The 57,671-nt window shown below is 68.1% G+C and carries 52 protein-coding genes (1 of these 52 running past the window's edge); 37 read left to right on the top strand and 15 right to left on the bottom strand.

The features are described from left to right. Positions 1-647, top strand: partial view of a phosphoglucosamine mutase gene (glmM, locus tag AB0E63_RS10670; RefSeq protein ID WP_360364051.1) — the final stretch only. Its footprint begins 700 nt before the window's first position; the window shows 647 of its 1,347 coding nt (coding positions 701-1,347); its start codon lies beyond the left edge, outside the window; it ends in the stop codon at positions 645-647. A 58-nt stretch (positions 648-705) separates the two neighbouring features. Here glmM and AB0E63_RS10665 read toward each other — a convergent pair whose 3' ends face one another. From AB0E63_RS10665 to AB0E63_RS10630, 8 genes are all read right to left on the bottom strand, one after another. Then, positions 706-1,083: an STAS/SEC14 domain-containing protein gene (locus AB0E63_RS10665; RefSeq protein WP_360364049.1), complete on the bottom strand. Its 378-nt coding sequence runs from the start codon at positions 1,081-1,083 to the stop codon at positions 706-708. Between the two features lie 7 nt (positions 1,084-1,090). Further along, entirely contained in the window at positions 1,091-1,609 is a 519-nt protein-coding gene (locus AB0E63_RS10660; protein ID WP_360364047.1) for a DUF1269 domain-containing protein, read from the bottom strand. A 23-nt stretch (positions 1,610-1,632) separates the two neighbouring features. After that, the gene (locus tag AB0E63_RS10655; protein WP_360364045.1) at positions 1,633-4,038 is read right to left on the bottom strand and encodes an arylsulfatase; all 2,406 of its coding nucleotides are present in this window, start codon (positions 4,036-4,038) and stop codon (positions 1,633-1,635) included. A gap of 192 nt (positions 4,039-4,230) precedes the next feature. Then, complete coding sequence (locus tag AB0E63_RS10650; protein ID WP_360364043.1) at positions 4,231-5,322, bottom strand: Gfo/Idh/MocA family oxidoreductase; 1,092 nt, start codon at positions 5,320-5,322, stop codon at positions 4,231-4,233. Then, positions 5,315-6,091, bottom strand: coding sequence for a ThuA domain-containing protein (locus AB0E63_RS10645; protein ID WP_360364041.1), 777 nt, complete (start codon positions 6,089-6,091; stop codon positions 5,315-5,317). The genes AB0E63_RS10650 and AB0E63_RS10645 overlap by 8 nt, the downstream gene beginning before the upstream one ends. Positions 6,092-6,108: 17 nt before the next feature. After that, positions 6,109-6,924 carry a carbohydrate ABC transporter permease gene (locus AB0E63_RS10640; RefSeq protein ID WP_360364039.1) on the bottom strand — a complete coding sequence of 272 codons (816 nt, stop codon included), beginning with the start codon at positions 6,922-6,924 and terminating at the stop codon, positions 6,109-6,111. Between the two features lie 10 nt (positions 6,925-6,934). Beyond that, the gene (locus tag AB0E63_RS10635; RefSeq protein WP_360364037.1) at positions 6,935-7,885 is read right to left on the bottom strand and encodes a sugar ABC transporter permease; all 951 of its coding nucleotides are present in this window, start codon (positions 7,883-7,885) and stop codon (positions 6,935-6,937) included. Positions 7,886-7,889: 4 nt separating this feature from the next. After that, positions 7,890-9,125 carry an ABC transporter substrate-binding protein gene (locus tag AB0E63_RS10630; protein ID WP_360364035.1) on the bottom strand — a complete coding sequence of 412 codons (1,236 nt, stop codon included), beginning with the start codon at positions 9,123-9,125 and terminating at the stop codon, positions 7,890-7,892. A 154-nt stretch (positions 9,126-9,279) separates the two neighbouring features. Here AB0E63_RS10630 and AB0E63_RS10625 point away from each other — a divergent pair, with 154 nt between their 5' ends. Further along, positions 9,280-10,344, top strand: coding sequence for a LacI family DNA-binding transcriptional regulator (locus AB0E63_RS10625; RefSeq protein ID WP_360364033.1), 1,065 nt, complete (start codon positions 9,280-9,282; stop codon positions 10,342-10,344). Here the strand turns inward: AB0E63_RS10625 and ilvY are convergent. Next, entirely contained in the window at positions 10,268-11,095 is an 828-nt protein-coding gene (gene ilvY / locus AB0E63_RS10620) for an HTH-type transcriptional activator IlvY (protein WP_360364031.1), read from the bottom strand. The two genes, AB0E63_RS10625 and ilvY, sit on opposite strands and share 77 nt — an antisense overlap. 75 nt (positions 11,096-11,170) lie before the next feature. Here ilvY and AB0E63_RS10615 point away from each other — a divergent pair, with 75 nt between their 5' ends. From AB0E63_RS10615 to AB0E63_RS10585, 7 genes are all read left to right on the top strand, one after another. After that, positions 11,171-12,625 carry a ketol-acid reductoisomerase gene (locus AB0E63_RS10615; protein WP_360364029.1) on the top strand — a complete coding sequence of 485 codons (1,455 nt, stop codon included), beginning with the start codon at positions 11,171-11,173 and terminating at the stop codon, positions 12,623-12,625. Between the two features lie 89 nt (positions 12,626-12,714). Then, the gene (locus tag AB0E63_RS10610; protein ID WP_360364027.1) at positions 12,715-15,288 is read left to right on the top strand and encodes a glycoside hydrolase family 3 N-terminal domain-containing protein; all 2,574 of its coding nucleotides are present in this window, start codon (positions 12,715-12,717) and stop codon (positions 15,286-15,288) included. A gap of 23 nt (positions 15,289-15,311) precedes the next feature. Next, positions 15,312-16,589: a DUF1343 domain-containing protein gene (locus AB0E63_RS10605; protein ID WP_360364025.1), complete on the top strand. Its 1,278-nt coding sequence runs from the start codon at positions 15,312-15,314 to the stop codon at positions 16,587-16,589. Further along, positions 16,586-18,322 (top strand): serine hydrolase, encoded by a 1,737-nt coding sequence (locus AB0E63_RS10600; protein ID WP_360364023.1) that lies wholly within the window; start codon positions 16,586-16,588, stop codon positions 18,320-18,322. Before AB0E63_RS10605 ends, AB0E63_RS10600 begins: the two co-directional genes overlap by 4 nt. A gap of 35 nt (positions 18,323-18,357) precedes the next feature. Continuing rightward, the gene (locus AB0E63_RS10595; RefSeq protein ID WP_360364021.1) at positions 18,358-19,245 is read left to right on the top strand and encodes a MurR/RpiR family transcriptional regulator; all 888 of its coding nucleotides are present in this window, start codon (positions 18,358-18,360) and stop codon (positions 19,243-19,245) included. Between the two features lie 100 nt (positions 19,246-19,345). Next, positions 19,346-20,239 (top strand): N-acetylmuramic acid 6-phosphate etherase, encoded by an 894-nt coding sequence (gene murQ / locus AB0E63_RS10590; protein ID WP_360364019.1) that lies wholly within the window; start codon positions 19,346-19,348, stop codon positions 20,237-20,239. A gap of 519 nt (positions 20,240-20,758) precedes the next feature. After that, positions 20,759-22,159 carry an AMP-binding protein gene (locus AB0E63_RS10585; protein WP_360364017.1) on the top strand — a complete coding sequence of 467 codons (1,401 nt, stop codon included), beginning with the start codon at positions 20,759-20,761 and terminating at the stop codon, positions 22,157-22,159. On the opposite strand, the gene AB0E63_RS10580 is transcribed toward AB0E63_RS10585, so the two are convergent. Next, positions 22,090-22,719, bottom strand: coding sequence for a 4'-phosphopantetheinyl transferase superfamily protein (locus AB0E63_RS10580; RefSeq protein WP_360364015.1), 630 nt, complete (start codon positions 22,717-22,719; stop codon positions 22,090-22,092). The genes AB0E63_RS10585 and AB0E63_RS10580 overlap by 70 nt on opposite strands. A 17-nt stretch (positions 22,720-22,736) precedes the next feature. Between AB0E63_RS10580 and AB0E63_RS10575 the strand changes: the two genes are divergently transcribed. The 12 genes from AB0E63_RS10575 to AB0E63_RS10520 are packed head-to-tail and all read left to right on the top strand — an operon-like array spanning position 22,737 to position 33,567. After that, on the top strand, positions 22,737-22,991 hold the full coding sequence (locus AB0E63_RS10575) for an acyl carrier protein (protein ID WP_360364013.1): 255 nt from the start codon (positions 22,737-22,739) through the stop codon (positions 22,989-22,991). Further along, positions 22,991-23,221, top strand: a complete 231-nt coding sequence (locus AB0E63_RS10570) for an acyl carrier protein (RefSeq protein WP_360364011.1) — start codon at positions 22,991-22,993, stop codon at positions 23,219-23,221. The genes AB0E63_RS10575 and AB0E63_RS10570 overlap by 1 nt, the downstream gene beginning before the upstream one ends. Next, complete coding sequence (locus AB0E63_RS10565; RefSeq protein WP_360364009.1) at positions 23,214-24,212, top strand: beta-ketoacyl synthase N-terminal-like domain-containing protein; 999 nt, start codon at positions 23,214-23,216, stop codon at positions 24,210-24,212. The genes AB0E63_RS10570 and AB0E63_RS10565 overlap by 8 nt, the downstream gene beginning before the upstream one ends. Next, complete coding sequence (locus AB0E63_RS10560; RefSeq protein WP_360364007.1) at positions 24,209-24,682, top strand: hypothetical protein; 474 nt, start codon at positions 24,209-24,211, stop codon at positions 24,680-24,682. The genes AB0E63_RS10565 and AB0E63_RS10560 overlap by 4 nt, the downstream gene beginning before the upstream one ends. Continuing rightward, positions 24,679-26,256 carry a class I adenylate-forming enzyme family protein gene (locus AB0E63_RS10555; RefSeq protein ID WP_360364005.1) on the top strand — a complete coding sequence of 526 codons (1,578 nt, stop codon included), beginning with the start codon at positions 24,679-24,681 and terminating at the stop codon, positions 26,254-26,256. Before AB0E63_RS10560 ends, AB0E63_RS10555 begins: the two co-directional genes overlap by 4 nt. Further along, positions 26,253-27,521 (top strand): beta-ketoacyl-[acyl-carrier-protein] synthase family protein, encoded by a 1,269-nt coding sequence (locus AB0E63_RS10550; protein ID WP_360364003.1) that lies wholly within the window; start codon positions 26,253-26,255, stop codon positions 27,519-27,521. Before AB0E63_RS10555 ends, AB0E63_RS10550 begins: the two co-directional genes overlap by 4 nt. Continuing rightward, positions 27,522-28,589, top strand: coding sequence for a 4-hydroxyphenylpyruvate dioxygenase (hppD, locus tag AB0E63_RS10545; RefSeq protein ID WP_360364001.1), 1,068 nt, complete (start codon positions 27,522-27,524; stop codon positions 28,587-28,589). It begins immediately after the preceding gene. Next, positions 28,586-29,518 (top strand): phytanoyl-CoA dioxygenase family protein, encoded by a 933-nt coding sequence (locus tag AB0E63_RS10540; protein WP_360363999.1) that lies wholly within the window; start codon positions 28,586-28,588, stop codon positions 29,516-29,518. The genes hppD and AB0E63_RS10540 overlap by 4 nt, the downstream gene beginning before the upstream one ends. 11 nt (positions 29,519-29,529) lie before the next feature. Continuing rightward, positions 29,530-30,315 carry a DUF3050 domain-containing protein gene (locus AB0E63_RS10535; protein ID WP_360363997.1) on the top strand — a complete coding sequence of 262 codons (786 nt, stop codon included), beginning with the start codon at positions 29,530-29,532 and terminating at the stop codon, positions 30,313-30,315. Between the two features lie 2 nt (positions 30,316-30,317). Then, on the top strand, positions 30,318-31,268 hold the full coding sequence (locus AB0E63_RS10530; RefSeq protein ID WP_360363995.1) for a thiamine pyrophosphate-dependent dehydrogenase E1 component subunit alpha: 951 nt from the start codon (positions 30,318-30,320) through the stop codon (positions 31,266-31,268). Further along, on the top strand, positions 31,268-32,242 hold the full coding sequence (locus AB0E63_RS10525) for a transketolase C-terminal domain-containing protein (RefSeq protein ID WP_360363993.1): 975 nt from the start codon (positions 31,268-31,270) through the stop codon (positions 32,240-32,242). The genes AB0E63_RS10530 and AB0E63_RS10525 overlap by 1 nt, the downstream gene beginning before the upstream one ends. After that, on the top strand, positions 32,239-33,567 hold the full coding sequence (locus tag AB0E63_RS10520; RefSeq protein WP_360363991.1) for a hypothetical protein: 1,329 nt from the start codon (positions 32,239-32,241) through the stop codon (positions 33,565-33,567). Before AB0E63_RS10525 ends, AB0E63_RS10520 begins: the two co-directional genes overlap by 4 nt. A gap of 38 nt (positions 33,568-33,605) precedes the next feature. Here the strand turns inward: AB0E63_RS10520 and AB0E63_RS10515 are convergent, their stop codons facing one another. Genes AB0E63_RS10515 through AB0E63_RS10505 form a run of 3 tightly spaced genes read right to left on the bottom strand, consistent with a single transcriptional unit; the run spans position 33,606 to position 37,059 of the window. Next, entirely contained in the window at positions 33,606-34,292 is a 687-nt protein-coding gene (locus AB0E63_RS10515) for an SGNH/GDSL hydrolase family protein (RefSeq protein ID WP_360363989.1), read from the bottom strand. Continuing rightward, positions 34,289-35,506 carry an MFS transporter gene (locus tag AB0E63_RS10510; protein ID WP_360363987.1) on the bottom strand — a complete coding sequence of 406 codons (1,218 nt, stop codon included), beginning with the start codon at positions 35,504-35,506 and terminating at the stop codon, positions 34,289-34,291. Before AB0E63_RS10510 ends, AB0E63_RS10515 begins: the two co-directional genes overlap by 4 nt. After that, positions 35,503-37,059, bottom strand: coding sequence for an AMP-binding protein (locus tag AB0E63_RS10505; RefSeq protein ID WP_360363985.1), 1,557 nt, complete (start codon positions 37,057-37,059; stop codon positions 35,503-35,505). The genes AB0E63_RS10510 and AB0E63_RS10505 overlap by 4 nt, the downstream gene beginning before the upstream one ends. Positions 37,060-37,355: 296 nt before the next feature. On the opposite strand from AB0E63_RS10505, the gene AB0E63_RS10500 reads away from it, so the two are divergent. The 6 genes from AB0E63_RS10500 to AB0E63_RS10475 all read left to right on the top strand — a co-directional run bounded on the left by AB0E63_RS10500 (position 37,356) and on the right by AB0E63_RS10475 (position 44,382). Further along, positions 37,356-38,636, top strand: a complete 1,281-nt coding sequence (locus AB0E63_RS10500; protein WP_360363983.1) for an SGNH/GDSL hydrolase family protein — start codon at positions 37,356-37,358, stop codon at positions 38,634-38,636. Then, positions 38,636-39,850: a cytochrome P450 gene (locus AB0E63_RS10495; RefSeq protein ID WP_360363981.1), complete on the top strand. Its 1,215-nt coding sequence runs from the start codon at positions 38,636-38,638 to the stop codon at positions 39,848-39,850. The genes AB0E63_RS10500 and AB0E63_RS10495 overlap by 1 nt, the downstream gene beginning before the upstream one ends. 4 nt (positions 39,851-39,854) lie before the next feature. Then, complete coding sequence (locus AB0E63_RS10490; protein ID WP_360363979.1) at positions 39,855-40,781, top strand: alpha/beta hydrolase; 927 nt, start codon at positions 39,855-39,857, stop codon at positions 40,779-40,781. A 14-nt stretch (positions 40,782-40,795) separates the two neighbouring features. After that, positions 40,796-41,872, top strand: coding sequence for an alpha-hydroxy acid oxidase (locus AB0E63_RS10485; RefSeq protein WP_360363977.1), 1,077 nt, complete (start codon positions 40,796-40,798; stop codon positions 41,870-41,872). Further along, positions 41,854-43,155, top strand: a complete 1,302-nt coding sequence (locus AB0E63_RS10480; RefSeq protein WP_360363975.1) for a PLP-dependent aminotransferase family protein — start codon at positions 41,854-41,856, stop codon at positions 43,153-43,155. Before AB0E63_RS10485 ends, AB0E63_RS10480 begins: the two co-directional genes overlap by 19 nt. Positions 43,156-43,221: 66 nt before the next feature. Next, positions 43,222-44,382, top strand: coding sequence for an MFS transporter (locus AB0E63_RS10475; RefSeq protein ID WP_360363973.1), 1,161 nt, complete (start codon positions 43,222-43,224; stop codon positions 44,380-44,382). On the opposite strand, the gene coaA is transcribed toward AB0E63_RS10475, so the two are convergent. Continuing rightward, entirely contained in the window at positions 44,363-45,316 is a 954-nt protein-coding gene (coaA, locus tag AB0E63_RS10470) for a type I pantothenate kinase (protein WP_360363971.1), read from the bottom strand. The two genes, AB0E63_RS10475 and coaA, sit on opposite strands and share 20 nt — an antisense overlap. A 146-nt stretch (positions 45,317-45,462) precedes the next feature. Here coaA and AB0E63_RS10465 point away from each other — a divergent pair, with 146 nt between their 5' ends. From AB0E63_RS10465 to AB0E63_RS10440, 6 genes are read left to right on the top strand one after another with little or no spacing between them, the layout of a single operon-like run. After that, the gene (locus AB0E63_RS10465; protein ID WP_360363969.1) at positions 45,463-45,699 is read left to right on the top strand and encodes a hypothetical protein; all 237 of its coding nucleotides are present in this window, start codon (positions 45,463-45,465) and stop codon (positions 45,697-45,699) included. Then, positions 45,633-46,490 (top strand): hypothetical protein, encoded by an 858-nt coding sequence (locus tag AB0E63_RS10460; RefSeq protein WP_360363967.1) that lies wholly within the window; start codon positions 45,633-45,635, stop codon positions 46,488-46,490. The genes AB0E63_RS10465 and AB0E63_RS10460 overlap by 67 nt, the downstream gene beginning before the upstream one ends. Positions 46,491-46,521: 31 nt before the next feature. Further along, the gene (locus tag AB0E63_RS10455; RefSeq protein WP_360363965.1) at positions 46,522-47,526 is read left to right on the top strand and encodes a LacI family DNA-binding transcriptional regulator; all 1,005 of its coding nucleotides are present in this window, start codon (positions 46,522-46,524) and stop codon (positions 47,524-47,526) included. Between the two features lie 10 nt (positions 47,527-47,536). Further along, complete coding sequence (locus AB0E63_RS10450; RefSeq protein ID WP_360363963.1) at positions 47,537-47,887, top strand: holo-ACP synthase; 351 nt, start codon at positions 47,537-47,539, stop codon at positions 47,885-47,887. A 3-nt stretch (positions 47,888-47,890) separates the two neighbouring features. Beyond that, complete coding sequence (locus AB0E63_RS10445; protein ID WP_360363961.1) at positions 47,891-49,288, top strand: NAD(P)H-hydrate dehydratase; 1,398 nt, start codon at positions 47,891-47,893, stop codon at positions 49,286-49,288. A gap of 57 nt (positions 49,289-49,345) precedes the next feature. Then, positions 49,346-52,276, top strand: a complete 2,931-nt coding sequence (locus AB0E63_RS10440) for a PIG-L family deacetylase (protein ID WP_360363959.1) — start codon at positions 49,346-49,348, stop codon at positions 52,274-52,276. Here AB0E63_RS10440 and AB0E63_RS10435 read toward each other — a convergent pair. Beyond that, positions 52,263-53,039: an META domain-containing protein gene (locus tag AB0E63_RS10435; RefSeq protein ID WP_360363957.1), complete on the bottom strand. Its 777-nt coding sequence runs from the start codon at positions 53,037-53,039 to the stop codon at positions 52,263-52,265. The genes AB0E63_RS10440 and AB0E63_RS10435 overlap by 14 nt on opposite strands. Positions 53,040-53,321: 282 nt before the next feature. Between AB0E63_RS10435 and AB0E63_RS10430 the strand changes: the two genes are divergently transcribed. The 4 genes from AB0E63_RS10430 (at position 53,322) to AB0E63_RS10415 (ending at position 57,561) form a co-directional block, all read left to right on the top strand. Next, positions 53,322-54,539: a hypothetical protein gene (locus AB0E63_RS10430; RefSeq protein ID WP_360363956.1), complete on the top strand. Its 1,218-nt coding sequence runs from the start codon at positions 53,322-53,324 to the stop codon at positions 54,537-54,539. An 85-nt stretch (positions 54,540-54,624) separates the two neighbouring features. Then, positions 54,625-55,266, top strand: a complete 642-nt coding sequence (locus AB0E63_RS10425; protein WP_360363954.1) for an HAD family phosphatase — start codon at positions 54,625-54,627, stop codon at positions 55,264-55,266. Positions 55,267-55,281: 15 nt separating this feature from the next. Beyond that, entirely contained in the window at positions 55,282-56,439 is a 1,158-nt protein-coding gene (alr, locus tag AB0E63_RS10420; protein ID WP_360363952.1) for an alanine racemase, read from the top strand. 6 nt (positions 56,440-56,445) lie between these two features. Next, positions 56,446-57,561 carry an alpha/beta hydrolase gene (locus tag AB0E63_RS10415; protein ID WP_360363950.1) on the top strand — a complete coding sequence of 372 codons (1,116 nt, stop codon included), beginning with the start codon at positions 56,446-56,448 and terminating at the stop codon, positions 57,559-57,561. Positions 57,562-57,671: the final 110 nt, after the last annotated feature.

The following is a 57,671-nucleotide window of genomic DNA, read 5'->3' as shown; positions in this document are numbered from 1 at the left end:
CGGACCTCGGGATCGCCCTCGACGGTGACGCCGACCGCTGCCTGGCGGTGGACGCGAACGGCGAGCTCGTGGACGGCGACCAGATCCTCGCGATCCTGGCGCTGGCCATGCGCGACAGCGGTCGGCTGTCCAACGACACCGTGGTCGCCACCGTGATGAGCAACCTGGGCTTCGTCCAGGCGATGGTCCGGGAGCGGATCGCGGTCGAGCAGACCAAGGTCGGCGACCGGTACGTGCTCGAGGCAATGAAGGCCGGCGGCCACAAGCTCGGCGGTGAGCAGTCCGGGCACGTGATCCTGTCCGACCACGCCACCACCGGCGACGGCACGCTGACCGCGGTCATGCTGCTCGCCAGGCTCGCCCAGACCGGCAAGAGCCTGAGCGATCTGGCCGGTGCGATGACTCGCCTGCCGCAGGTCCTGGTCAACGTGAAGAACGTCGACAAGTCCCGCGCCGGCGACGATCCGGCGGTCCAGTCCGCGGTCGCCGATGCCACCATCCGGCTCGGCGACACCGGCCGCGTCCTGCTCCGTCCCTCCGGCACCGAGCCGCTGGTCCGGGTCATGGTCGAAGCCGAGTCCTCGGACACCGCGCACGAGATCGCCCACTCCTTGGCGGAGACGGTAGCCGCCGCTCTCAAGCTCTAGCCACGCGAAACGCCTCGCGGGCGTGGTTCCCACTCGACCGGGCCGGGGAGCCACGCCATCAGGGTGCTGCGAGGCCTTCGACGGCCCATGCCGTCGCCTGCTCGCGCTCCCGGTTCGGGAACAGCTTGACCTCGCCGGGAATGGACCAGCCCGCGAGCGTGACGAGTCGGCGGATGCTGTCCGCGTCCGAGACGACGGCGATGCGGTCGAAGGAGCGTGGGTGGGCCAGGCCGAGGATGGCGTCCTGCAACGCGCCCCCGGCGGTGTAGCCGTCGAAGCGGTCGTCGAGTACGTGGATGACGCGAATCCGGGGGTGACGCTCCAGCGCCTTGTGCACCGCCGGCGCCGCGACCGCGTCGTAGTCGGCGGACTCGATCTGCCCGATCGCGACGAGGCCGACGACCCCGTCGGGGAGCCCGTCGATCAGCTCGATCATCGGGTGCCTAGCCCGAGAGTCCGGCGGATGCTTCCTTCAGCCCGGCCTTCAGCTCGTCCGCCGAGGCCTTGTCGATCTGGGCGATCGAGGTGCGGATCGCGTTGCTGAGCGCCCCCGCGACCGCGTCGGCCCCGGCATGCGCGTAGATCGCGATGATGCCGGCCGATCCCGGCGGAAGCGCGTCGTCGAGCTTGTCGCCGATACCGGCCTTCACGCGGTGGCGAGCGAACTTCCCGGCCAGCCCGCCGACCGCGGCACCGACGACCGTCGACGCCAGCAGCGGTGGGGCGAAGAGCCCGATGACGAGGCCGACGCCGGCTCCAGCCTTGGCTCCTCTGTGACCCAGGTGGTCGCCGGTCTCCTTGACGGTGACCTCGCCGTCAGCGTCCTTGAGGACCAGAGCCACCCCGTCGGTGGTGATCCCGCCGTCGGCCGCGAGCTTGGTGTAGGCGTCGAAGTCCTGCTGCGCCAAGTCCGGGATGAGGTAGACAGCGATCAGGACGTCCAGCTGGTCCTTGTCACTCATGATGCTCCTTTTCGCCCTGCGTCTCAGGCGCTCGCGGCATGGGCCGCCAGGGCCTGAGCCGCGTGCTCGTTCAGCGCGTGCCTGTCCTCGTCGGTCAGGTCGGGCGCGACGTCGAAGACGACCTGCTTGATCTCGCCCGTGAAGGCGAACGGCGCCTTGTCGGCATAGCTGCGGTCGACGACCAGGCCGTTGTCGCGACCGATGTCCATGCCGGAGTAGCCGGAGAAGCGGCCCGGCACCGTGTGCTCCATCCGCCCCGTGGCGACCGGCTCGCCGTTGACCAGCAGCGTCACTTCACCGCCGGTCGCAGGTTTCGGCGCGTCGGCCGTGAACACGAGCTCGACAGCGACCTCGCCGGTCGGCAGCGGCTGCTCGGCCGCCTGCGTGTACACGAACACCCCGAGCATCGAGTAGGTGTGCTTGAGCAGCCCGTCCTGCACGAAGAGCGCGAAGCCGCCGAGATGGTCGGCCTCGGCAACGATCACTCCCTCCGCGCCGCCCTCGGGCACGACCAGGTCGGCGCTGATCGTGTAGGAGTGGTTGTAGATGCGTGGAATCATCCCGCTCGGGATGTTCTGGATGTCGCCCCGGAAGACGAACTTCGACTCCTCCGGCAACGGCGGCACCATGCCGAAGAACGACGTCAGTCCGCCGAGCAGCGGCAGCACGTTGTTGCGGTCGGCCTCCGCCCAGAAGAGCTCGGCGAGTTCCTTCGTCTTGTCCGGATGGTCGGCGGCCAGGTTCTTCGACTGGGTGAAGTCGTCGGGCAGGTAGTACAGCTCGACCGGATCGGCGTCGGGATCCCAGCCTGGCCCGAACTTCTTGAGCGCCTCCGGGTCGAACGACCACGGGATCCGTTGCATCCGCTGGCAGTACAGCCACCCGTCCTTGTACATCGCCCGGTTGCCGAGGATCTCGTAGTACTGCTGCGTGTGGCGCTCCGGCGCGGCCGGGTCCGCGAACGAGTCGGCGAAGGTGGCACCGTCGAACGGCTGCTGCTCGACGCCGTCGACCGAGTCGGGCATCGGGATCCCGGCGAGGTCGAGGACCGTCGCGCCGATGTCGGTCACGTGCGTGTAGTGGCTCCGCAGTGCGCCCGCGTCGCTGATGCCGCTCGGCCAATGCACAACCAGCGGGTTCCGCGTGCCGCCGAGATGCGAGGCGACCTGCTTGCCCCAGTCGAACGGCGTGTTGCCGGCCCAGGCCCACCCGGCCGAGTAGTGCGGGGCGAGCTGCTCGCCGCCCCAGGCCTCGAGACCACCCTGCTTGAAGAGAAGCCCCATCTGCTGCTCGGGCGTGAGCGGGATCCCGTTCAGGGTCGTCATCTCGTTGAACGTGCCGGTGAGCGTGCCCTCCATGCTCGCGCCGTTGTCGCCCCAGATCCAGACGATCACGGTGTTGTCCAGCTCGCCCATCTCGTCGATCGCGTCGACGATCCGGCCGATGTTCCAGTCGGCGTTCTCGGAGTACCCCGCGTAGACCTCCATCTGACGGGCGTAGAGGCGCTTGTGCGTCTCGTCGAGTGAGTCCCAGGTCGGGAACGCGTCGTTGCGCGGCGGCAGTTGCGCGTCGGCGGGGACGACGCCCAGCGCCTTCTGTCGCGCGAACGTCTGCTCACGCATCACGTCCCAGCCCTCGTCGAACGCGCCGCGATACTTGTCCGACCACTTGCGTGGCACATGGTGCGGCGCGTGGCTGCAGCCGGTGGCGACATAGGCGAACCACGGCGTCGTCGGCTTCTCGGAGCGGATCCGGTGCAGCCAGTCGATCGTCTGGTCGCCGAGGTCATCCTGCATGTAGTACGGATCGGCGCCCTTCGCCGCGGGGACGCCGATCATCTTCTGGTTCTCGGCGATCAGCGGGTCGTACTGTCCGGCCTCGCCGCCGAGGAAGCCCCAGAAGTAGTCGAATCCGAGCCGGGTCGGCCACCGGTCGAACGGTCCCGAGAACCCCTGCTGGTTGTCCGGGGTCAGATGCCACTTCCCGAAGCCGCCCGTCAGGTAGCCGTTCTCCTGGAGGATGCGCGGGAACGGCGCGCAATCGTGGGGGATGGTCGCGTTGTAGCCGGGGAAGGGGCCGGAGAATTCGCCCACCATGCCGAAGCCGACGCGGTGGTGGTTGCGCCCGGTCAGCAGCGCCGCCCGGGTCGGCGAGCAGAGTGCCGTGACGTGGAAGCGGTTGTACCGCAGGCCGTTCTCGGCGAGCCGCGTGTAGTTGGGCGTCTGGATCGGACCGCCGAAGGTACTCGGATTACCGAAGCCGGCGTCGTCGATCAGGACGAGGAGCACATTCGGCGCACCGTCGGGCGGCTGCACGTGGCTCGCCTGGTTCCAGTCCGGCGCGGAGCCGGAGAGTGTCCGCTCCGTCGCTCCTGCGAACCGTGGTCGCCGGATCGGGAGCTGGCTGCGGTCGATTCCTGTGTCCGGCACGGGTCGACGTCCTCTCGTCTCGACGCCAGGCGTCTAGGACCGGTCTTCCTCTCGACGGCCACGTTAGGTTCAGGGTCCGTGCCGCCCATCCCTCACGGGGGATGAGCTCGCCGCCCCTGCCTGCCCCGAGACGTCGTACGCCGGAGAAGCCTGCGCTTCTCCGGCGTACTGGTCTCCCGGATACCGCGGAGCTCAGGGTTCCAGGCCGACTGCCTTCAGTGGGTCGGGCCAGGCCCGCAGGGCGGCGAGCAGGGTCGGGTCCTGGACGGTGTCCAGTGCCTCGGTGTGGGCGTCGGTGATGACGTCCGCAATCCGCACCGGAGTACCGAGCGAGGCCGAGCGTACGGCGGCCTCGACCATGGCGACGCTGATCACGTTGGAGTGGACCTCGGACTGCGGGACGGTCGACTCGCGGACCGCGGCGACGAACTCGACCAGCGAGCCGGCGATCTGTTCGGGATCGTCGGCCAGGACAGCCGGCAGGGCTTCACCGGTCGCGAGTTCCGCGACGGGCGGGTTGTCTCCGTCCCAGGTCGCCGTACCGCCTGAGGCACTCGCCCGCCAACTGCCGTTCCAGGATGTCTCCAGCCCTGGTGCGCACCAGCTGCCCGTGAAGGCGAAACGGGTGCCATCGGCGAACTGGAAGATGGCGGAAGCCGCCGCGTTGCCGTCGAACCAGCTCCAGTCGGGGTTGTACGACTCGCAGTAGACCGACACCGGCTCGGAGCCGATCAGCTTGCGGGACAGGTCGAACTGGTGAATCGCCATGTCGACCAGCAGCGGCTCGGCCATCCGCTCCCGGAATCCACTGAAATGCGGGGCTTTGAAGAACTCGCACGACAGCGACCCGATCGTGCCGAGCTCAGCGAGCTGCCGGCCGAAGGCAGCTCCGGCCCGGAAGTAGCGACGGGACTGCGAGACCATCAACAGCTTCCCGCTCACCTCCGACGCCGCGACCATCGCCAGGCACTCCCGGACCGTCTCGGCCAGCGGCTTCTCGCAGAGCACGGGAAGCCCACGCAACAAGGCATCCACACTGACCTTGGGATGCGCGACCGGCACGGTCACGTCGATGACCGCGTCAGCGCCGCCGGCGAGCTCGTCGATCGAGGTCGCCACCGGGACGTCGCCGAATCCGTGCTCGTCGGCGGCAGCCCGGGCCACGTCCACGTCGAGGTCGATCAATCCGACGAGCTCGACCTCCGGATTGTCGGCGATCGTCCGAAGCCAGGCGCGGCCCATCCCGCCCGCGCCGACCTGGAGAACGCGCAAGGGGTCAGGCATCCGCCGGCTCCTCGATCGGCCCGGCGTACCCGTGACCGTTGAAGAAGTCGCCGCTCTCGTACCGCAGCAGCGTCGGAACGGCGCGCTCCGGCCGGTCCGACATCGCCCACGCGACCCCGTTCGCGATCACCTTGCGGACGTCCTTGTGGTGGTACACCGGGTAGTCCTGGTCGCCGGGCGAGAAGTAGAAGATCTTCCCGTGCCCCCGGCGGAACGTGCAGCCGGACCGGAACACCTCGCCGCCGGAGAACGACGACACGAAGATCAGTTCGTCCGGGACCGGGATGTCGAAGAACTCGCCGTACATCTCCTGCTGCTCGATCTCGATCGGGTGCGGCACACCCTGCGCGATCGGGTGCGTCGGGTTCACCGTCCAGACCAGCTCGCGATCGCGCTCACTACGCCAGCGCAGGGTGCACGACGTACCCATCAACTTGCCGAAGATCTTCGACCAGTGACCGGAGTGCAGCACGACCAGGCCCATACCCGACAACACGTGCTGGTACACGCGTTCGACCACCTTGTCCTCGACCTCACCATGCGCGGCGTGACCCCACCACACCAGTACGTCGGTCTCGGCCAGCACCTCCTCGGTCAGTCCGTGCTCCGGCTCGTCGAGGGTCGTCGTACCGACCTTGGCCTCGTCGCCCAGGTTCTCGCTGATTCCGTTGGCGATGGTGCTGTGCATGCCGTCGGGGTAGATCTCGGCGACGTGCGGCTCGACCTGCTCGTGCCGGTTCTCGCCCCAGACGAGTACACGAATCGTCATAGTCAATCCTTAGAGAGTTATTTGACGGCTCCGCCGATGGCACCGGCGGCGATGTACTTCTGTGCGGCGACCAGCAGCACGATGGCCGGGATCGCCGAGAGCACCGCGGTCGCCATCACCGCGTTCCAGTTCTGCACCTGGGTGCCGAGGTACTGGTAGATCCCGAGCGTCACCGGCCGCACGCCGCCCTTGGTGGTCAGCGTCAGCGCGAACAGGAAATCGCTCCAGGAGAACAGGAAACTGAACAACCCGGCGGTGATGAGGGAGTTCTTGCTGATCGGCAGCACGATCGCGACGAACGCACGGAACAGCCCGGCACCGTCCACCCGCGCGGCCTCCACCAGCGACGGCGGCAGCGACATCATGAACGAGCGCAGGATCAGGATCGCGAACGGGATACCGCTGCTGCAGTTCGCCACGATCAGGCCCGGGATCGAGTTCAGCAGCCCGATCCGCTCGTACGCCGCGTACAGCGCGTTCGCGATCACGATGCCCGGAATCATCTGCGAGATCAGGATCGCCAGCAGCCCGACCGAGACCCAGCGGGACCGGAACTGCGAGAGTGCGTAGGCGCACGGGGTCGCGATGGCCAGGCTGAGTACGACGGTCCCGGCCGCGATGATCATGCTGGTGACGAGGTTCCCGCCCTGCTCGTCGAGGGCCCGCTTGTAGCCGCTGAACGTCGGATGCAACGGGAGGAAACCGGCGGTCAGCGTGTTCCCGGACGGCTGCAGCGAGGCGTTCACCATCCAGTAGACCGGGAACAGCATCACGGCCAGGATCAGTACGCCGATCACGGTGTAGACCGCACGACGGACGGTGGAATCTGTCATCGTCGTACTCCTATTCGTCGATCGCGCGGCGGGTGCTGCGCAGGTAGAAGATCGCGAACAGGAACGAGATCGCGATCAGGATGTTGCTCAGAGCCGCGCCCTCGCCGAACTTGAAGTCGATGAACGACCGCTCGTACGACTGCGTCGCCAGCGTCTGGGTGGCATTGGCCGGTCCGCCGCCGGTCAGGCCGAGGATGATGTCCAGCACCTTGATCGTGTAGACGACGCCGAGCATCAGCAGCACACTCGCGACCGCCCGCAGGTTCGGCCAGGTGATGTACCAGAACGCGCGCCAGCCCGTGGCACCGTCCAGCTGCCCGGCCTCGTACAACTCGTCGGGGATCTCGGCGAGCCCGGAGTACAGCAGGGTCACGTTGAACGGGATGCCGATCCAGATGTTCACCCCGATCACCGCGATCAGCGCGACCGACGGCGAGTTCAGCCACGGCACCGGTTCGCTGATCAGGTGCAGCCCGGTCAAGGTCCGGTTGAGGATGCCGCTGTCCTGCTCGAGGATCGACCGCCAGGTCGCACTCGAGACGATCAACGGCAGCAACCACGGCAGCAGCAGGAGGGATCGCAGGACGCCGCTGAGCGGGAAGCGCCGGTGGAAGAACAGCGCCAGCGCCAGCCCGATGGCGAACTGGAACACGATCGAGCCGATGGTGAACAACGCGGTGTTCACCATCGCCTGCGAGAACAGGTTGTCCGTCACGACCGTGCTGTAGTTCTTCAGCCCGACCCATGGTGCGTCGCCGGTGAAGAAGGTCCGCAGGCTGTAGTCCTGCAGGCTCATCACCAGGTTCTTCACCACGGGGTAGCCGAACAGCGCGAGCATCGCCAGGGCGGCCGGCAGGACGAACAGGACCTTGGTCAGATCCTCACCCCGGTGGCGCCGGGACCTGCGTGCAGGTCCCGGCCCGGTCACCTCCGACGTGCGGGTGAGCGTCGCGTGGGCCATGAGATCAGCCGCCGGAAGCCTGCTTGAAGGCGTCCTGGGCCGAGGCCTTACCGGTCAGCGCCAGCTGGATCGCCTGGTAGATCACCTTCGCGGCGTCCGGCCACTTGTCGCCCAGCTTGCCGGTCCGCGAGCGGGCGGTCTTGACCTGCTCGGTGAAGGCCTTCATCGAGGGCACTTCCTTGACGTACTGGTCGAGCAGCGCGGTCTTGGTCGGAATCGTGAACCGGGCCTTCGCCCACGCCAGCTCGTTCTCGTCCGAGTTCAGGCACTTCACGAAGTCGGCGGCCTTCTGCTGCTTGGCCTGGTCCTTGTTCAGCGGGACCGTCCAGGCCTCGCCACCCAGCGGCGCGACCGGTGTCTGATCCGGCTTGTTCAGCGGGAACTTGACCACGTCCCACTTGACGTTCGGGGCCTTCTCCAGCGCGGGGATCTGCCACGGACCGTTCACCATCATCGCGGCCTTGCCGGCCACGAACTGGTCCTTCGCGTCACCCTGGGTCCAGTTGATCACGCTCTTCGACGCCGAGCCCGACTGCACCAGATCCACCCACAATTGCAGGGCTTCCGCCACCTGCGGGCTGGTCAGGTCGGTCTCGTCGCCGCCGTTGGTCCACATCGCCGGCAGGAACTGCCACGAACCTTCGTACGTCGCGTTGGCGTTGAACGCGATGCCGTAGCGGCCGGGCTTGGTCAGCTTCTTCGCCGCCGTCTTCAGCTCGTCCCACGTCTTCGGCGGCTGGACGCCGGCCTCCTGCAGCATCTGGGTGTTGTAGAACAACGCGATCGTGTTCGTCACCGGCGCCAGTCCGTAGAGCTTGCCCTGGTACGACGTCGCGTCGACCATGCCCTGAATGACTCCGTCCCCGGTCAGGCCCATGTCGTTCAAGGGCGCCAGCGCGCCGGTCGCGGCGATCTGCTGTACGTCGGGGTTGTCGAGCATCAGGACGTCGGGCAGCGTCTTCGACGAGGCCTGCTGCAGCACCTTCTGGATCAAGGTGTCACCAGGCACCGTCTCCCGCTGAATGGTGATGCCGAGCTGACTCGCGCACGAGTCCAGGCCCTTCTGCACCAACGACTTGTCCGGGTCGTTGTTGTAGTAGTCCAGGATCGTGAGGCTCTTGACGGTGTCACCTGACGAGGACGACGCCGAGCCGCCGCCACCGTTGCCGCCGCAGGCGGCCAGCACGAGCGACAGCGTCGTCGCACCCGCCAGCGCAGCGGCGATCCGCTTGCTGATCATGACTTCGGTCTCCTTCGATCAAAGCGCTTAACCACGTGCTGTGGAAGATTGCCTGGCACTTGCTCTGAGGGGCGGTAAACCGCTTAACTGAGGTGTCCAAGGACTATGTTCCTTGGGTCACACTGCTGTCAAGAGTTCAGAGGGGACGGATCCGATGGTGACGATGCGCGACGTTGCTGACCGTGCTGGCGTGTCGATCGCGACCGTGTCCTTCCTGCTGAACGACAAGAAGCCGGTGACCGCGGCCACCCGGGCGAAGATCGAGCTGGCGATGACCGAGCTCGGGTACCGCCGCAACGTGGTGGCCCGCGCGCTGGCCAGCCGGCGTACGCACATCATCGCGATGGCCTACCCGGCGCTCGACCACAAGTTCGGCTTCTCCGCCGCGGAGTTCTTCACCAGCGCCGCCGAGGCGGCCCGCAAACAGGACTACCACCTGGTGCTCTGGCCGGTCGGCAACGACGGCACCGAACTGACCGAGCTCGTCGGCCAGGGCCTGGTCGACGGCGTCGTACTGATGGAGGTCCAGCTGGACGACCCTCGCGTCACGATCCTGCAGGACACGGGTACGCCGTTCGCGATGATCGGGCGAACGAGCTCGCTGGAGGGCCTGTCGCACGTCGACATCGATTTCGACCGGACGGTCGAGGACGCGGTCGAGCACCTGTACGAACTCGGTCATCGCAGGCTGGTGCTGATCTCGGGCAACCTCAACGATCCGCTGTTCAGCACCTACGGCCCGTACGTCCGTTCCGAAGCCGCCTATCGCCGGGTCGCCGCGGAGTACGGCCTGGAGACCGTCGTGATGGAGTCTGCCGGATCGACGATGGCGGGTCAGGAAGCGATGGCCGCCCTGATCCGCGACCACCCGGACACCACTGCCGTCCTGATCGTCAACGAGTTCGCCGCGCTCGGCGCCGTGGCCGGCCTGAACCGCCTCGGCCGGAAGGTCCCCGCGGACATCTCGGTCCTTCCGTTGCTGATGGCACCGGAAATGGCGGCGCTCACCAACCCCGAGCTCACGATCATGCGGACACCCGGTCCGGAGCTCGGTCAGCTCGGCACCGACGCACTCATCCGCCAGCTGGAAGGCGCCGATCCCCTGCCACCGCAGCTGGTTCCGGCGAAGCTCTACCCCGGGGCTACGGTCGCAGGCCCCAAAGGGCGGCGATCAAAGGGCGGTGGAGGTCGGCCCGCCGCGCGCAAAGCCCGATCGTAAGAGGTTCCAGATCCGCGGGCAGTTCCACCAAACGCTCACGCACCGCCGAAGACTCCAGCACGAGCCTCGGCACCACGCCTGTCCCGCACCCGAGCGCCACCAGCGCAAGCAATGCTTCATGCCCATCAGGCTCGGCCGCGATCACCGGCTTCACTCCGGTCGTGCGAAACCAACGGAACGCCGCTGCCCGCACCAACCCACGAGCTGGTACGACGAACGGACCATCCGGCTCGCTGTTGGCGGCGCTGACGAGCACCAGATCAGTGACGGCCAGCGTCCGAGTCACCATGCTCTGCGGCAGTCGCTTCGGAATGCCGGCAACCGCCGCATCCACCTCACCCTCGTCCAACCGCGCCAGCGCAGCGGCTGCATCGCCGGTGCGAATGTCCAACCGGATCTGCGGATGCGCCGCCCGCAGCGGCGCCAGCAGATCGGGCAGCAGCGTCTGGCACGCGGTGACGGTCGCGAAGATCTTCAGGTCCCCGGCCAACTCGGCGGGCTCGCCGGTACCGGCCCGATAGTCCTCCCACAGCGCCAGCGCTCGCTCGGCGTACGCCGTGAACCGCTGACCATCCGCGGTCAGGACGACGCCGCGCGGACCCCGGTCGAGTAACCGGGCGCCCGCGCGTGCTTCGAGTCGCTGGATCGTCCTCGTCAGCGTGGCCGCGCTGACGTGACACTCCAGGCTGGTGCGTCCGTAGTTGAGCGTGCGAGCCAGATGCAGGAACAGTTCGAGCTCACGCCGTTCCACGTTTCACCTCCTGCAACGCCCCGGTGCAGATGTTGCGCTTGCTGCAATGCCTGGGATCGACCTTAACTGAACGGCATGAGTACCTTCACCTCGTCGGTCTTCACGACCGAGACCATGACCGTGCCGGGCGGGACCGAGACCATCGTGCGCGGTGGGCGGGATCTGTTCCCGTTGCTGCCGCAGGCGTTGCACGGCGTACAGCGGATCGGTGTGCTGGGCTGGGGGCCGCAGGGGAGCGCCCAAGCCCAGAACCTGCGTGACTCGCTGGCCGGGACCGAGGTGACCGTGTCGGTCGGACTGCGGCCGGGATCCTCGTCGGCTGACGATGCGCGCGAGCAAAGGTTCACCGAGGCGAACGGCACGCTGGGGGACTGGCTCGAGGTGGCGGCGGCGTCCGACCTGGTGATCCTGCTGATCGCGGACGCGGCGCTGGCGGCCGAGCACGCGAAGATCTTCGAAGTACTCAAGCCTGGAGCCACGATCGGGCTGTCGCACGGCTTCCTGCTGGGGCACCTGACGGCGATCGGCAGCGACTTCCCCGCCGGGCATCCGGTGATCGCCGTGTGCCCGAAGGGGATGGGCGACTCGGTACGGCGCTTGTACCAGCAGGGCGCGACGGTCAACGGTGCCGGTATCAACGCGAGCATCGCGGTCCATGCCGACCCCGACGGTCATGCCACGGATCGCGCGCTCGCCTGGTCGATCGGGCTCGGATCGCCGTACACGTTCGCCACCACGCTGCGGGACGAGTACCTGTCCGACATCGTCGGTGAGCGGGCGATCCTGCTCGGCGCGGTGCACGGTCTGGTCGAGGCCCTCTACCGTCACTTCCGCCTGGACGGGGACGACCCGGTGACGGCGTACGAGCGTTCCACCGAGGCGATCACCGGTCCGATCGCGCGCACCATCTCGCAGTCCGGCCTGGCCGCCGTCCGTGCGGCGACCAGCGACCAGGACCTGTTCGATCGCGCCTACAGCACCGCCTACGGCCCGGCCCGTGACCTGGTCGCCGAGATCTACGACGAGGTTGCCGACGGCACCGAGCTGCGCAGTGTGATCCTGGCCGACCGGCGGCTCGCCTCCCGGCCGATGACCGAGATCGGCGGCAGCCCGATGTGGGCGTACGGCGCGGAGGTTCGTGCCCGCCGTGACTCGGCGCCGGCCACCATCGATCCACTGACCGCGGGGCTGTTCGTGGCGACGATGATGGCGCAGGTCGACGAGTTCGCCGAGCGCGGCCACGCCTGGTCGGAGATCGTCAACGAGTCCGTGATCGAGGCGGTCGACTCGCTGCTGCCGTACATGCACGCCCGCGACGTCGCCTACATGGTCGACAACTGCTCCCGCACCGCCCGCCTGGGGACCCGTCGCTGGGGCCCGCGCTTCCAGGCGGCGTACGAGCAGATCGCCCTACCCGGCCTGGACCACCCGGCCGACCCGACCCTGGTCAAAGCTTTCCTGGACAACCCGGCTCACGAAGCTCTCGCCGCGGCCGCGGTCCTCCGTCCCTCGGTCGACATCTCGGTGTAGTTAGCCCTTGACCCACCGTGGGCGTGGTGGGTAACTTTCGGGTGGCGGGGGAGCGCCTGTAATTCAATTACTGATGGGGGAATCCGCCCATGCCTGCCCCGCTGCCCCTTCGACTCACCCGACGCCAATCCCTCGGACTCGCGGCGGCCGCCGTTGCCGGTTCTGTTGCTGGTACTTCGCTCGCCGGGACGACGACGGCCTACGCCGGCACCGACCGCTGGGTCCGCGAGACCCTGCGCCGGATGTCGCTGGAGCAGAAGGTCGGCCAGCTGTTCGTCTGCTACGCCTACGGGCCGACGGCGGACACGGCCGACGCGCGCAACACCAGCCTGTACGGCGTGGCGACGCCGGCCGACGTGGTGCGCAAGTTCCATCTCGGCGGGGTGATCTACTTCGCCTGGACCGACTCGGTGAAGGACCCCCAGCAGATCGCCCGGCTGTCCAACGGCCTGCAGAGCGCGTCCCTGACCGACAGCGGGATCCCGCTGCAGATCAGCACCGACCAGGAGTACGGCGTCGTGTTCCGGGTCGGCCCACCCGCGACCCAGTTCCCCGGCGCGATGGCGCTCGGCGCGACCCGGTCGGCGCAGTACGCCCGGCTGGCGGCAGGGCTCGGCGGGCGGGAACTGAAGGCCGTCGGGGTCACCACCGATTTCGCGCCGGTCGCCGACGTCAACATCAATCCGCTGAACCCGGTGATCGGCGTCCGCTCGTTCTCGTCCGATCCCGCGCTGGTCGCGGAGCTGACCGCGGCGCAGGTCAAGGGGTACCAGAGGGATGGACGGATCGTCTCGACCGCCAAGCACTTCCCCGGGCACGGCGACACCGCGACCGACAGCCACACCGGCATCCCGGTGATCGATCACTCCCTGGAGGAGTGGACGCGGATCGACCGGCCGCCGTTCGAGGCGGCGATCCGGGCCGGCATCGACTCGATCATGACCGCGCACATCGTGGTCCCTGCGCTCGACCCGTCCGGTGATCCGGCGACACTGAGCCGGCCGATCCTGACCGGGATCCTGCGCGAGCAGCTGCGCTTCGACGGAGTCGTGATCACCGATTCCCTGGGGATGAAGGGCGTCCGGGACAAGTACGGCGACGCCGAGATCCCGCTCCGGGCGATCGAGGCCGGCGTCGACCAGCTCCTGATGCCCGTCGACCCCGGGCTGGCCTACAACTCGGTGCTGTCCGCGGTCCGCGGCGGCCGGATCAGCGAGGCCCGGATCGATCAGAGCGTCGAGCGGATCCTGAAGCTGAAGCTCGCGACCGGCATCGTCGACCACCCGTACGTCGACCTGACCCGCGTCGCCAAGGTCGTCGGCACGGCGGCGAACTACGCCGATGCCCAGCGCATCGCCGACCTCAGCACGACCCTGCTGAAGAACGACGCCGGACTGCTGCCGTTGTCCCCGGCCCCGCGAAAGATCCTGGTCGCCGGGTACAGCCCGGCCGGTCTCGGTACGGCGTTGCAGGACCGGGGCGCGACCGCGGTGGTCAAGGACACCGGTACGACGCCGACCGACGCGAAGATCGACGCCGCTCTGGCGGCGGCCGGGGACGCTGATCTGACCGTCGTCCTGACGAACAAGGCCTGGGACACCGAGGTCACCGACAAGCAGGCCAAGCAACAGAAGCTCGTCAACGGCCTGCTCGCGACCGGCCGTCCGGTGATCGTGGTCGCCGTCCGCGATCCGTACGACGTCGCGCACTTCGCGTCGGCGCAGACCACGCTGGCCACGTACGGCACCGCGGCCGTGTCGATGGCGGCGCTCGCCAAGGTGCTGTACGGCGAGATCGCGCCGGCCGGCAAGCTGCCGGTCGCGATCCCCGCGCACCCCGATCCGTCGGAGACCCTGCACCCGTTCGGGCACGGGCTCACCTTCGACCCACGGCAGACCCGGCTGACTGTTGCGTCGTACAACATTCATGCCGGTGCCGGCGAGGACAACGTCTTCGACCTGGACCGGACCGCGCAGGCTCTGAAGGCCCTGGATGCCGACGTGATCGGGCTGCAGGAGGTCGACGTCCACTGGGACGCCCGCAGCCAGTGGCGCGACACCATCGCGGAGCTGGCCGCGAAACTCGGGATGTACGCCGGGTTCGCGCCGATCTACGATCTCGACCCGCCGTCGGCCGGGCAACCGCGCCGGGAGTACGGCGTCGGCGTACTGTCCCGGTTCCCGCTGGTCCGGACCGAGAACCATCCGATCACCCGGCTGTCCACCCAGGACCCGAACCCGGTGCCCGCACTCGCGCCGGGGTTCCTCGAGGCCGAGATCGACGTCCGCGGTCGCCGGCTGCACGTGTACTGCACGCACCTGGACTACCGAGCGGACCCGTCCGTCCGGGCGCTCCAGGTCGGCGACACGACGAAGATCCTGGCCGGGGATCGGCGCAAGGATCTGCAGATCCTCGTCGGCGACTTCAACGCCGACCCGGCCGCCCCGGAGCTCGCCGGGCTGTGGACCCGGCTCACCGATGCATGGGCCGTCGCGGAGTCCACCTCCGGTGGTCCGAACACGTATCCGGCAGTCGACCCGGTCAAACGGATCGACGTCGTCGCCGTCGGCACGGGCCTGCGGGTCCGGCAGGCCGCCGTACCCGCGGAGCTTGCCGCCAGCGACCATCGTCCCGTGGTCGCCGACCTGTCCTTCCACCTCTGACGCCTGCAACGAGGAGAGATCTGATGAAGCGCCGCAGTTTGCTCGCGGGTGCCGGTGTGCTCGCCGCCGCCCCGCTGGTCGACCTCCAGACCGCCCAAGCAAGCCCGTCCCACGGCAAGGTGATGACCGGCGCGATGGCGCTGGCCGCCGACGACTGGCGAGCGCTGGCCGGTCAGAAGGTCGGCGTGATCAGCAACCCCACCGGGATCCTGCCCGACCTGAACCACATCGTCGACACCATGCACGCGTCCGGGAAGGTCAACGTGGTCGCGGTCTTCGGACCCGAGCACGGCTTCCGCGGCAGTGCCCAGGCCGGCGGTTCCGAAGGCGACCACGTCGATCCGCGCACCGGGATCATGGTCTACGACGCGTACGGCGCCACCGCGACGAAGCTGGCCGACCTCTACACCAAGTCCGGCGTCGAGACCGTCGTCTTCGACATCCAGGACGTCGGTGCGCGGTTCTACACCTACATCTGGACGATGTACGAGGCGATGCTGGCCGCGGTCCGCACCGGCGCGCGTTTCGTCGTACTCGACCGTCCGAACCCGGTCGGCGGGTACGCGCGGGGCCCGATGCTGAAGCCCGGTTACACCTCGGGGGTCGGCAAGGAGGAGATCATCCAGCAGCACGGCATGACCGTGGGTGAGCTGGCCCGGCTGTTCAACGCCGAGTACCTGCCGCTCGACTCCGGTGGCCCGCGGCTGACGGAGCTCAAGGTCATCCAGGTGCAGAACTGGAAGCGCGACCAGCTGTACGACGACACCGGCCTGACCTGGGTGATGCCGAGCCCGAACATGCCGACGCCCGACACCGCGCTGCTGTATCCGGGACTGTGCCTGTTCGAGGCGACCAACATGTCTGAGGGCCGCGGTACGACGCGGCCATTCGAGCTGATCGGAGCGCCGTACGTCGACTACAAGTGGGCGCAGGCGCTGCAGACGAAGAAGATCCCGGGCGTCGCGTTCCGGGAGGCGTACTTCACGCCGAGCATCAGCAAGAACGCGAACGTGCTCTGCGGCGGCGTCCAGGTGCAGATCACCGATCCGCACAAGGTTGAGGCGATCACCGCGGCGACGCACATGATCGTCGAGGCCCGCAAGCTGTACCCGGAGTTCGCCTGGCGCGCCGAGAACCCGCCCGGCCGGTGGATCGACCTGCTCACCGGGTCGGACCGTTTCCGCACCATGCTGACCGCGGACGCGACCGCCGAGGAGATCGTGGCGGCCTGGAAGTCCGAGACCGATGCCTGGACGGCCCGCCGCGCGAAGTACCTTCTCTACAAGGGAGCACACCGGTGAAACGACTCGCCGCGCTCACGATAGCCTCTGCGGTGATGGTGACGATGGCAAGTCCTGCAGTTGCTCAGGGCAACAACTCTGGCCGGTTCGACCGCCCGTACGCCGGGTACGCACCGAAGGGCACGCTCTTGCGTGACACGACCCCCGTCAAGGCCGGTCTCGACCCGGCACCGATCGACGCGGCGCTGGCCCAGGTGGACGCCTGGACCCGTCCCGCCGGTACGGCGAAACCCCTGTACGCCGGCGCGGTCACGCTGCTCGGTCACGACGGGAAGATCGTCACCCGGACGGCGACCGGTCTGGCGCTGAAGTACACAGTGAATTCAGCCGGGAACGGGACTGAAGAACTTCCCGCCGACCAGCAGATCCCCATGCGCACCGACACGATCTTCGACATGGCATCGGTGTCGAAGCTGTTCACCTCGATCGTGGTGCTGCAGCTGGTCGAGAAGGGCAAGATCGGCCTGGACACGCCGATCGCCACCTACGTGCCGGAGTTCGCGGCGAACGGCAAAGAGGCGATCACGGTCCGGCAGGCGCTCACCCACACCACCGGGTTCCCGGCCTGGCTGCCGCTGTGGAGCACCGGCAAGACGCCGGAGGAACGGCTGCAGCTGGCGCTCACCGCGAAGCTGCTGAACCCGCCCGGCAGCACCTACCTGTACAGCGACCTGAACCTGATCTCCCTCGGCGAGGTCGCGCACCGGGTGACCGGCAAGACGCTCGACAAGCTGGTCGCCGACGGCATCACGAAACCGCTGCGGATGCGCGACACCGGCTACAACCCCGACCCGAAGAAGAAGCCGCGGATCGCGGCGACCGAGTTCCAGTCCTCGCCGCCGCGCGGCATGGTGTGGGGCTCGGTGCACGACGAGAACGCCTGGTCACTGGATGGAGTCGCCGGACATGCCGGCGTCTTCAGCACCGCGGACGACCTGGCGGTGCTGGCCCAGACCTTCCTGAACGGCGGCAGCTACGGCGGTGCCCGGATCCTCAAGGAATCCTCGGTGACCGCGATGATCACCAACTTCAACCAGGCCTTCCCGGGTAACGACCACGGTCTCGGCTTCGAGCTGAACCAGCGTTGGTACATGGGTGGCCTGTCCGGTCCGCGCACGGCCGGCCACACCGGCTACACCGGCACGTCGATCGTGATCGACTTCGACTCCCGCTCGTTCGCGATCCTGCTGACCAACCGGGTGCACCCGAGCCGCAACTGGGGCAGCAACAACCCGGCCCGCCGGGCCGTCGTCCAGGGGCTCGCGCTGTCACTCGGCGTCGGTCCGCGCCACGGCAAGGACGCCTGGTTCTCCGGTACGACGGACAACGCGACCACGACCCTGTCGACGCAGGTCGCCGTACCGGCCGGTGGAGCGAAACTGGCGTTTGATCTGTTCGTCGACACCGAGGACTCGGACCTGCTGTACCTGGAGAGTTCCGCGGACGGGACGACCTGGACGAAGGTGCCGTTCACCGTGCGGGACCGCGGCTCGGTGATCGACACCGACGGGTCGATCAGCGGGTCCGGCGACCGGCACTGGCATCAGGTGAGCGCCGAGCTCGGGGCGGGCGATCAGACGCTCAGATGGCGATACACCACGGATCCGCTGTATCAAGGCCGCGGTGTCTACCTCGATGGTGTGAAGATCACGACGGATGATGGTGTTCTTCTCGACGGAGAACGCACGCCTGAATCATTTACCGCAACAGGTTGGAGACTTTCGCGTCGGTGACCCCATCTCGTGGATGGGCGCCGTACCGTGCTGTCATGAACTCTGTTTCCTCTCCAGAACCCACGGGGCCGCTGCTGGTCCGGGTCCGCGCGGTGATGCCCGCGCTGGCGCCGGCCGAGCAGCGGGTGGCGAACGCGGTCCTCGCGGACCCGGGCGGAGTGGCGGCGATGACGATCTCCGAACTGGCCGAGGTGGCGTCCACCTCGGAGACCACGGTCATCCGGTTCTGCAAGCAGATCGGCGTCCCCGGCTATCCGCAGCTCCGCCTGCAGTTGGCGGCCCAGTCGGCGCAGGAGAGTATCCGGCCGGAGGTGGGCGGTGACATCGAGCCCGGCGACTCACTGGCCGATGTGGTCAACAAGGTTGCCTTCGCCGACGAACGGGCGGTCCGCGAGACCGCGCAGCAGGTCGACGTCGACGCGCTGGCCAAGGTGGTCGACGCGGTCGTCAACGCTCCCCGGGTGGACCTCTACGGGTTCGCCGCGAGCGCCTTCGTCGCGTTGGACCTGCAGCAGAAGCTGCACCGGATCCGCCGGGTGGCGTTCGCCTGGTCGGACGTGCACATCGCGCTGACCAGTGCCGCTCTGCTCGGTGAGGGCGACGTGGCGATCGGTATCTCCCACACCGGTACGACGGTCGAGGTCGTCGAGGCCCTCGAGGAGGCGGCCAAGCACGGCGCCACCACGGTCGCGGTGACAAACTTCCCGCGCTCGCCACTGGCCAAGATGGCCGATCTGGTGCTGACCACGGCCGCGCGGGAGACGACGTACCGGTCCGGTGCGATGGCTTCGCGGATCGCGCAGCTGACAGTGATCGACTGCCTGTTCATCGGGGTGGCCCAGCAGGTGCTCCCGGACGCCCGCAAGGCGCTCGAGGAGACCGCCAGCGCGGTCCGTGGTCACCGGCTCAAGGGCTCGGAGTGAGGTCAACCCTCCCCCTCCCTCTTTCCTTTCCTTCCTTCCCTTTCTCCGTCAACGATGAACAGAATTGAAAATCCTTCAGTAGGAAACTAACATCGGACCTGTGACCACGCCGACGGAGCAGCGCAACCCCAGGACGCTCGCCATCGATGCGGTGGGCACGAGTGAGATCCTCCGGATGGTGAACGCCGAGGACGCCCGGGTCGCCGGTGCCGTCGAGGTCGTCATCCCCGAGCTGGCCCGGGCCGTGGATGCCGGTGTAGCGGCGATCCGCGGCGGTGGCCGGGTGCACTACTTCGGCGCCGGGACGTCGGGCCGGCTGGCGGTGCTGGACGCCGCCGAGCTGCTGCCCACGTTTCACGTGCCGGACGGGCTGGTGGTCGCCCACCACGCCGGTGGCATGGAGGCGCTGCTCCGCGCGGTCGAGAACGTCGAGGACTCCGAGGAGGGTGGCGCCGCGGACGCGATCGCTGTCACCGGTCAGGATCTCGTGATCGGCCTGGCGGCTTCCGGGAGTACGCCGTACGTCGCCGGGGCCCTGAAGGCCGCCCGAGCGGCCGGCGCGACTACCGTGCTGGTCACGTCGAACCCGTCCGCGCCGCTGGCTCCGCTGGCCGACATCGTGATCGCCGCGGACACCGGTCCTGAGGTGATCGCCGGGTCGACGCGGCTGAAGGCCGGCACCGCGCAGAAGCTGATCCTGAACGCGTTCTCCACCACGCTGATGATCAAGCTCGGCCGCACGTGGTCGAACCTGATGGTCGACCTGGTCGCCACCAACAAGAAGCTCCGCGGCCGGATGCTCCGGATCCTGGCCGAGGCCACCGGCGCCGACGCCGACGCCTGCGAGGCCGCCCTGGCCGAGGCCGACGGCGAACTCAAGCCGGCCCTGGTCCACCTCCTCACCGGCACCCCCATCCCCGCCGCCCGAGCCGCCCTGGAAGCCGCCCACGGCCGCGTAGCCACCGCACTCACCGCCCTCGGCACTCCGGCCTAAGCGCCCATCTCCGCCGTCGGCGGCGGCTGTTTGCTGGCGCCTCCGGCGCGGCGCCCTCACGGGATCACGCGTACTGCATCACGCGAAGGAATGCGCAGAGCCGGCAGGTGGGCCACGCACGCCGACGCGAAGGCCATGTCCGTGAGGGTGGCGGTAAGTCGTCGTCGGGTGTGGAGCGGTGCTGCTTCTGGGGTTGTCGGCGGCGCCGGTTTCAGTTGCGGCCGCGGGTTTGGCGGCCCGGAAACTTTTCGGGAGGCGGTTGTTTTGGGCGGGGCTTTCTGAATGGAAACCTCTGGTGGGGGAATATGTATACCAATTGCTAACCCCTAGCGGTCTTTAGACAGGTGTGGTTTAAGGGTCGTTATAGCTGGTCGCAGGGTGATTGCTGGGGGTAATGGAGTCATTACTGCTGGTTCGTAGCGCGTTTGTGTGATCGTGTCGTATCGTCGCGTCATCGCCAGGCCTTGGTGGAGGTTCTGGTCTTCGAATCCTTTGTGTGCAACGAACTTTGGAGCTCGGATGACCATGGACGGTGCCGTTGTGGTGCCCGGAACCACCCAGGGAGCTGAGTGGGTCGACGATGTCCTGCTGGCCGGCCCGGCCGCGGACATTTGCTTTCGATTGCCTGAACCGGTCGAGCGAGAGAAATTACGTCGATTGGTCCGGGATCGCCAATCCGATCTGGCGCAGTCCGGTTTTAGGCCAGGTGGTGCGGTGGCCTTGCGACTGCCGCCGTCGATGGCTTTTGTGACGCATTTGCTGGCGATCTGGCGCAGCGGCGGGCAGGCGATCCTGCTGGATCACCGGCTGACCGACTACGAGGTCCGCCGGGCGATCGAGCGGCTGGTTCCGCAGGTGGTCGTGTCACCCGCGCGCCCGGTGCCGGCCGGGCTGCGGACGTTCGTCGAGGTCGAGACCGACCTGGCCAGCTACTCCGGTCATCCGGCCGGTACGTCGCATGCCGTCGTACAGCTGAGTTCCGGATCGACTGGCCCGTCGAAGGTGATCGGCCGGACCGCGGAGGATCTGGTCGAGGAGGTACTGCGGTACACGCAGATCGACGGCGTACCGCAGCGGGGTGAGCGGTTGATCCTGCTGCCGTCGATGGTGCATGTGCTCGGATTGGTCGGAGGTCTGCTCTACGGACTGCACGCGGGCGTCGAGCTGGTTCCGCCGGCCCGGCTGACGGGGGATGCGATCGTCCAGGCGATCGGGTCAGCCACGACTCCGGCGACGGTGCTCGGGGTGCCGTTCCACATCGGGCTGCTCGCGTCCGTACAGGATCCGCCGCGGTTACCGCAGTTCAAGCGGATGACGACCGGCGGTGAGTTGGTGTCGGCCGCGGTGTGGCAGTCCTTCGAAGCGAAGTACGGCGTACCGCTCGGGAACATGTACGGGATGACCGAGGTCGGGGTCATCGGGACGGACCTGTACGGCGAACACCGGCCGGCGATCCGTCCCGCACCCGGGATCGAGGTCCGCGAGGTCGACGGCGAACTGCAGATCGGGCGCCCGGAATCGCCGTACCTGGGGCTGTCCGACCCGACCCGCTGGTCCGCCGGGTGGCTGCACACCCGCGATGCCGGCGTCGTCGACCCGGACACCGGACTGGTCAGCATCAAGGGCCGGCTCGATTCGCAGGTCTCCATCGGCGGGCTCAAGGTCGACCTCACCGAGGTCGAAGCCACGCTGGCGTCCCTGCGCGGCGTGGACTCCGCGGTCGTCGTCTTCGACGGCGCGATCACCGCCTACCTGCAGCTCAACACGCCCCGCACGACCTCCGAACTCGAAATCGACCTGGCCCAACTCCTCGCCCCCTACAAACGCCCCCGAACCCTGCACCTCCTGGCTCAGTTGCCCCGAACCACCACCGGGAAACTCGTCCGAGACCTCCCCACCCTCCGCAAAGCAGCCTCGTGATGCAGGCTCAAAACAACCTCCCCGACTCCCGGGGACAACGCCACCGCCACCACGCCAAGCTCGACAGGCACATGCAGCACCGCGAGCCCGGCGTGGTCGGGGACCAAGGCGGCGCGGAGCGCCTGGCTTTCGGCGGGGGAGCTGGGAAGCGGCATCGCCCGGCGGAGGCCGGAGTTTCTGAGGCCTTGGCCGAGCGCTTTGCCGACTGCTTCCTTTGCGGTCCAGAGATGGAGGAAGGCGGTCAGTTCGTCCGGTTGGGCAGCCATCCACTCCAGCTCGGCTGGGTCGAACCAGCGGTCTGCCAGGCCGCGGACCTCACGCGGGTGCACCTCCTCCACGTCCACGCCAAGAGGACCGTCGTACGACGCTGCGACGGCGATCAGGTGATGGGTATGGCTGATGCTCACCGCGATCCCGGGGATGTGCGGACGCCCGTCGGCGTCGTGGTGCAGGGCCGGTGCGGGGATGAGCGTGCCGGCAAGAAGCAGCAGCAGGTTGTGGGCCGCGGTTCGTGGCTCGGCGCCGGCGGGCGCCATCCAGACATGCACGGAATCTCCCACGGAAAGAAGGTATCCCGATGAAGGACGACGTACGCGCTTTCGTGATCGCGCAACTGCAGGACATGAACTACGACACCGAAGGCATCGACGACGACACCACGCTCGGCCCGGCCGGCGTGGACCTGGAGTCGCTCGCGCTCGCGGATCTGTCGGTGCGGGTCGAGGACCGGTTCGGGGTGCGGTTCTCCGACGACGAGTCCGAGCAGCTCGCGCTGATGACGGTCGGCGAGTTCACCACCGAGGTGGCCGGCCGGGCAGCCCAGCAGGTCTGATGAACTCGACCCCACCCCCGCCCGGGCGGGCCGAGATCCTCAGCTGGCTGACCGGCCTCGGCGAGCGACCACCCGGCGCCGAGCGGCTCGATTCGATGGAACTGGCCTGGCTGGTCCACCAGGTCGAGCAGCGGTACGGCGTCGAGCTCGACGACGACCAGCTGACGCGCATGACTACCGTCGACGACGCCGTCAGCGTGATCGCCGAGGTGCTGACCAGCCATGTCTGACCCCAGACCGGTCGCCGTCACCGGCCTTTCGATCCTGACCGCGCTCGGCCGCGGCCCGGAGGCACAGCTAGCGAGTACGCCGGCCTTCACCGAGATCACCCGCTTCGACACCAGCGCGCGCCGCGTGCACCACGCCGCGACGGCCGCCGAAACCGGCACGTTGGAAGAAGAACTGGACCTGGCGATCGCCACCGCGTGCGCGCAGGCCGGCGTCGATCGTCGTACGACGCCGCTCCTGCTCGCACTTCACACGGCCCCGGCCCGCGACTTCGGCCAACGCCGCGTGTACACGAGCGCCTGCGTGTCAGCCAGTACGGCGCTCGCCGACGCGGCAACCCTGATCCGCACGGGCCGAGCCGACCGCATCGTCGTAGCCGCGGCCTACCTGGTCGAACCCCACCAACACGCCCTCTTCGACGCCGGCCGAGCCCTGTCCACCGACGGAGCCGTCCGCCCTTTCAGCCTTCACCGTCAAGGAACGCTTCTTGGTGACGGGGTCGCCGCGGTGGTCCTCGAAGCAGGCGAAGGTCTGGCCGAGCTGGTGGGCTGGGCCCGAGCAGGCGACGCGTACCACCCGTGCCAACCAGCCCCGGACGGCCGAGGCTTGGCCGCCGCAATCCAAGCGGCCCTGACCAAAGCCAACGTCGCCCCCGAAGAGGTCGGCTACCTCAATGCCAACGCCACCGGCACCGTCTTCAGCGACGCCGCCGAAGCCGCCGCCCTCAACCAGGTCTTCAGGCCGGCTGTGAGTTCCACGAAGAGCCTGCATGGGCACGCTTTGGAGGCTTCTGGGTTGGTGGAGTTTGTGGTGCTGGTGCAGGCCTTGCGGGAGGGGAAGTTGCCGGTGAACGCCGGCTATCTGGACGTGGATCCCGCGTGTGGGGTGGATCTGATTCTGGAGGTGCCGCGGCCGGCGGGTTCGCCGTACGGGATATCGGTGAACTCGGCGTTCGGCGGAGCCAACACCGCGTTGGTGGTGCGGGCGGGATGACCGGGCTGCTGGAAGTTCATGAGTTGGTGGTGCTGGCCGAGGCGTGGTGGCCGGAGGCGGGGGATGACGGCGAGCCGCCGGGAGTGCCGGGGTTTATGTTGTCGGCCTTCAACCCGATGGCCGTGGTGGTGGCGAATCGATGTCTTGGTCAGCTGCCGACCAGGTTACAGCGGACCGGCGTCGTGCTGGTCAGTGGCGGCGACCGGGTCAGCGCTCGGCATGTCGAGCAATTGGTTGCTGAGGGCAAGCGGATCGGGCCGCTGTTCTTCTTTCAGTCGGTGCCCAACAGCGTGGCCGGGTGGATCGCGGCCAAGTGGGACCTGCGTGGCCCGGTGGTGTGTGTGACGGACGGCGGGCTCGACGAGGCCGCGTTGCTGATCGGCGACGGGGACGCCGACCAGGTGCTGATCGTGCAGGTGGGTGCCGACCAGGCGTCCGCCGTGATCGTGAGTGGGGGAGACCCGACATGAAGAGCTTGAGAGCCCAGTTGGCCCAAGACCCGGCAATCGGCGCCGGCAACGTCCTCGCCCGGGTGATCGCCCTCGGCGCCGACCCGGACGGCCCCGGCCTGACCTTCGACACACCCGTCGACCACCACCCCGCCGAGCACCCGCTGACGCTCGGCGAACTGGATGGCCGCGTCCAAGCCCGTACGGCGTGGCTCGCCGAGCACGGCATCGGCCGACGCGACGTGGTCGCGATCTGGGCCACCGAGGCGCAGGACATCGTCCTCAGCTTCCTCGCCCTCACCCGGATCGGCGCGATCCCCGCCTTGCTCAACGGCAAGATGGCACCCGGCATCGCGGACGAGTACATCAAGCGCCTGCGTGTCACAGCGGTCCTCGCCGACGCCACCCACCGACCGCTCCTGCGGACCGACGTCCTCGCCGAACCGAGGGACCTCGGCACCGGCGATCCCGCGAAGGCGCCAGAGCACTACCGCCACCACCGCGACGATCCCATCGTGATCACCCACACCAGCGGCACAACCGGCGTACCCAAGGCTGTTCTGCACACGCACACCACCTTGTACGCCGCCCTCAAGCACCTCCTCACCATGCCGCAAGCCCAAGGCACGGACAGGATTCTCAACGCCCTCCCGATCCCGCACACCGCGACGATCCTGATGGTCAACCAGGTCCTCGGCAACCGCGCCGAGATGCTGCTGCTCTCCAGCCAGGACGCGCCGACCGTCCTGCATCACATCGAGAGGTGGAAACCCCGCGCCGTCTACGGATTCGCGGTCACGTGGGCAGGTCTGGCCCGCGCGGACCTGAGCAAGCATGACCTCGATTCGGTCCGGCTGTGGTTCAACACCGGGGATTGCGCGCACGAGCCGCACATTCGCAAACTCGTTGCCGTCGGCACCCGGGAGACGGTCACGCGCGAGGGGCGTCGTACGGTCAAGGGCAGTCACTTCGTCGACGGCCTCGGCTCCAGCGAGATGGGACACAACGGGTTCCACGTCACGCACACGATCGACAGTGACCACTACGGGCGCTGCATCGGCAAGCCGTACGAGTTCGCCGAGGCCGCGGTCCTCAGCTCGGCGGGAGACGAACTCCCGCCCGGCAAGGTCGGCCTGCTCGGCTTCCGCTCGCCGTCGGTGTCACCCGGCTACTGGAACGACTCGGTCAACACGTACCGCTTCCGCCTGAACGGCTGGTTCCTTACCGGCGACCTGGTCTACCGCGACGGCACCGGCCACTACTTCCACCTCGACCGGGTCCCGGACGCGGTCGCCGGCTTCGAAGGCCCGCAGCTCTTCACATCGATGTCCGAGGAACGCATCCTCGCCGCCCTCCCCGAGATCGCGGACTGCACGGTGATCATCGTGCCCGACAACGGTAAGTACGTCGCCGACGTACTGCTCGAGCTCTCACCCGACGCGGCGGACGTGGACCGCACGGCCAAGGTGAAGGAGGCCGTCGGCGAGGAGGTCGCCGCGATCATCCGCAAGGTCACCGTGGTCGGGGAAGCGGACGTACCGGTCACCGTGACCGGCAAGGTCCGCAAGGTCGCCCTTCGCGAGGCTCGCTCATGAACGCCGTGACGATCACCGGAATGGGGCTGATCACCCCGGTCGGGCGTGGGATCGGCGAGGTGTACGGCGCCTTGCTGCATGGGCGATCCGGCATCGTGAAACCGCCTGCCGATCACCCGATCGCCGGCTCCATCGAGCTCGCCGGCGTACTGCCGCCGTTCGACGCGGGCAAGATCGCGAGTGGTCCCGACGGCAAGGTGATGGACCGCACCGTGATCCTCGCTCAGCTGGCTGCCGAGGATGCACTGGCGGATGCGGGACTGCGGGTTGGGGAGAACGTCGACCCCGACCGCATCGGGGTGATCATCGGCGGTGTCGGTGGCATGGCGACCCTCGAGCAGCAGGTGCTCGCCCGCGCCGAACGCGGCCGCGCCGCCGTCAGCCCGTACCTGCTGACCGGCATCCTGCCCAACATGCCGGCGGCCCGTGTCGCGATCCGGTTCGGCCTCCGCGGCTACACCTCGGCAGTCGGTACGGCGTGCGCCTCCGGAGCTCAGGCGATCGCCGACGCGGCCCGGCTGATCCGATCGGGTGAGGCCGATGTCGTGCTGTGCGGCGCGAGTGAGGCACCTCTGTTCCCGACGTTCGCCGAGACGTTCGCCAATGCGCGAGCCCTGGCCCGCGGCTGGGAGGACCCCGCGGAGGCGAGCCGTCCGTTCGACCTGCGCCGCAACGGCTTCGTACTGAGTGAAGGCGCCGCGCTCCTCGTCCTGGAGAGCACCGCGCACGCGTCAGCGCGAGGAGCCAGAGGATACGCGGACGTCGCCGGCTACGGGGTCAACTCGGACGCCCATCACCCAACGGCCCCGAGACCCGACGGCACCGGCGCCGCCGAGTGCATGCGGCGAGCGCTGGCGAGCGGTGGAATCCGCCCGGAACAAGTCGGCTACGTCAACGCCCACGGCACCAGCACCAAGCTCGGCGACGTCGCCGAGTCGGTCGCGATCGGACGAGCGTTCGGCGATCACCATCCGGCGGTCAGCTCGACCAAAGCACTGACCGGTCACATGCTCGGCACCTCCGGTGTCGTCGAGGCCGCGGCCGCCGCGGGTGCGATCACGACCGGACTGGTGCCACCGACGTACCACCTGGACGATCCGGATCCGGCCTGCCCGCTGGATCACGTCCGCAAGGAACCACGTGAAGTCCGGCTCGAGTACGCGCTGTCGAACTCGTTCGGGTTCGGCGGCCAGAACGTCAGCCTGCTCCTCGGCACCGCCACGACGCCGGGACGGCGACAGATCAACAGTGAGGAGAAAGGCTAAATGGAGATCTTCGGGATCGACCACGTCGAACTGTACGTGGGCGACGCTCGGCAGGCGGCGTTCTACCTGGGACACGCCTTCGGCCTGCAGATACACGGTCAAGGTGGTCCGGAGACCGGCCTGCCGGACCAGCGATCGCTGCTGCTGCGCGAGGACGCCGTACAGATCGTGCTGACGTCCGGCCTCGCCGCCGGCCATCCGGCCGCCGAGTATGTGCAGCGCCACGGTGATGGGGTCGCGATCGTCGGACTCGAGGTCGACGACACGACTGCGGCGTACGACGAACTGGTTGCCCGAGGCGCCCAACCGATGGCCGGTCCGCAGACCTACCATGTCGATGAGACGACGGTGGTCATCGCCGAGGTGGCCGGGTTCGGGGACGTGATCCACCGGTTGGTCGAACGGCACGGACCGCGGCACGAGTTCCTGCCTGGCCGGATGCACATCAGCGTGCCCAGCGCCGGACCGGACGAGAAGCTGTTCAGCGAGATCGACCACCTGGCGATCTGCGTCCCGTCCGGTGAGCTCGAGCCGATCGCGAAGTTCTACGAGGACGTGTTCGGTTTCGCCCGGATCTTCGAGGAGTACATCGAGGTCGCGGGCCAGGGGATGGACTCGAAGGTCGTGCAGAGCCCGTCGAAGCACGTCACGTTCACCCTGATCGAGCCGGACCCGAACCGCCGGCCCGGCCAGATCAACGACTTCCTCAGTTGGCACGCGGGCGCCGGCGTACAGCACATCGCTTTGCGCACCAGCAACATCGTCGAGGCGGTCAGCACGCTGGCGAGCCGCGGCGTGAACTTCCTCGGTACGCCGTCCACGTACTACCGAGCGCTGACCGGCCGGGTCGGTGAGGTCGAGACGCCGATCGAGGACCTGGAGAAGCTCGGCATCCTGGTCGACCGGGACCACTGGGGACAGCTGCTGCAGATCTTCACCGAGTCGATGCACGTCCGGCGGACGTTGTTCCTGGAGATCATCGAGCGGCGCGGCGCGATGACGTTCGGCAGCGGCAACATCAAGGCCCTCTACGAGGCGAAGGAACGCGAGCTGGCGGGAGCCTCATGACAGAGCGAAGCGAGGTCATCAGAAGGCACAGGACCTTCAAGCTGTCGGAAGAGGAGATCCAGCTCCTGCCGAGCGACGAGGACGTTGCCTTCTACAACCAGCACGGTTGGTACCTGTCCAAGAAGCTCCTCACTGATGACGAGACCGAAGAGCTGGTCAACGCCAGCGAGCGATACTACGCCGGCGAACGCGACCGAACGTTGCCGACGGCACCGCCGAAGCTCGCGTACTGGGACCCGTCCAAGGGCGACGTACAGCGGCACAACGACTACGTGCACTACGAACACGACGGCCTGGCGAAGATCCTCCGGAAGCCCTTGATCGGCGCGGTCGCGGCCCGGCTCGCGCAGGCCGACGAGATCCGGATCTTCCAGTCCACGTTGATCTACAAGCCGCCGATCTCCGGCGAACCGTCGAACATCGTGCCCTGGCACTTCGACAAGCACTACTGGTCGTCGTCGGCGTCGGACCGGATGCTCACCGCGTTCATCCCGTTCCACGACTGCCCGCCGGACATGGGCACGATCACGATGGTCGACGGCAGTCACCGCTGGCAGGAGATCGGCTCCGACGACACCGTCGTACGGCATTTCGCCGAGCGGGATCGGTCGCAGCTCGACCAGATGCTGGCCGAGAACGCGGCGTACAACGACGCCGAGGTGACCAGGATCCCGGTCACTATCCCGCGCGGTCACATGAACTTTCACCACTGCCGCACGTACCACGGCAGCGGTGCCAACGTCAGCGACCGTCCGCGCCGGGCGATCTCGCTGCACCTGCAGGACGGGGACAACCGCTACCGCGAGTTCCCGCTGTCCGACGGCACCTTGGCGGCGTACAACCACGACGTCCTGGTACGCCGGACGTCCGCCGGCCACCCCGATTACGCCGACCCCGACTACTGCCCGACCCTCTGGGCCGATCGCTAGGAGATCAGGACATGTCACGTTACGACTGGGGTCAGACCCACCCCGGCATCGAGCAGCTGGAGAAGGCCGTCAGCGAGGCCCGCGACAAGGTCGTCCAGCACCCGCTCTACGCCAGCCTGGACACGCACGAGGCGCTGGTCACCTTCATGGAGCACCACGTGTTCGCGGTCTGGGACTTCATGTCGCTGCTGAAGTCGCTGCAGCGCGAGCTCACCTGTGTGACCGTGCCGTGGATCCCCACCGCGCACACGGGGAGCCGCCGGCTGATCAACGACATCGTGATGGTCGAGGAGAGCGACGAGCTCGGTGACGGGTTCATCAGCCACTTCGAGCTGTACGTCAACGGGATGGACGAGGCCGGCGCCGACACGAGTGCCATCTCGCAGCTGATCGACCTGCTCCGGGGCAGTGCGCCAGTGGTGGAGTCGATGCGGGAGGCCGGCGTACCGCAGGCGTCGATCGACTTCGCCGGGACGACCTGGGACATCATCGAGAACGCGCCGGTGCACTGTCAGGCGGCCGCGTTCGCGTTCGGCCGGGAGGACCTGATCCCGGACATGTTCACCCAGGTGGTCGCGGTGAACGAGCGGTCGAACAAGCTCAACACCTTCGTCGACTACCTGGAGCGGCACATCGAGGTCGATGGCGAGCAGCACACCCCGATGGCGATGCAGATGGTCACCGACCTCTGCGGCGACGATGACGCGAAGTGGCAGGCGTGTGCGGACACCATCAACACCGCTCTCGCCGCCCGCGCCCGGCTCTGGGACGCCATCCTGGCCGAGGTCAAGGGCTGACCATGACGAGTGCCGATCTCTACCGGACCGTGCGGCTGATCCGACGGTTCGAGGAACGGGCGATCGAGTTCGTGCGGTCCGGGGAGATCGTCGGAGGGATTCACCCGTACGTCGGTCAGGAGGCGATCGCCACCGGAGTCTGTGCCGCGCTGACAGACGCCGACGTGATCACCAGCACGCACCGCGGACACGGGCACGTACTCGCCCGCGGGGTGAACCCTGCCAGGTTGTTCGCCGAGCTGATGGGCCGCGAGAGCGGGCTGAACAAGGGTCGCGGCGGGTCCATGCACGCGGCCGATTTCGACCTCGGCATCCTCGGCGCGAACGCGATCGTCGGCGCGGCGGGTTCGATCGCGACCGGAGCTGCGTGGGCCTTGCGGCAGCGTGGTCGTGACTCGGTCGCCGTCACGTTCTTCGGCGACGGAGCAATGAACGAGGGGATGTTGCTGGAGGCCTTCAACCTGGCCGCACTCTGGCGGGTGCCGGTGATCTTCGTCTGCGAGAACAACGGTTATGCGACCACGATGCCGGTCGCGTCCGCGGTCGCCGGCAGTATCACCGGCCGTGCCCGGGCTTTCGGTATCCCAGCCTTCACGGTCGACGGCCAGGATCCGGAAAAGGTGCTGGCGGCAACCTCGTCGGCGGTCGCGCGAGCCCGGTCCGGCAAGGGGCCGACGTTCCTGGAGTGCATCACCTATCGCTTCGACGCGCACCACACCTTCGAGCATCGCGCTCGGCTCGACTACCGCTCGGCGGATGAGCTGTCCACCGGACGGTCGCGGGATCCCGTGCAGATCCAGGGCGCGCGACTGACCGCTCTCGACCGTGCTGCCGTTGACGCGGAGATCGAGGCTCTGCTCGACACCGCGGCCGGGATCGCGTTGGGCAGCGCTCACCCGGATCCGGCCGAGGCGCTCAAGTACTTGTACGCCTCGCCGGAGGTGCTGCGCTGATGCCGAAACTCTCGTATTTGAAGGCACTCAACCGCGCGCTGGGTGATGCGCTGGCCGATGATCCAGCTGTGTTCCTCCTAGGTGAGGACATCCGGGTCGCCGCGTCCAATCTGACCGCGGGCCTGTTCGCCCGGTTCGGCCCGGACCGCGTGCTCGACACTCCGCTGTCGGAGCAGGCGTTCACCAACTTCGCGACCGGTGCCGCGCTGGCCGGGATGCGTCCGGTGATCGAGTTCCAGATCCCCTCGTTGCTGTTCCTGGTCTTCGAGCAGATCGCCAACCAGGCCCACAAGTTCTCGCTGATGACCGGCGGCCAAAGCAAGGTCCCGGTCACGTACGTCGTACCCGGGTCGGGCTCGCGGACCGGCTGGGCCGGCCAGCACTCCGACCACCCCTACAGCCTGTTCGCCCACGTCGGCGTGAAGACTGTCGTACCCGCTACTCCCTCCGATGCCTACGGACTGCTGAGGTCGGCGATCCGCGACGACGATCCGGTCGTCGTGTTCGCGCCGTCGGGTGCGCTCGGCGTCCGCGACGACATCGACTTCAGCACTCTGGCGCCAGTACCGCTCGGAGTCGGCCGAGTCGCGCGAGCCGGTAGCGACGTCACGGTCGTTGCCCTCGGCCACCTGGTCCAGGACGCGCTGGTGGCCGCCGACGAGTTGGCCGGCCGCGGCATCTCGGTCGAGGTCTTCGATCCGCGGACGGTCTATCCGCTCGACGTCCGCGGCTTGGCCGCCTCGGTTGCCAAGACCCGTCGGCTGGTGGTGATCGACGACTCCAACCGGACCAGCGGGTTCGCCGCGGAAGTCCTCGCGGTCGCCGCCGAACGCTTCTCTTTGGATGCGCCGCCTCGCAGAGTGACGAGGCCCGACGGCGCGGTCCTTCCCTTCGCCCTCGCCCTGGACCGAGCCGTCCAGCCCAGTCGCGACCAGCTCGTCTCCGCGATTCACGCCGTACTGGAGGAACGATGACCGACCTGTGGCACCAGTTGCCCAAGGCAACACGTACGGCGCTCCTCGCCCGCGGGACCGAGTCATGGCAGCAGGTGTACGACGGTGTTGCCACCCACAACAAGCAGTGGCGCCCACTCCGGCCGCCGATCATGTCGGTCGCCACGTACGAGTTGCTGACCGACATCTCGGCGACCGTCGCTCGGCTGATCCTGGCCGCGTGCTTGCGCCGGGCAACGACCGCGGGGGAGTTGCGGCGCGCGCTCGGTATGCCGGTCGGTGCCATCGACCTGCTCGACGAGGACCTGCCGTTGACCGACGAGTTGCTCGGTGGCGTCCGCGCGGACATCCTGCTCGCGGGCGGGACGCCGTACGTGGTCGAGGCCAACATCGACAGTGCACTCGGCGGCGCCCACGACTCCGACGGCGTCGCGCGGCGCTTCCTGTTGGCGTACTCCGGTGATCCGGTGCTGGATCGCGTCGGTCTGACGGCGCCACCGTCTGCCGTCGATGCGCGGTACGAGGCGGTGCGTACTGCGTTGCAACTGAGCGGGGAGGACCGGCTGGCGATGGTCTTCACCACCGGCGGGACCTATCCGGGGTCACAGGACGGGCTGGCGATGATCAAGCTGCTCGAACCGTTCAGCGAGCGCGGTCGTGAGCTTGGGCTCGATATGCGTGTCTATCCGGTCGAGTGGCTGACCCTGGACGATGCCGGCCGGTTATGCGTCGACGATGGGCCGATCGACGCCGTACTGCGGATGTTCGTCCCGCAAGGCACAACCGCTAGCGATGGCCTGCAGGCGTTGCACACTGCCGTCCAGACGGGTGCGGTGCGAATGTTCACGCAGACGGCCAGTTGGCTGCTGGCCAGCAAGGCGATCTTCGCGTGGCTCTGGGATGACTTGCCTTCGCTGCCACCTGAGGAGGCCGAGACCATCCGCCGGCACGTTCCCCGCACCGAAGTGCTGTCCGGGGACCGCCGCAACCGTGCGATCGCCAACCAGAACCTGCTTGTACTGAAGCCGTCCGGCTCCTACGGCGGTGTCGGCGTCGTCGTCGGCCCCGAAGTCCCGCCGCACACCTGGGCAGCCGCACTCGACGCGGCGATCGCCGAAGGCGGCTACATCCTCCAGTCGTACGTCGCTGTCGACCACCTGACCATGCAGTTCGTCGAGATCACCACCGGCGAGACCCAGGAAGCCGCAGTACCTTTCTGCATCGCGCCGTACCTCTTTGCCGGCACCCCCGCCGGTGCCTACCTCCGCTTCACCGTCCCCGGCGCCGGTCCAGTAGTCAACGTGGGTCAAGGCGCGCTGACAAGCGGTCTGCTACTGCTCCCGTAGCGCGTATCAGATCTTCGGCCCGCGGCGCTGGGCCGAGGTCAGCTGGGTGATTTCTGGTGGGGAGCTTTCAGCCGGCGGCCTAGGACGCGGAGGGTTTCGGCGGTCGCGATGGCGTCGCTGCGGGCGTTGCCGTGGCGGCCGTCGGTGCTGTAGAGGGTGGGGTCGGTGGAGAGGGGGTGGTCGGTGAGGGGGATGTGGATCGTGTTGAGCTTGTCGGCGAGGGCGGCCGTTCGGTTGGAGAGGGTGCGCATTCGTTGCCGGAGGCCCGGTCTGAGCCAGTCGGCGACGGCCGGGCTGTAGGAGATGTCGAACATGCCGAGTGTCATCACGTCGGCGCCGGAGTCCTGCAGGGTGGTGATCATCAGCGTGAGTTCGCGATCGACGCGGTCGGCGTCGTACGTGGCGGGGAAGGCGTCGTTGCCGCCGCCGACGACCAGCGCGAGATCGGGACCGAAGACCAGCGCGGGCTCGAGTTGGGTGGACAGGATCTCGCGCGTACGCAGTCCGCTGACGCCGAGATTGAGGTACTCGAGGTCAGGACGTACGGCGCACAGCTCGGACGCAATGCGATCCGCCCACTGCAGGTCGCTGTATCCGTCGACCGGTTCGCAGAGGCCCTCCGCGACGCTGTCGCCTAGTACGACGAACCGCCGCCAGAGGTGATCGGCGAGCAGTTCGTGGCTCTCGCCGGGACGGAGGCAGTAGGGATCCGTGGCCTCGTTCATCTGGCCTCCACCGGTGCGCGGGTGTCGAGAACCTTGCCGGGTCCGCGTCGGATCAGCGGGTAGCTGCTGACCAGCAGGCATGCGATACCGGATGCGATCAGAGCTGGAGTCAGCCCGAAGACACTGACCAGTTCACCGGCCAGCAGTGCGCCGAGCGGGAGACCGGCGAACGACGTCGCCGCGACCAGGCCGATCACTCGGGCCTGGAGGTGCTTCGGGACGTGTTCGTAGAGTGCCGCGCCGAAGACGGGGTTGATCGCGGCGATGCCGATGCCGGACAGGAACGTCACCACCATCACCAGGGCCAGGTGATCGCTCAGACCCAGGACGAGTAGTCGCGGGCTGCCGCCGACGAAGGCGCCGATAGCGAAGGTCAGGTAGCGGGGGACCTTGGTGGCGAGTACGGCGAAGGCGATGCTTCCGAGGAGGGCGCCGGCGGAGAACGCGCCGAGGGTCAGGCCGAGGCCGGCGGGTGATCCGAGCTCGTCGGCGACCCAGACGGGGATGAAGACCGCCGTACTCGCGCTGGCGAAGATGTTGATGGTGAACGTGGTGATGAGCATCGTCGCGAGTAGTTCGTCGCGGCGGACGAAGGAGAATCCCTCGGCTAGCGAACGGAAGTATTTGCCTCGGATCGCGTCGATCGGGACCTGTGGGGGGTGGACGAACGCTGAGACCAGCAGGCCGCAGATCACGAAGGTCACCGCGTCGATCCAGAGCACCGACGCTGCGTCGGTCCAGTAGATCAGGAGGCCTGCTAGTGGGGCGCCGAGGAGGGTCGCTCCTCGGGCGAAGGCCTCGTGGAGTGAGGTGATCCGGATGAGTTCGACTTCGGCGGCCTCTGCCATCGGGCGGACGAGCAGATCCTTGGAGCGGTCGGCGGCGCCGCGCAGCGCACCCGCGAGGGCGACGAGGGCGAGGAGTGCGCCGAAGCCGAGGCTGGTGGTTGCCGCGATCGCCGCTACCGCGACCGCGCTGGTCAGGTTGGCGAGTACTGACGTTCGCCGCGGCCCGAGGCTGTCGATCAAGGGTCCGGCCATGATGCTGGCCACGATGTATGGCACCATCTCGACCGCCGCGACGAGCCCCATCCGCGCCGCGCTCCCCGTGGTGACCAGCACCAACCACGGAATCGCCACCATCGAGATCCGGCTGCCCACAGCGGACAACACGTCCGCGACAAACAGAATCACCAGCCCCCGCCGTGCCGTCACCGCGCCTCCCCAGCACGGGAGGCCGCGTCGTCGTGCCCTGTCTGGTCCGGGTGGAGTTCTCGGTAGAGGTTGCGGAGGGCAACCTTGTCTACCTTGGCGATGCGGGTCAGTGGCAGCTCGGGTACGAAGTCGATCGCCGCCGGCGTCCACATCTCGTTCAACGTGTTGGTGACCAGTTGTTGGAGGTCGGCTTCGGGGACGGGGGAGCGGGTGACGACGAAGGCGTGGACGGCTTCGCCTACTACAGGGTCGGGTACGCCGATGACTGCGGCGGTTCGTACTGCGGGGTGACTGGCGAGGACGTCCTCGATCGGCCGGCAGAAGATTGCCCAGTTGCGGCGGGTCGTGACGATCATGTCGTGCACCCGATCGACGAGGAACAGGTATCCGTCGGCGTCCAGGTAACCGAGATCCCTGGTCCGGAGCCAGCCGTCGACCAGGGTCTCGGCGGTGAGCTCGGGCTTCCCCAGGTACCCGGCAAACGTGAGGTTGCTCTGCACCCAAACCTCGCCGGTCTGCCCCGGCTCGAGCACCTTCCCGTCGTCGTCGCGGATCTCCAGCCGCACATCGCCGTACGCCGTCCCCGCGGACGCCAGTCGCTCTGGATGAGCAGAGTCCTCGGTCAAGCCGGGTTGTGCGGTGACGACGACCGCCTCGCTCAGGCCGTACACGATCCGCAGCACCGGGCCGAAGCGCGCGATCCCCTGCCGCAGCCGCGCGGGGGTCGCCGGCCCGGCGCCGACGTTCAGCATGAACAGGCTGCTGCAGTCGACGTCCTCACCGCTGGGGTGGTCGAGGAGCTCGTAGAGCATCGGCGGTGTCACGTATGTCGACGTGATCCGTTCGGTCGAGACGACCCGGTAGAACTCCTCCGGGGACCAGGTGTCGGTCAGGAACAGAACGCCACCGGTGAACAGGTTGAAGAAGCTCGTGATCTGGCCACTCGCCAGCCATAGCGGCGAGCTCGAGTAGTGCCGCAGCAGCGGGAACCCGTTGGCCACGAAGGCGCCGGCCAGCTCGAGGATCTGCTCGTAGAACGCCTGCGTGTGATGGACCAGCTTCGGGTCGCCGGTCGTCCCACTCGTCTGCAGCACCGAGTCTGGCACAGGCGTCGCAGAGATCTCGTACGGCGATCCGTCGGTGAAGAGCTCCGCCATCGTCCGGACGGTCATCGGCGCGAGCGACTGGGCGAGCTCGCGGCCAAGCTCAGTCGTCTGGTCGTAGACGAACGCATCCGCGTCGGCCAGCGAGGCAAACTGGTCGATCTCCCGGCGGGACGTGATCGGCGCGCTCCACAGCGCGCGGCAGCCGTGCAGATGCAGGGCGAGTTGCAGTGCCGGGGCGTCGAAGCAGTTGGCCGCCATGATCAGCACCTTGCCGCCCGGGCGGATGCCCGCGTCGCGCAGCCCGGCGGCTATCCGCAGTACGTCGGCGATCAGTTCGCCGTACGTCGATTTTCGCTCGCCACGGACCAGCGCGAGCCGGTCGGAGAACTGCTCGAAGAGTGTGAATACCCGCAAAACGTAATTGGGCAGGACGAATTCAGGCGGCATTTCGTCTCCTGGAATAGGGCAACAGCCCTCGACACCGGCCACCCCCAGCCGTCAGCGCGACTCTACTGGATGCGACGATCGCTGGCCAGAGCCTGGAAACCGCCGGACCGTCGCGCTCCGGAGTCGACTGATCACACCCTTGCCCGGGTGAAGGAATACCCCTGCGAAACGGGTGCGGATACCTCCCGCTAACCGTTGTCCGGTGAATTTCGAAAAGGCAATTGTTGTGCATTGACCGGATTCCTCGCGGCGTATTACGTTCCGTCCGCCATCCGATTCCGCCAGGAGGTCCGTCCATGCACGTTTCCAGTAGTTGGCGCGCGGTCGCGGTGACCGCCGCACTGGCCCTGGCCGGCTCCGGCCTCGCCGGGGCGAGCTACGGCCAAGGTCAGCACGACGACGAGTGGGTGGGGACCTGGGCGACCGCGGTCACTCATGGCAACGCCACTGGCTCGACGAATCTCGGCCTGACCGACCAGAGCGTGCGATTGGTGGTCCGGCCGACCGTCGGCGGTGACCGGATCCGGATCCGGCTGTCGAACATCTACGGCGAGAAGACCGTCACGGTCGGCGCAGCGACTGTTGCCAAACCCAACAAGTCGACGCCGGAGCTGTCCGACATCGACCCGAACACCCTGCGGACGTTGACGTTCAACGGCTCGGGTACGGCGTCGATGGTCAAGGGCAGCGAGCTGCTGAGCGACCCGGTGAACCTGAAGCTCGGCAGTCTCGACGACCTCGTCGTCAGCCTGTACTTCCCGGAGAACACCGGACCGACGACCTTCCACGGCTCGTCCATTCAGGACAACTTCGTCGGCCCGACGAACCTGGTTACCCAGCCCGGCGGCGCGGCATACACGCTGACCCGGCGCTGCTGCTTCTTCTTCCTGTCCGGCGTGGATGTGCAGACCGAGAAGTCGGACGGCTCGATCGTCGTCCTCGGCGACTCGATCACCGACGGCACCAACAGCACGCCGAACGGGAACAACCGCTGGCCCGACCAGCTCGCCGAGCGGCTGGCCGCCGCCGGGCACAAGTCGTTCCCGAGTGTGCTGAACGCCGGCCTGGCCGGCAGCCGGCTCAACCACGAGGGCACTGAGCCATCCGATAACGGCGCGTTCCCCGGCTTCAACGAGGTCGGCGTGAATGCGCTGGCCCGGCTGAACGAAGACGTGTTCGCGCAGACCGGCGTACGGACGGTCATCACGCAGCTCGGCATCAACGACATCTGGATGTCCGACGACTCGGCGACCGAGATCATCGGTGCGCTTCGCCAGGTCAACGCCCAGGCGAAGGAGCGTGGAATCCGCAGCCTGGTCACCACGATCACGCCGTTCGAGGGACTCGGCGGCACTGACAGTTGGACGCCGGCCAAGGAGGCCACGCGGCAGGCGGTGAACAGCTACCTGCGGTCGAGCCACGAGTTCGACGGCGTGCTCGACTTCGACAAGGTCCTGCGCGACCCGGCCGCGCCGAGCAAGCTTCGGGCCGAGCTCGACTCCGGTGACCACATCCACCCCAACGACACCGGTTACCAGGCGATGGCCGCTTCGGTGCCGCTCAACCTGGTGCGCTGATGGTGCGTACCGCCAACGAGATCCTTGCCGCGCTGGGATCCGAGGACGGTCGCCGCGATCCGATGCCGCTCTTCGCCGAGCTGCATCGGATCGGCCCGGTCTGCCGGCTCGCTCCCGGGAGTTCGCCGTACGCCGTCGTCGTGAACGGGTACGACGCCGCCCAGGAGGCCCTGAAGGACACGCGGTTCCACCGGTTGCTGTCGGCGGATCCGAACCCGAAGGAGCCGGTGCTGCGCCGGCTCGGTGGGTCGATGATGTTCCGCAACGAGCCGGATCATCTGCGGATGCGCAAGGTGTTCCAGGCGGTCCTGACGCCACGCCGGCTGACCGGGTTCGAACCGGTCGTGGAGGCCTTGGCTGCCGAGCTGCTGGACGATCTCGGCAAGACCGGTGTGGATGGTCAGGTGATCGACTTCGTCGACTTCGCGTACCGGTTGCCGATCACGGTGATCGGTACGTTCCTGGGCATCCCGCGGTCCGACCTCGGCTGGTTCCGGGATCGGACCCAGCGGATCGACGAGTACCTCGACCTCGGCGGCAAGGCGCCGGGCAAGCTCGTGGCGGCCAACCAGGCAGCCGAGGAGCTCAACGACTACTACGCCAGGATGATCGCTGAGCGGCGGATCCGTCCGCGGGACGACCTGGTCGGGTCGCTCGTACACGCAATGGATTCCGGTACGTCGGGCATCGACGAACAGGAGCTGATCGACAACCTGCTCGTGCTGGTCAACGCCAGCTTCGTGACCACGATGAACCTGCTCACCAACGGCCTCGAACTGCTGATGGCCGATCCGCCGCTGGTCGACGCGCTGATCGACGATCCCGGGCTGGCCGCGGACTACGTCGAGGAGATCCTCCGGCACCAGAGCTCGGTCCAGCTGATCAGCCGGAAGGCATCGGTCGATCTCGAGCTGGCCGGTGAGTCGATCAGCGCCGGCAGTCTGGTCCTCATCCTGCCGGGCGCGGCGAACCGTGATCCGGCGAAGCATGCAGATGCCGACACGTTCGATCCGGGACGTGATGATCTCCAACATCTGTCCTTCGGCGCCGGTCCGTTCTACTGTGTCGGCGCTGCGCTCGCCCGGATGGAAGGCCGGGCCGCTTTCGGTCAGCTGTTCCGGAGGTTCCCGGATCTGCGGCTTGTGGGGGAGCCAGTGCGCAGTCACAGCTTGCTGCTGCGTGGGCACCAGTCCATGCCGATCCGATTGAGGTGAGTCGATGCCGTTGGACCCGCAGGTCGAGGCGATGCGCGCCGAGCGCGAGGCGAGCCAGGTACCGCAGCTCTATACCCAGACGCTGGCCGAGGCCAGAGCCGCCGACCTCGCATCGATCAAGGCCGCGGGGGGTGAGGTCGAACCCGTTCACCACGTCGAGGACCTCACGACCGACGGCGGCGTACCGCTGCGGGTTTACCGGCCTGACCTGACCGGGCCGATGCCGACGCTGATCTACTTCTTCGGCGGTGGCTGGACGCTGGGCAGCATCGAGACCGCGGACGGCATCAGCCGCAAGCTGGCCAACGCCGTTCCCTGCCAGGTGATCGCGGTCGGCTATCGGCTGGCGCCCGAGCACCCGTTCCCGGCGGCCGTGCACGACTGTCACGACGCCGCGCAGTGGATCGCGGCGAACGCGGACAAGCTGCAGGTCGATGCGGCCCGGTTGGTGGTAGGCGGCGACAGCGCCGGTGGGAACCTGGCGGCAGCGACGACGTTGCTTGCTCGTAGCAACGGTCCGGCGCTCGCCGGTCAGCTGCTCGTGTACCCGAACACCCGGTACGGCTCGGACACCATCTCGATGCGGAAGGGTGACGACCCCTACCTGTTCAACAAGACCTCGGTCAACTGGTACTGGAACCACTACCTTGACGAGCCCTCCGACGGACTCAATCCGCTGGCGTCACCGTTGTTGGCCGAGTCGCACGCGGATCTCCCGCCGGCGTTGGTGATCACCGCGGAGTTCGACCCGCTCCGCGACGAGGGCGAGTTCTACGCCGAGAAGCTGCACGCCGCCGACGTGCCGACGACCCTCAGCCGGTACGACGGCATGGTGCACGGCTTCTTCGCCATGTCCGGGATCCTCGACGGCGGCAAGAAGGCGATGGCCGAAGCGTCCGCGTGGCTCGCGGAGATCTTCCGCGATGCCTGAGACGCGATGGCGTGATGGCTGACACGCTCGCCGACTACGAATCCCTGGCCGCTGCCGTCCTCCCTACCGAAGTCCGGGATTTTGTGGCCGGCGGCAGCGGCTCCGAGACCACGTTGCGCCACAACCGCGCAGCCCTCGATGCGATCACTCTCACGCCTCGCGTGCTCGCGGGTGTCGACGACCCCGACACCGCGTGCACACTCCTCGGCAGTCAGTTCGCCATGCCCGTCGCGGTGGCCCCGATGGCCTATCAGCGTCTCTTGCACCCCGACGGCGAACTCCTCCTCGCGAGCGCGGCCGCGGCTGCCGGAATCCCTTATGTCATCGGCACTCTGAGCAGCTACCCACTGGAGAAGATCGCCGCCACGGCGCCCTCGTGGTTCCAGCTGTACTGGTTGCGGGATCGCGGCCTGGTCGCGGCACTCGTGGATCGCGCGGCCGACGCCGGGTGCACCGCGTTGATGGTGACCGTCGATGTTCCTGTGATGGGTCGCCGGCTACGTGACGTTCGCAACTCCTTCGCGCTGCCTCCGGAAGTGGTCGCGGCCAACATTGTCGACATGGTGACAGAGGCACATACTGCCGTGCCCGGGTTGTCCGCGGTCGCGGCCCACACGGCGTCGGCGTTCGATCCCGCCGTTTCCTGGTCGGACCTGGAGTGGCTCCGAAGGTCAAGTGAACTTCCCCTGGTGGTGAAGGGGATTCTCGACCCCCGCGATGCGCGCAGAGCCGTCGACGCGGGTGCGGACGGGGTCGTGGTGTCGAATCATGGCGGGCGCCAGTTCGACGGTGCCCCGGCTTCGATCGATGCTCTCGGCCCTGTTGTCGAGGCGGTTGGCAACGACTGTGCGGTGCTTCTGGACAGCGGGATCCGCAGCGGCACCGATATCGCCAAGGCGATTGCTCTGGGGGCGTCCGCCGTACTCGTCGGGCGACCGTTGCTGTGGGCATTGGCTGTGGAGGCTGTGGACGACGCGCTGACGCTGCTGAGGCAAGAGCTGCGTGACGCGATGCTGCTGACGGGATGTGAGGACCTGGCCGCGCTTGCGCGGCTGACCACGGGGAGGACGACATGGCAGACCTCGAGCTGACCGAGTTGCACGGTTCGCTGACGGATCGGGCGCTCACCTCGATGAACTTCCTCAACGAGGTATCGCACCACTACCCGGACGCGATCTCGCTCGCCGCCGGCCGCCCGACCGAGGAGTTCTTCGCGCTCGAGGATCTGCACCGCTACCTCGACCTGTACGCCGATCACCTGCGATCCGAGGGGTACGACGAACCAGCGGTACGACGGGCGATCTTCCAGTACGGAAGGACCAAGGGGATCATCCACGACCTGGTCGCCCGGAATCTCGCGGTCGACGAGGACATCCACGTCGACCCCGAAGCGATCGTCGTCACGGTGGGCTGCCAGGAGGCGATGGTCCTCACCCTCCGCGCCCTGCGGGCCACCGCGGACGACGTGCTGCTCGCGATCTCGCCGTCGTACGTCGGTATCACCGGCGCGGCCCGATTGGTCGAGCTGCCGGTCCTGCCGGTGGCCGGCGGTGCCGAGGGGGTCGACCTCGACGACCTCGTCGCGGTGGTCAAGGCAGCCAGGGCGGACGGCATGCGGCCGCGGGCGTGCTACCTGGTGCCGGACTTCGCGAACCCGACCGGCCTCAGTCTGGACGTGGACCTCCGGCGACGGCTGCTGGAGACCGCCGCTCAGCAGGACCTCCTGCTGATCGAAGACAACCCGTACGGGCTGTTCCCGGCCGAGGGCGTCGACCGGCTGCCGACCCTGAAGGCGCTCGACACCGACCGTCGCGTCGTCTACCTCGGCTCGTTCGCCAAGACCGGGCTGCCGGGTGCCAGGGTCGGGTACGTCGTCGCGGACCAAACCGTTGCGGCACCCGACGGAGCGACCGGACTCCTCGCCGACGAACTGTCGAAGCTCAAGAGCATGCTCACCGTCAACACCTCGCCGGTCGCGCAGGCGGTGGTCGGCGGCAAGCTGATCGCCCACGACTACAGCCTGGTCGCGGCAAACCGGCGCGAACGGGACGTGTACGCCGCCAACCTGAAAGCGATCACCGACGGCCTGGCCGCCCACTTCCCTTCAGGCAAGCACAGTCCCGGTGGCCAGATCACCTGGACGGTCCCGTCCGGCGGGTTCTTCGTGGTGGTCACCGTGCCGTTCCCGGTCGACGACGTACTCCTGGAGAAGTCGGCCCAGGAATATGGGGTGCTGTGGACCCCGATGAGCCACTTCTATGAGGGCGACACCCCGATCCACGCCCTCCGGCTGTCCTGCAGCGCGGTCACCCCGCCCCAGATCGACGCGGCCCTGAACCGGCTGGCCGCCCTCATTGCCGACCAGTTGCCGTAACTGGTCCTCTCGCGCGGTGCGGAACTGGATCTGTAGGACGTACCGGTGCGCTTCTAGCGTCGAGATATGACCACCACATGCGAGATCCCGACAACTACCGATCGAGTGCTCACCGGCCAATTCGGCCGGTTGCTGGTGATGGCGTTCGGGTCCGGGCTGAGCATGTACCTGCTCACCTCGGTGGTCCCGCTGTACCTGGCCGCCAACGGCTCCGGCGGGATCGGGGCCGGGCTGTCGACCGGTGCGATGATGCTGTCCGCGGTCGGCGTCGAACTGCTGGTGCCGCGGATGCTGGCCCGCTGGGGCTACCAGGTCGTCCTCGGCCTCGGGCTGATCCTGCTCGGTGCACCCTCACTGGTCCTGCTGGCCACCGCCTCGCTGCCGGTGGTCCTCACGGTCTGCATCGTCCGTGGCGCCGGTCTGGCGATCCTGGTCGTCGGCGCGGTCGCCCTGGTCGCGGAGATCACCCCGGCCCACCGCCGCGGTGAGGCCCTGGGCGTGTACGGCGTCGCAGTCGGCGTTCCCGCGGTCATCGGCCTCCCGCTCGGCGTCTATCTGACGAACGTGATCGGCTTCGGCGCCTTGTTCGTGCTCGCCGCGTTCACCTCCCTGGCCGGACTCGTCACCCTGGTCGGCCTGCCCGCGCGGGTCAGCACCGAGGAGCAGCACGTGAACGTCCTCGGTGGCGTCCGGCGTAGCGGCTTGCTGATGCCGACCTTCGTCTTCGCGGCCGTGACCGTCGCCGCCGGGATCAGCGTCACCTTCCTGCCCCTGGCCGTTGCCGGGGACAAGCACTCGCTGATCGCGACCGCCCTGCTTCTGCAGGCCGCGGCCGCACCCGGCGCACGCTGGCTGGCCGGCCGGTACGGCGATCGCGTCGGCCCGGCGAAGTTGCTGGCGCCGGCGTTGATCCTGGCCGCGCTGGGTGCCGGATCGCTGGTGCTGATCGGCAACGGTCTCGTCATCCTGCTCGGTTCGGCGCTCTTCGGCCTCGGCTTCGGTGCCGCACAGAACCTGACGCTGACGATGATGTACAACCGGGTTCCGAAGGCCCGGTACGGACAGGTCAGCGCGCTGTGGAACCTTGCCTACGACGGCGGCTGGGGGATGGGAGCCATCGTCTTCGGACTGATGGTGTCAGGCGTTGGGTTTGCCGGAGGGTTCGCGATCACAGCGGCAGTCGTCGCGGTGGCCGTCGTACCGGCGGTCAGAGCTTACGGAGCCTGACCCAGCGGACAGCGTGGTCGGGGCCTTTGCGGAGGACGAGGGTGGCGCGGGAGCGGGTCGGGAGGATGTTCTCGCGCAGGTTGGGCCCGTTGATGCCGTCCCAGAGCGACTCGGCCTTCTTGACCGCTTCCTCCCGGCTGAGCTCGCCGTACCGGACGAAGTAGGACTCCGGGTTGCGGAACGCCGTCTCCCACAGCTTGAGGAAGCGGTGCACGTACCAGGACCGGATGTCGTCGGCGGCCGCGTCGACGTACACGGAGAAGTCGAAGAAGTCGCTGACCGCGAGACCGCTCTTGCCGTCGGCGTGCCGGGGTGCGGGCTGCAGGACGTTCAGGCCCTCGAGCAGCAGGATGTCGGGCTGCTCGACGGTCGTCCGTACGCCGTTCATCCGGTCGTAGTGCAGGTGGGAGTAGACCGGCGCCTCGACCGCGTCCATGCCGGACTTCACCTCGACCACGAAGCGCAGCAGCGACTTGCGGTCGTACGACTCCGGGAACCCCTTGCGCATCATCAGGTTCCGGCGCTCGAGCTCACCGTTCGGCCAGAGGAAGCCGTCAGTGGTCACGAGCGCGACCCGCGGGTGCTCGGGCCAGCGGGCCAGCAACTCGCGCAGCAGCCGGGCGGTCGTGGACTTGCCGACGGCAACCGAACCGCCGATGCCGATCACGAACGGGGTCCGGGTGGCGGCCGGCTTGCCGAGGAAGCTCTCGGTGTCCGCGTGCAGCGCGCGGGCGTGCCGGACATAGAGCGACAGGATCCGCGACAGCGGCAGATAGACCTCACGGACCTCGTCCATGTCGATCTCGTCGCCGAGGCCGCGCAGCCGTTCGATCTCGTCCGCCGTCAGCGGGGACACGGTGGTCTCGGCCAGTTGCGCCCAGGCGGCACGGTCGAGCTCGGTGTAGGGAGTCACCTCCCGCGACGGCTGCAGCATGTGCCCCATTCTTCCCATCCCGCCCCGGTGCACCCATACCGGGCGGGCGTGGCCTTCGTCTCAACCAGGACTCGGACCCGTCGGTGCCGAAACTTTCGAACCGGCGGACGGGTACTGGTGATCCGGATCCAGTGCAAGGATCCGGCGTGATGTTCGACGCCTGCTGGCTCGGCACTCAGCGGTTGCCTGAGGTGACCGTGCATGCCTCGGGGGCGCTGGCCCAGACGATCCGGGCCGAGCTCCGGCAGACCCGCCGGCTCCGCAACGACGTGGAGATTGCGCTCTGCGTCCTGGACCGGGTGCGGGAATCGCCGTTGTGGCGGCGTACGACCACTTCATCCCGCTGGACGGGCGGTTCGAGGAGAACGTCGTACTGCAGGTGAAGCACGGGCCGCTGGACTTCCAGGCGCGCGAGGCGATGTCGCCGTTGCTGGGGGAGCTGCAGGAGACGGGGTTCGCGGTGGAGTTGCAGGTGACGCAGGAGTACACCGGACAGCAGAGGGATCTGTGTTACCTCGCACCGTGCTGGCGGGAGATCCTGCAGTTCGACACCACCGGATCCGGTGGCCCGGCCGTTGCCGAGCGCGCCGACGCGATCGTTGCCGTCTCCAACATCGGGGACGATCCGAACTGGACCGGGCACAAGCTTGCCCAGAGCAACCTGTACGCGTTCGCGCCGCTCGGGGTCGGGTTCATGGTCACGCCGGAGACGCACTACGGGCCGAACGTGAACGGTTACGAGTACTCGGCGCGCGGGACCTACCACTTCGCCGACCGCTACGGCGTCGGTGTGGACCGCACGGTCGCGAGCGGTTCCGGCTTCACCGGGCAGTACCCCGAGCCGCTCGCGAGTCGCTACGAGAACGCCTACAGCTGCCCCGACGAACTCCTGCTCTTCTTCCACCACGTCCCCTACGACCGAGTCCTCCAGAACGGCAGCACGGTCCTGCAGCACATCTACGACACCCACTTCCAGGGGTACGACGAGGTCGCGGCGATGCTGGATCGCTGGATGGCCATCGCCGACCGCTTCGAGCCGGCGACGCGGGAGAACATCACGGCGCGGCTGGAGGGACAGCTCGCCAACGCCGGCGCCTGGCGGGACCAGGTGAACACGTACTTCTACCGTCTCAGCGGGGTCCCGGACGCCGAGGGGCGCACGATCCAGCGGTAGGCTGGCCGAAAGTTTCGACACTGGAGGTCGGGTGAGCCAGCGGATCACGATCGCGAAAATTGCGGAGCAGGCCGGGGTCTCCGTGCCCACCGTCTCCAAGGTGCTGAACGGCCGGGCCGACGTCGCCGAGGACACCCGGGCGAAGGTCGAGAGCATTATCCAGGAGCACGGCTACCGGCGCCGCACCGCGAGTACGGCGAGCAGCCCGATGGTCGACCTGGTGTTCCCCGAGCTGAGCGGCGACTGGGCGATCCAGCTGATCCGCGGGGTCGAGGGCGTCCTCCGCGCCGAAGGCGTCGAGTTGGTGCTGTCCGAGTGCGGCGACGCCCGCCGGCCGCGGCAGGAGTGGATCGAATCCGTCCTGAACCGGCGCCCGCTCGGCGTGATCATGGTGTTCTCCGACCTGGACGCGGACCAGCGGGCGCAGTTGGAGGCGCGGCGGATCCCGTTCGTCGTGGTCGACCCGATCGGTGACGAGGGCGACGACGTACCCTCCATCGGCTCCGCCAACTGGAACGGCGGGCGGATGGCGACGCTGCATCTGCGCAAACTCGGTCACACCCGGATCGGGATGATCGGCGGACCGGTCGAGACGCTCTGCTCGCGGATGCGGGTCGACGGGTACCAGGACGCGCTGCGGTCGACCGGGGTCGCGGTCGAGCCGGAGCTGATCCGTTCGGGCGACTTCGGCGTCGGCAGCGGTTACCGGGAAGCCCTCGCGCTGCTTCGGCAGCCGGACCGTCCGACCGCGATCTTCGCGGGCAGTGACATGCAGGCGCTCGGCGTCTACCAGGCAGCCCGTGAGCTCGGCCTGGAGATTCCCCGTGACCTCTCGGTGGTCGGGTACGACGACCTCCCGGTGGCCCAATGGGTCAGTCCCACCCTGACCACGGTTCACCAGCCCCTCCACCGGATGGCCGAAATGGCCACCCGCCTGGTCCTCGACCTGGCCCGCGGCGTCACCCCGTCGGCCCTACGGATGGACCTGGCCGTAGAGATGCGAGTCCGCCAATCGACCGCTGAACCCGCGAGCTAGGCTGGCCCGCATGATCGTCGGCGTGGGTATCGATGTGGTCGACGTGGAACGGTTCATGAAGACACTCGAACGTACGCCGGGACTGCGGGATCGAGTGTTCACACCGATCGAGGCACTCAAGCCGCCGGCGTCCCTGGCCGCCCGCTTCGCCGCGAAGGAAGCCCTGGCCAAAGCGCTGGGCGCGCCCGCCGGAATGCACTGGCACGACGCCGAGGTCCAGACCGACGAGACCGGCCGGCCGTGGCTGGAGATCACCGGCACAGTCGCCACCCAGGCTTCGCGACTCGGTGTCCAGAGCCTGCATCTGTCCTTGAGTCACGACGCCGGCATCGCATCCGCAGTGGTCATCCTGGAGGGTTGAGCAATGCGCCGCGCATACACCGTCGAACAGGTCCGGGCCGCCGAGGCCGAGCTGATGGCACGGCTCCCGGAAGGCACCTTGATGCAGCGCGCGGCCACCGGCCTCGCGGTTGCCATTGGCAACTTTCTTGGCAGTACGTACGGCACCCGCGTCGTCCTGCTGATCGGCTCCGGCGACAACGGCGGCGACGCCCTGTACGCCGGTGCCCGGCTCGCGCGCCGCGGTGCCCGGGTGACCGCCGTACTGCTCTCTGCGAAAGCCCACGCCGAAGGACTGGCGGCGCTGCGGGCAGCCGGCGGACGCGTCGGCTCGACCGACGACATCCCGGCGGCCGACGTCGTGGTCGACGGCATCGTCGGGATCGGTGGCCGTCCCGGTCTTCGCCCCGACGCTCTCGAGGCCATCGAGTTGGCCGACCAGTACGGCGTACCGATCGTCGCCGTCGACACGCCCTCCGGCGTCGACGTCGACACCGGCGAAGCCCCCGAGCCGCACGTCCGCGCCGCACTCACCGTCACCTTCGGCACGCACAAGATCTGTCACTTCATCGACCCCGCCGCCACCGCCTGCGGCCCGGTCCACCTCGTCGAGATCGGCCTCGACCTCCCATCGGCCCCCGTCGAGTCGCTCCAAGCTGCCGATGTCCGCGCCCGCTACCCCGTGCCCCATGGGGAGTCCGACAAGTACTCCCGCGGTGTCCTCGGCCTGATGGTCGGATCGGCTCAGTACCCCGGCGCCGCCGTCATCGCGACGGCCGGTGCTCTCGGCGGCCCGGTCGGCATGGTCCGGTACGTCGGTTCGGACGCCGTCGCGGCCGAGGTCCGGGCAGCCCACCCGGAGATCGTGGCCGGCGAAGGCCGCGTGCAGGCGTGGACCATCGGGTCCGGCATGGGCGATGGCCTCGATGTCCCGCGCATCCGCGAATTGCTGGACGCGGAAGAGCCGGTTGTCCTCGACGCGGACGGACTGAAGGCACTCGACGACTCCGGCGACCACGTCAACGTACTCGCGACACCCCATGCCGGTGAGCTCGCCAGGCTGCTCGGTGTCGACCGCTCCACCGTCGAAGCCAGTCGACTCGAGCACGCTCGCCTGGCCGCCGAACGCTTCGACGTGACGATCCTGCTCAAGGGCGCGACCACCGTCATCGCCAGCCCCGACGGTCACGTCCGGGTCAACACCAACGCCACTCCCTGGCTGGCAACCGCCGGTGCCGGCGACGTCCTGGCCGGCCTCTGCGGCGCCCTCCTCGCTGCCGGTCTGACACCGCTCGATGCTGCTTCCGTCGGTGCCTACCTGCACGCCGCCGCGGCCAACCTGGCCTCGTCGAGCGCCCCGGTGACGGCCCTGTCGGTCGCGGCCGCGTTGCCGGACGCCACGCGATATCTGTTGCGAACCTGAGTGGTACGGACGTAGGACTGAATCTGCTAGTGCCTCCACCGCCTTTGGAGTGTGCACGTGAAGCGATTCGTGGGGTTCGTCGTACTTGTCCTGCTCGCCGTTCTGCCGGTGCCTGCCCAGGCCGGCCCGAAACAGTATGTGGCTGATGCCCAGACCAAGATCGACGTGATGGGGGAGTGGGCCCATCCGGACGACGACACGAGCATCATCGGCCCGTGTGGCGTCTGGCATCAGCTGTACGGCGTCAAATGCGGCGTCATCCAGGTCACCCGCGGTGAGGGCGGCGGGAACGCGGCCGGGAACGAGCTCGGGCCGGACCTCGGCCTGCGGCGGGAGAACGAGGACCGCGTCGCGCACTACCGGTCCGGGACCGTCGACATCTTCAACCTGGACCGGATCGACTTCTTCTACAACCAGAGCGCGCCGCTGACGCAGTACTTCTGGGACGAGGAGGAGACACTGCGCCGGGTGACGCGGGTGATCCGCGAGACCCAGCCCGAGATCTACATCGGCTTCACCTCGACCCTCGCGGCCGGGCACGGCAACCATCAGCAGGCCGGCCGGCTGATCTGGGAAGGCGTCCTCGCGGCCGCCGACCCGACCCGCTTCCCTGAGCAGCTGAAGGGACCGCACGCGCTCAGCACGTGGCAGGTGAAGAAAGTCTTCTCCGGCGGCAGTACGGCGGGAACCGGCGGTACGACGTCCGCCGCGAACTGCACCACCGGCTTCACGCCGACCGGCCTCGACACCGTCGCGGGCGTGTGGACCGGCTACAACTCGCCGTACGTCTGGCCGGCCGGCAACCTGCAGGGACAGCCGGCCGGGACCGCCAAGATCTGGCAGCAGGTCGCGGACGAGGGCCGGGCGGCGTACCCGACGCAGAGTCGCGTGATGTTCAAGGGGACTTCGGTTCCGGCGTGCCCACGGTTCGGCATGACGGAGTCGTTCGTACCGTTCCAGCCGAACAGCAGTCCGCAGGCGGGGCTCGACGACGCGATCCTCTTCGGTGCGAAGAAACCCGATCCCGGCGGGCTGCCGCTGGGGACCCTGGAGTACCTGACGTTCTCGCGGTTCTACAACGTCGCCGGTGAATCGTTCCAGGCCACCCTGCACCTGCGCGGAAAGCTTGCCAAAGGCAACGCCCAGCTGACCGTCCCGGCGGGCTGGTCGACCGACGGCCCCCAGCAGGTCCGGGCCGGCTCGCAGGCCGACGTCACCTTCACAGTCACCCCGTCGGCGACCGCTCCGGTCGACCAGAACGCGAAGGTGTCCGCCACCTACACGACCGCGCACGCCACCGGTTACACCGACAACGTCGTGCGCATCGTGGCTCCGGCCGAAGGCCGCTTCCAGCGCTGGGGCAACTGGGCCGAGTACGACCAGTGGCTACAGAACACCGCACCCCAGGCGAACCGTCTCGGCCGGTCCCAGGCGATCCAGTCGATGGGCATCGGCACGACCATCGACATACCGGTCGTCGTGCACAACTGGTCCACGCAGCAGCAGACCGGTGCGGTCTCCCTCGACCTCCCGGCCGACTTCACCGTCGACGCGCCGTCCAAGCCCTACGACCTCGCCCCCGGCGCTGACGCCACGGTCACGTTCAAGCTGACCAACACCGACACGACACTGCCCGCGCAGCAGAACGTCTCGATCCCGATCCGGACCGCGACCGGTAGCGAGACCCTGACGCTCACACTGGTCCCGACGACGGTGATCCCGCAGGCGACACCGGTGGTCGACGGTACGGCGGGGCCGGGCGAGTACCCCGGTCCGACGCTCGACCTCGGCCGGATCTGGCAGGGCGCGGCCACCTGCACCGGCGTCGACGACTGTGGCGTTTCCTCAACAGGAGAAGGCAGTACAGCCAAGGTGAGCTGGTCCGGCGACGCCCTCTACTTCTTCATCCACGTCCGCGACGACTACCAGTCGTACGCCGTGACTCCGGCCGAATGTGTCGGTCACTGGCAGGCCGACTCGGTCGAGATCCTGCTCGACCCGCGCGGGACCGCCTCGCAGGCGCTGATGGACACGGCGAACACGTTCAAGCTCGGCATCTTCCCGTTCAGCCAGAGCGGCGGGCCTTGCTGGGAGCGAGATGCGGACAACCATCAGGGCTACTCCAGTGGTGCGCTCGACACCGGCAATGCGCCGGGTGTGCAGGTTGCCTCGACCGCACAGTGGGTCGGCAGCAACGAGACCACCGTTCCGCACGCGTATGCGGGTGGCGGGTACGACCTCGAGGTGAAGATCCCGCTGGCCGACCTCCCCGCCGCGGTCGACCCGACCCGGCTCGGCCTCAACATCACGCCGTACGACAATGACGACACCTCGGCGGCTGGTACGACGACGTTGCGGCATATCGACATGAGCACGCGACTGGGTTGGTCGGCCCTCGGTTCGGTCCAGTCCGACCCGTACCGCTGGGGTCTCGCCACCCTCCCGGGCTACACACCGCCCGCGGACCGCCCGACCACCCCGGCACCGCCGAACGTGTCCAACCCGAACCTGAACGGTGCGTTGTCACCCCAGACCATCGCCCAGTCCGCGCGTAACGGCGTACCGATCTCGGGCCGCGTCCCGACCAGCGACCTGAAGATCCTGTCCGCCGCACTCCGCGGAAGCAGCGTCGACCTGGTCACCAACTCACCCGGGTCCGGCACAGCACGGGCCTTCCTCACCACTGGCGAAATCGGCGCGATCCCGGTCTGGACAACGACCTGTACGACGGCCGCCGACCCGCCGCCCGACTACGGACTGACCCCTTGCGCGCTCACCGACGGTGCGACCCCACCCTGGTCCCCGGACATGAGCGGTCACCTGGTCAAACAGTCCAGCCAGCAGATCACGCGAGGCGTCCAGCACTGGTCGATCCCGCTGACCGCCGCCCAACGCACCCAGCTCAGGACCAACGGACATCTGCTCGTGTCCTATGAGACACCGCAGAACGAGGTCCAGGCGTTCGACGTCCGGCTCAGCGCGGGGTAGTGAAGTCGAGGCCGCCGGTTGAGGTCCGAAGCTTCAGCCGGTTGGCATCGACCTCGTAGCCGACCTCGCCCTTGAGCGCGGTGAGGAGGACGGTCTCGAGTCGCGCGGCGTCACCGGTGCAGGCCCGGCGGGTGGTGGCCAGTTCGCCGAAGGTGAGTTTGCCGGTGGCGCGGGCGACCGTGGCCTGGAAGTCATTGCAGCCGGTCGATCCGGTGACGCGCTCGCCGTTGAGCGTCATCCAGACGTTCTGGGAGCCGGCGTAGTTGGTGGCGGCGTCGCCGGTGATCACCGTTTCCAGAGACCACCGGGTGCCGTCGAGGGCGACGTCCGGTTCGGCGGTCTCGCGATCCACCAGCGAGATCGTCGTACTGCCGGCGGTGATGTCGAGCTTGCTGCCGTCGAGCTTCCAGGTCGGCTTGCTACTGAGGATGTTCGCCAGCCAGGAGTCCTGTCCCTGCCGCGGACCCTCGCAGCCCATCATGGTCATCGCCAGGCCGCCCTCGAGCGTCAGCTTGCCGTCGTCGGTCGACACCTTCGACTGCATCGAGTTGCAGCCGGCGTCCCCGACCAGGCGGCCGTCGTCGGTGAAATCCAGCCGGACCCGGGTGTTCGGCGCGAGCTGCTTGGGCATTCCGTTCTCGGTCACAGCGGTGGACAGGTACGAGTTTCCGGTCAGCGACGCACCTGCCGCGGTGTCGTTCCCGCAGGCGGTCAGGGCGAGCAGCAAACCGGCTCCGGCGAGGGCGATCATCCGCGTCTTCACACCCTAAGGATGCCGTTTGCCGGGCCCGCGTTGCAGTGTGAAGGGTTCGTTAAGTCGGGGCCCCGGATTGGCGGGCGATATCACGGTTCGATAACGTCACCGGCGTACGCGAGAGCTCACGAGAAGGAACAGGACCGGTACGCCGGTCTGCCGGATCGGTTCGGCGTTTCGGGGACGCCGGCTTTCCTGGCCTCTCTGGGGACCAAACGAACAGTTGTTGGGTCACACTGAAGTTCTGGGGCAACACAGGGTGGCCCGTCGAGCAGACGAGGAATGTTACGCATGCCCCCCACCCGAACTGCCCGGACCCGCAAGCTTGTCCCAGCGGTCGTCCTTGCCGTCGGTGCACTCATCGCCGCACCGATCGTCGTTCACGCGGCCAAGGATTCCCCTGTGGCGACCGCGAGCGCCGCGGACAGCGCGGTTTTCGATCTTCCGAGCATCGGTCGCGTCGAGAGTTGCGTCCTGGACGCCTACTCCAGCTGCACCGTGGTGCACGGATTCGGCAAGAAGCCGGTCGCCATCACCGCGACCGCGTCCGGACCCGCGATCCTGTCGATCGACCCGGCGAAGACCACCGACCAGAGCTACCGGCTGCGTGCCCTGCGCTACGACGGCCAGAAATACCGCGCCGGCACCAAGCTGAGCTACACGGCGCACTACGACTTCGTCGCCGCGCCGGCGCAGCCGACCACACCGACCCCGACCACGACGGCAACCCCGACGAAGCCGCCGACCACCAGCACGCCGGCGCCGACCCAGACGCCGACGACCACGACGACGCCGACCAAGCCGCCGACGTCGACTCCCACCACGACCACACCGTCGACGACGACCCCCACGTCGACGGGCAGCCCGAGCCAGACCTGCACCAACCCGTCGTTCGTCACCACCTCGACGAACAACCAGGGTGACGGCCGGACGTTCGGTGCGTACTACGTCCACAACAACATGTGGAACAACGACAACGGTACCTACACGCTGAGTGCGTGCAACTACAACAACTGGTTCCTCGACGTCACCCAGCCGCTGCCGGGTGACAAGGGCGTCCAGGCGTACCCGAACGTGCACAAGGACTACAACGACGTCGCGCTGTCGAAGATCCAGTCGGCCAAGTTCGCGGCGACCACGCCAGCCAACTGCCCCGCCTGCATCTACAACGTCGCGTTCGACGCCTGGATCGGCGACGGTCTGAACAACGAGCTGATGATCTGGACCGACAACAAGGGCCAGGTCCCGGCCGGCCGCAAGGTGGGCACCGTGACCTTCGGTGGCTTCACGTACGACGTCTGGCACGAGAGCGGCTACACCGCGTACGTGTCCCAGGTGGCGCAGAAGTCCGGCACGATGCCGCTGGCGAGCTTCTTCAACGACATGATCGGCCGTGGCTGGGCCCCGAAGGCCACCACCTGGCAGGTCGACTTCGGTGTCGAGGTGGTGTCCACCGGCAACACCAAGCAGCGCTTCAACTTCACCGACTTCTCCATCCAGGAGAACTGACCCCCGCGCTCTCGCGCACCCCGCGGCCACCGCGACGACCCCCACGTCGCGGTGGCCGCTCAGGTTTCCGCTTAGGGTTTCCGTCGTGACCGGACTCGTGATCTTCGACAACGACGGCGTACTGGTGGATTCCGAGCGGCTGGCCAACACGATCCTGGCCGAGCTGCTCACCGAGGCCGGGCTGCCCTACACGTTCGAGGAAACCGTGCGTGACTTCATGGGCGGCAGCATGGCGTCGATGCGGCAGCAGACGGAGGCCCAGCTGGGCCGTCCGCTGCCGGCGGATCTGGAGGATCGCTACCACCAGCGGTTGTTCGACGGATTCGCCCACCTGCAGGCGATCGAGGGCGTTGAGGCTGTCCTCGATCACCTCCAGGCGCGGGGTGTCACCTACTGTCTTGCATCCTCCGGCACCCACCGCAGGATTCGTACGGCGCTGACCGCCGTCGGATTCCTGGATCGGTTCGAGGGCCGGATCTTCAGCGCCGAGGACGTTGCCCACGGCAAGCCCGCGCCCGATCTCTTCCTGCACGCGGCCGCGTCGATGGGCGTGAAGCCGGCCGACTGCGTGGTCGTCGAGGACAGCCCGCTCGGTGTCGCCGCGGCGGTTGCGGCCGGCATGAAGGTCTTCGGGTACGCCGGGATGACGGACCCCGCGAAGCTCGCCGACGCGGACGCGGTTTTCCACAACATGGCCGCCCTGGCGGAACTGCTCGACGGAGCCTGAGACACTGGAGGAGCTATGTCTACCCTCCAGTCACCTGGCAGCGTCCGCCCCGTCCGTGCCGAGGCGGTCGTCGACCTGGGCGCAATCCGTCACAACGTGGCCACGCTGCGTGCCCGTGCCGAGGGCGCGCAGCTGATGACCGTGGTCAAGGCCGACGGTTACGGGCACGGGATGATCCCGGTCGCCCGGGCCGCTCGCGAGGCCGGCGCCGACTGGATCGGTGCCGCTGTCCTCGAGGAGGCGCTCGCGCTACGCGACGCCGGCGACACCGGACCGATCTTCTGCTGGCTGACCACCCCCGGCGAGCCGCTGTCCGACGCGATTGCGGCCGGCATCGACCTGTCCGCCGGTGCGCCGTGGGAGATCGACGAGCTGGTAGCCGGCGTGGAAGATCGACCGGCCCGGGTGCACCTGAAGATCGACACCGGGATGAGCCGGGGCGGCGCCGTACCGGAGGAGTGGCCGGCACTGATCCGGGCCGCGGTGCGGGCACAGGCGACCGGCCGGATCGAGATCAAGGGCATCTGGTCGCACCTGTCGTCGTCCGACGAGCCGAAGAGCCCGGCGAACGAGGCCCAGCTCGCCACCTTCATGGAAGCGATCGAGGTCGCGGAATCGTTCGGTATCGACGCCGAGTTCAAGCATCTGGCGAACTCGGGTGCCACGCTCGCGCTGCCCGAGACCCATTTCAACTTGGTCCGTCCGGGCGTGGCGACGTACGGGCTCTCGCCGTTCGGGCACGCGTTGCCGTCGGACGAGCTGGGGTTGCGGCCGGCGATGACGTTGAAGGCGCGGCTCGCGATGGTGAAGCGGGTGCCTGCCGGTGCGGGTGTCTCGTACGGCCTGACCTGGACCGCGCCGCGGCCGTCGACGCTGGGTCTGATCCCGCTCGGGTACGGCGATGGCCTGCCCCGGCACGCGTCCAACGGAGCCCCGGTCCTGGCCGGCGGCGAGCGTCGTGCCGTGGTCGGCCGGATCTGCATGGATCAGTGCGTGGTCAACCTCGAGGACGGCGAGGCGGCCGCGGGTGACGAGGTGGTGCTGTTCGGGCCGGGTACGGCGGGTGAGCCGACCGCGGACGACTGGGCCGACGCCGCGCGGACCATCAACTACGAGATCGTCACCCGGCTGGGAGCCCGGATCCCCCGTCGGTACGTCGATAGCGAAAGGTAAACCGGCATGTCCAAAGCAGGGCGGACTGCCGGTCTGATCGGGGCCGCGGTCGGAGTGCTGGCGGCCGGTGCCGCAGCCGGCGTCGCCGTCGAACGTCAGGTGATCGGCCGACGGTCGGGGCAGCGCAAACAGCTCGAGGCCGAGCCGTTCGGTTCGGTGCGCGGCACCCCGCATGTGTTCACCGCCGACGACGGCGTCGAGCTGTACGTCGAGGTCGACGAGCTGAAGCGGTCCCGCCGGCCCGAGCCACCGAAGCGCCGGTTCGGCCGGAAGCTGCCGCTGCCGCCGGAAGATCTGACCGTGATCTTCGCGCATGGTTACGGGCTGAACATGGACGCCTGGCACTTTGAGCGCCGGGACATGGCCGGCATCGGCACGATGGTGTTCTACGACCAGCGCTCGCACGGGCGGTCCGGCCGGTCGCCGAGGTCGGGCGTCAGCATCGACCAGCTCGGCCAGGACCTGCACGGGATCCTCGAGGAGTTCGCGCCGACCGGCCCGGTGATCCTGATCGGGCACTCGATGGGCGGCATGACGATCATGGCGATGGCCGAGCAGTATCCGGAGCTCTTCGGTGACCGGATCATCGGCGTCGGCCTGTGCTCGACCAGCGCGGGCGGGCTCGACCGGGTCCCGATCGTGTTCCCGGGCAAGGTCGGCATGCTGGCCCGGGCGCTCGCGACCCCGACGGTCGCGGCGCTGGCCCGGATCCCGGAGGTGGTCGAGCGCAGCCGCAAGGCGGGCACGGACATCAGCTACCTGCTGACCCGGAAGTACTCGTTCGGCTCCGAGGTCCCGCCGGCGTTCACCGAGTTCGTCAACGAGATGATCGCGGCCACGCCGATCGAGGTGATCGCGGAGTTCTACCCGATCTTCGCGCTGCACGACAAGTTCGACTCGCTCGAGCCGCTGCAGAAGGTCGAGTGCGTGGTGATCGGTGGCGACAAGGACCATCTGACCCCGTTCGACCACGCCGAGGAGATCGTCCGGCGGGTGCCCGGGGCGGAGCTGGTCGAGGTGAAGAACTGCGGTCACCTGGGCCTGATCGAGCACCACCGTGAGTTCACGGCCGCCCTCCTTGGCATGATCGAGCGAGCCGAACAATCCTTGGGACACACATGACAGTGCTTTTGGCCGGGCCTCCGGCGCCGGCGGCGTCATGGGGCCTTGATTCCCGGCCTTCCCTCGTCGCTCCGGTCGCTGCGCTCCCTACGCTCCTCAGTCCAGGCCGG

Source organism: Kribbella sp. NPDC026596 (assembly GCF_040638415.1).
Lineage (GTDB): Bacteria > Actinomycetota > Actinomycetes > Propionibacteriales > Kribbellaceae > Kribbella.
Note: the sequence above shows the minus strand (reverse complement) of the source record. Positions and strands in the feature narration are given on the sequence as shown.

Coding starts and splice junctions, on each gene's coding strand:
- AB0E63_RS10645 (WP_360364041.1), bottom strand. CDS start 6,091: ATGACGATTCGTGTACTCGTCTGGGGCGAGAACCGGCACGAGCAGGTC.
- AB0E63_RS10495 (WP_360363981.1), top strand. CDS start 38,636: ATGGTGCGTACCGCCAACGAGATCCTTGCCGCGCTGGGATCCGAGGAC.
- AB0E63_RS10530 (WP_360363995.1), top strand. CDS start 30,318: ATGACGAGTGCCGATCTCTACCGGACCGTGCGGCTGATCCGACGGTTC.
- AB0E63_RS10560 (WP_360364007.1), top strand. CDS start 24,209: ATGACCGGGCTGCTGGAAGTTCATGAGTTGGTGGTGCTGGCCGAGGCG.
- AB0E63_RS10515 (WP_360363989.1), bottom strand. CDS start 34,292: ATGAACGAGGCCACGGATCCCTACTGCCTCCGTCCCGGCGAGAGCCAC.
- AB0E63_RS10630 (WP_360364035.1), bottom strand. CDS start 9,125: ATGATCAGCAAGCGGATCGCCGCTGCGCTGGCGGGTGCGACGACGCTG.
- AB0E63_RS10555 (WP_360364005.1), top strand. CDS start 24,679: ATGAAGAGCTTGAGAGCCCAGTTGGCCCAAGACCCGGCAATCGGCGCC.
- AB0E63_RS10625 (WP_360364033.1), top strand. CDS start 9,280: ATGGTGACGATGCGCGACGTTGCTGACCGTGCTGGCGTGTCGATCGCG.
- AB0E63_RS10445 (WP_360363961.1), top strand. CDS start 47,891: ATGCGCCGCGCATACACCGTCGAACAGGTCCGGGCCGCCGAGGCCGAG.
- AB0E63_RS10595 (WP_360364021.1), top strand. CDS start 18,358: ATGAACTCTGTTTCCTCTCCAGAACCCACGGGGCCGCTGCTGGTCCGG.
- AB0E63_RS10605 (WP_360364025.1), top strand. CDS start 15,312: ATGAAGCGCCGCAGTTTGCTCGCGGGTGCCGGTGTGCTCGCCGCCGCC.
- AB0E63_RS10610 (WP_360364027.1), top strand. CDS start 12,715: ATGCCTGCCCCGCTGCCCCTTCGACTCACCCGACGCCAATCCCTCGGA.
- alr (WP_360363952.1), top strand. CDS start 55,282: ATGTCTACCCTCCAGTCACCTGGCAGCGTCCGCCCCGTCCGTGCCGAG.
- AB0E63_RS10565 (WP_360364009.1), top strand. CDS start 23,214: ATGTCTGACCCCAGACCGGTCGCCGTCACCGGCCTTTCGATCCTGACC.
- AB0E63_RS10650 (WP_360364043.1), bottom strand. CDS start 5,322: ATGCCTGACCCCTTGCGCGTTCTCCAGGTCGGCGCGGGCGGGATGGGC.
- AB0E63_RS10475 (WP_360363973.1), top strand. CDS start 43,222: ATGACCACCACATGCGAGATCCCGACAACTACCGATCGAGTGCTCACC.
- coaA (WP_360363971.1), bottom strand. CDS start 45,316: ATGCTGCAGCCGTCGCGGGAGGTGACTCCCTACACCGAGCTCGACCGT.
- AB0E63_RS10525 (WP_360363993.1), top strand. CDS start 31,268: ATGCCGAAACTCTCGTATTTGAAGGCACTCAACCGCGCGCTGGGTGAT.
- AB0E63_RS10585 (WP_360364017.1), top strand. CDS start 20,759: ATGACCATGGACGGTGCCGTTGTGGTGCCCGGAACCACCCAGGGAGCT.
- hppD (WP_360364001.1), top strand. CDS start 27,522: ATGGAGATCTTCGGGATCGACCACGTCGAACTGTACGTGGGCGACGCT.
- AB0E63_RS10660 (WP_360364047.1), bottom strand. CDS start 1,609: ATGAGTGACAAGGACCAGCTGGACGTCCTGATCGCTGTCTACCTCATC.
- AB0E63_RS10550 (WP_360364003.1), top strand. CDS start 26,253: ATGAACGCCGTGACGATCACCGGAATGGGGCTGATCACCCCGGTCGGG.
- AB0E63_RS10635 (WP_360364037.1), bottom strand. CDS start 7,885: ATGGCCCACGCGACGCTCACCCGCACGTCGGAGGTGACCGGGCCGGGA.
- AB0E63_RS10575 (WP_360364013.1), top strand. CDS start 22,737: ATGAAGGACGACGTACGCGCTTTCGTGATCGCGCAACTGCAGGACATG.
- AB0E63_RS10450 (WP_360363963.1), top strand. CDS start 47,537: ATGATCGTCGGCGTGGGTATCGATGTGGTCGACGTGGAACGGTTCATG.
- AB0E63_RS10480 (WP_360363975.1), top strand. CDS start 41,854: ATGGCAGACCTCGAGCTGACCGAGTTGCACGGTTCGCTGACGGATCGG.
- AB0E63_RS10665 (WP_360364049.1), bottom strand. CDS start 1,083: ATGATCGAGCTGATCGACGGGCTCCCCGACGGGGTCGTCGGCCTCGTC.
- AB0E63_RS10415 (WP_360363950.1), top strand. CDS start 56,446: ATGTCCAAAGCAGGGCGGACTGCCGGTCTGATCGGGGCCGCGGTCGGA.
- AB0E63_RS10535 (WP_360363997.1), top strand. CDS start 29,530: ATGTCACGTTACGACTGGGGTCAGACCCACCCCGGCATCGAGCAGCTG.
- AB0E63_RS10640 (WP_360364039.1), bottom strand. CDS start 6,924: ATGACAGATTCCACCGTCCGTCGTGCGGTCTACACCGTGATCGGCGTA.
- AB0E63_RS10500 (WP_360363983.1), top strand. CDS start 37,356: ATGCACGTTTCCAGTAGTTGGCGCGCGGTCGCGGTGACCGCCGCACTG.
- AB0E63_RS10505 (WP_360363985.1), bottom strand. CDS start 37,059: ATGCCGCCTGAATTCGTCCTGCCCAATTACGTTTTGCGGGTATTCACA.
- AB0E63_RS10490 (WP_360363979.1), top strand. CDS start 39,855: ATGCCGTTGGACCCGCAGGTCGAGGCGATGCGCGCCGAGCGCGAGGCG.
- AB0E63_RS10540 (WP_360363999.1), top strand. CDS start 28,586: ATGACAGAGCGAAGCGAGGTCATCAGAAGGCACAGGACCTTCAAGCTG.
- AB0E63_RS10485 (WP_360363977.1), top strand. CDS start 40,796: ATGGCTGACACGCTCGCCGACTACGAATCCCTGGCCGCTGCCGTCCTC.
- AB0E63_RS10430 (WP_360363956.1), top strand. CDS start 53,322: ATGCCCCCCACCCGAACTGCCCGGACCCGCAAGCTTGTCCCAGCGGTC.
- AB0E63_RS10570 (WP_360364011.1), top strand. CDS start 22,991: ATGAACTCGACCCCACCCCCGCCCGGGCGGGCCGAGATCCTCAGCTGG.
- AB0E63_RS10520 (WP_360363991.1), top strand. CDS start 32,239: ATGACCGACCTGTGGCACCAGTTGCCCAAGGCAACACGTACGGCGCTC.
- AB0E63_RS10615 (WP_360364029.1), top strand. CDS start 11,171: ATGAGTACCTTCACCTCGTCGGTCTTCACGACCGAGACCATGACCGTG.